We start from the raw sequence: 43,874 nt of genomic DNA on the forward strand, positions 1-43,874 counted from the left end.
TTATTGCAAAAAAAGAGCTTTCTATGATTCCTATATTAGGAAATTTCATCAAAAGACTTGGCTCTATCTTCATAGATAGGAATAATTCAAAAAGTGGCGCTATAGCTCTTAAAAAATTTGCAAAAATATCTCAATCAGGGGAAATTATAACTATTTTTCCTGAAGGAACAAGGAGTTTAGATGGTCAAGTAGGTGAATTTAAAAAGGGAGCTCTTTTAATCCCTTTTAGATATAATATAAAACTATTACCTGTCACAATAGATGGAACTATCAAAATGAGCAAAAAAGGAAGCGTCTTTATCAAACCTTCGAATGTTAATCTATTCATACATGAACCAGTCGAGCCAAAACTTTTCGCTAGCGAAGGAGAATTAAGAGAATGTCTCAAAAGCATAATCAGCGAAAATATTACAAGCGAACCTCAACTAGCTTTAAAAGAAACAAGAGCGTAATTTCAGTTTTTTAAAGGAGGTTTTCAAACATGAAAAAAGTAAGCAATGTTACTATGGGAATAGATAAAGTTTCAAATTCACCGATAGTTTTTTTAAAGGTAGAAGATACAAACGTTGTTGTACCAATATGGATTGGGCCATGTGAAGCTGGTGTTTTGGCTTTAATATTGAGAAACGAAGATTTTGAAAGACCTTTAACGCACGATCTCATTGGTAATATTATCGAACAACTTAAAGCTCAACCTATTAAGATAGAAATTGACCAATTCAAGCAGGATATTTATTACGCTAAATTAGTCCTGAAAGATAGTGGTTCAAAAGAGATCTATATCGATGCCAGGCCTTCTGATTGCATAATTTTATCATTAAAAAATAACTTACCTATTTACATAGACGAAGAAATAGTATCCGAACACGGTATTGAAGCTTCTTTTATAAACGCAGAAGAACAAAGCGAGTTCAGACAAGATATTGAAAACTTCGATATAGACGAACTGAGAAGGAAGTTCGAAAATAAAAATAAAACTGAAGATGAAGATGACGAATAATTTTTTCTAAAAGCACGAGGTGAATCAATGGAATTTCTAAAATTATTAGAGTTTAAAGATTTCTTTGACAAGAAGATAAAGAATTTTTTCGAAAATTTGGACCTGGAAGATTATTTAAAAGAGCCACTGTTTTATTACATAGAAAATGGAGGCAAAAGACTTAGACCCTGGATAATATATAACTTCGGACAAATAATCTCTATAAATAAAAAGAATTTAATTGACATTGCGATAGCTGTCGAAATTTTACACTCATCATCCTTGATACATGATGATCTACCTGCCTTAGACAATGCAAAGTTAAGAAGAGGAGCTCTAACAACTCATTTAAAGTTTGGAGAATATAAAGCCATACTAGCTGGAGATTATGGGTTCACTCTCCCACTACAGATTGTTGCCGGTTTAGATAATATTAAAGAAGGGAACAAACTTCTCTTAATGGATTATTTTATAAAAACCATTTTAAAATTATTTCAAGGAGAAATGGAAGATTTAATCTTCGAAAAAGAAGATAAAAATGTAGGTGAGAAAGAAATTCTTGAGATGTATTCAAAGAAAACAGGGGCGCTTTTTGGTTTTTGCTTTGCATCTCCTTTTTTAATGGCTGGGGAAGCAGAGCTTGCTAAAGAGATGAATAAAATAGGAACTGATTTTGGTGTTTCTTTTCAAATTTTCGATGATTTAAAAGATATCTTCACTAAAGAAGAAGATATTGGAAAAGAAACTAATAAAGATGTAAACAAAAAAACTCTTTTAAATTTTTATAAGTTTCAAGAAACACAAATAATAGCCGATAATATGTATATAAATGTTTTACAAAAATTGGAAGACCTAAATCTAACAGAACTATCTCAACTTTTGAAAGAAGTTCGAAAAATCATAGAAACTAGATAGCTATTTCTAAAGGAGCTGACAGAGTTATTAAATTTAAACCTTTCAACTTTTTAAATAAAATTAAATATATGGAAAAAAAATACAAAATTCTCTTATCGATTGTTGTAATAGGTATTTTAATTCTTGTTTTTTCTATTATTTTTAAAAACATATTTTTGCCTCCAAATCAGATAACTCCTTCTTTTACAAATATTCAAATAATGGTTCCTGATTTTGCTTTTCCTTCAAAGAAACACATTGATATTAGCGTGGTGGATAAAAGTTCTGCAGAATATCAAGAATTGATCAACTACAAAAATTTTTACGGTGAAATATATAAAATTACTTTCTCAGATGAAAGTAATGAATCCTCTATTTTACCAATTACCGTAAGATACAAGATTCCAAAGGATAATTACTTTGGAGATAACTTCGTCAATTTCTCCTTGGCATACATCACACAGGAAGAACCTCCTGTTATCTCTGAATTCAGTGGGGAAAAATTAGTAAAAATAGATGACGAGTATTACATAGAAGCACAAACATTCCAAATAACTAAAGTAAATTATATAGGTCTAGTCATTGAATCTCCACAAGAATCATCCAGTGGACTCAAGGTTATAAAAGAAGCACCACCAACTCTTGAACCTGATATTATTTTAATTTCTGGAACTGATATTAATTTCTTAGGAAAGATAATGAATGTACCTGAAAATGGTTATCCACAATCTTTTTGGTCCTCCCTTTTTCCAAATAGAACCATTTGGAGTTACAATTACCCACTGACATCTACTAGAAGTAAAAATTACAACGATTCTTTTATCAGTTTTGTTGAAAGAACAGGGATTGATAGTTACATTGAATTTGAAGGAAGGCGTCTCGCTCAAGAACTTTCTAGATTTCCTAATAAAAAGTTTGACATCATTGCACATGGCATTGGCGGATTAATTGCTAGATATGCTTTAGAGTCTACTCAAACAATTCAAAATGTTGAAAATTTAGTACTCATTTCTACTCCAAATAAAGGAAGTAACCTAGCAAACCCCCTTTTTTTCACTTTACTCTTTGGAAAAAACACAGACATTTTATCTCAATTGTTTAATGTTGAGGATAGCACGATATTAAAAATCACTTTGCAAATTGGTTCTTACCTTGATCAAATAAATTCGTACTATGAAGATCTTATTCCTGACTCTGAATTTCTGAATAAATTAAACTCTTTTGGCATAAGAAATGACATCAGATATTTAACGATTATTGGGAGTAGTCCCGCAATTGATGAAGATTTATCAAATAAATACATTGCAAGGCTGTATCCAGAATTTGTTCGAGGAAAGGGAGATGGAATAGTAAGTGTTGACAGCGCTAACTTAGAAGGAATTGATAAAACTTACTATTCTCAAAAGAGCTTTTATGAAATTTACAATGATTCAGATGTTTTGAATATAATAGTTAATTTTTTAGAAGAATCCGTCCCTTCATATTCAGTGGAGCCCTTTACAGATGATAATTTCGTCGAATACACATACGAAACAGTAGAAGGTACCCCAACTCCAGATCAAAGTGAAAATCCCCGCCCAACTATTATTTCTACTTTTAAACTCCCTTCAGCGTATAAAGAAAGTACAATTTTACTAAATCCAATGAAGCAAGGAGAAATAGACGAAGATACAATGAGCATTATCGAAGTAGGAGAAAATATTTACTTTAAAAGTCCTAATGCTATTTACAACAGCAAACTAGAAAAAATATTTTCAAATAAAATTATGGGAGGATTACTATTTAACAACCAATACTATTTATCTACTGTTGATGGAGTATACATTTTGAATGAAAACGGCAAAATTGATAAAATTAATTCACAAACACCTTCTAAAGGTACCGAAATTTATTATTTACCAAATGTAGGGTTTTTAAGTGTGGAATATGAACCAAACAATTGTAATGTCTATCTCAACGATTCTCTGATAAATGAAGGCAGCAATTTTATATCATTAAAAGTAATAAATGGGGAAGTATATGTCATCTTTGAGGATAAAATATCAAAACTACAAAACATGGATATTGTGGAAATGATAAATACTTCTACAATTCAAGAAGTTTTGGGAACTCAGTTAGGAGAGATTACTGATTTTGCTTTATATAACAATAACTATTTTATTTTATTTTCAAACTATAAATTAGTTCTGTGGGATAGTTCAAAAAATGGGTTACAACTCATAGAAGACGGAAACATAGGAAAATTAAAATTACAAATATTTAATGATAAATTATTTGTATTTGGGAAAGATCATGTGAGTTACTTACTTTTAAAAGAAGCTACTTTCCCCGGTTTTTTTCAAAAATATGATACTAACGCAATAGATGTCTTTATTGATAAAAACGGCAAAGGATGGATAGTCACTAAAAATAACCGAATTGAAATACTTACCTTTTCTATTTTGTTGTGAGGTGAGTCAATATGAAAAAAGCTATCACATTGTTGATAATTTTGTTCCAAATAATGCTAATATTTGCTGATAATTACGAAGTTGCCTACGAATACTATATGAACGGCTTAAACTACTATAGAAATGCCCAATATGATTTAGCTCAAGATTTTTTTGAGCAAGCTTTGCAACTATCACCTAGATTAGAAAGTGAAATACCCGAAATAAAAATGTATCTAGGATTATCTGCATTTCACAACAAAGATTATGCCTCAGCTAAAATATACTTGCAACCCCTAAAAGGTATCCCCATTGTGGATGAAGCTCTAAGTGTTATTGAATCTACATCTCAACAATCAGAGGTTTTAGACACATCAAACCTAAAAATTAATAATACTCAACCGTTGGAAGAAGAGCAGCAAAACTTTAATCTTTTAACCTTTTTTACCATAATGCTAATAATATTTGCTATTTCCTTAGCTGCCTCATTTTTTACTGTTTTTTTAATTCGTCGGCATGTTACTTTTGAGAAAAAAGAGAACGAGTTAAATAATATGGAAACTCTGACCAATATAAACAAAGTCGAAACTCAAGGAATCAAATACAAAACAATAGACCAATTTGATGAACCATACATAAAAAACGTTTGGCAAGTATCATCCCCTTTAAAAAAACTTATTGGGATAACTTCAAATGAAGACCCTTCACTAGAAGAAGCTAATGTATCGAAAGACCACAAAGAAGGCAAATTAAGTGAGATAGAAGACCTTGAGAATAAACTTGATAAGGATATAAACGATATCTTGAAAGAATCAAGTCTGGAAGAGATTGAAGAAATTCTAAATGAGTTAGAAGGTAATGGTGACAAAAGTAGAGTTCAAGAACCAACTACTCTTGAAGAGGAAAGTAACGGAAAGAACCAAGAAGCGTATTCTCATTTGGAAAATGTCATAAAACCTGATTCTGAGATAAAAAATAACTTTTCTTCGATAATGAAAAAAGAAGAAAAAGAATTATTATTTGAAGATGATTTAGATCTTGGGCTTTTTGATATAACTAAGGAATTAGAGACAAAAAAGATTTCTCAAAATAATATACAAAAGTTCTTTCATAAATTATTTTATGACGTTAACAAGGATAAAATATAATTAAAATATTAAATATTGATTTTGTTTTAAATTATTGGTATAATATATTTGATTTAAAATAAAAATTTCAAATGCGGATGTGGCTCAGTTGGTAGAGCTCCAGCTTCCCAAGCTGGGAGTCGCGGGTTCGAGTCCCGTCATCCGCTCCAAAAACGAAAGGGGCTTAATGAAGCCCTTCTTTGTTTGTATGAGGTGTAAAAATGGCTTTGAAGATTGAAAGCGGCAAATTTAAGAATACCAATATAGAAACAGTTGATGATCGTAGGACGAGATATACTCCCGCTACTTTAAGAAGAGCTCTGATAAGCATTTTTGATTTTACAGGAGCTAATTTTTTAGAATTTTTTGCAGGTAGCGGCATAATGAGTTTTGAAGTTTTAAGTAATGGGGCAAAAAGTTCTACAATGGTTGATATTTCGACTAAGGCCGTGAGCTCGATTTTAAAAAACGCTGAATCTTTAGGGGTACTAAATAAAATAAAAGTTATAAAATCAGATTTTAGAAAATCTATTACAAAACTTTCAAATGAACAGTTTGATTACATATTTGCTGATCCACCTTTTAATAACAGTTATGTCCAAGAATTTTTGAAATTCATAGATTCAAATGTATTTTTAATTAGAAACGGCGGCTACATCATTATTGAAAAATATAAGAATGAAAAATCTGATTATATACCTAAAAATTTAATTAGAGAAGAAGTAAGAGATTACGGTGATATTGAAATTCTAATCTTTTTTAAACCTTAAAAAAAGGGCCTTAATAAGGCCCTAATTTGGAAATGAATTCTTCCGGGGACAGAACACTCCAGGAGGGAGGGTAACCTACAAAAGTGCTCTGTAGAGATATTATACATCATGAAATTTTTTTCTCAAAATCTAATTATAGGCAATTACTTTCAATTAGCAGCGATTAAAGTCGTTTAACCCCATTTAAGTCAATAAATCTCAAAAATAGAAAAAATTTCATTATTTGATATTATATTTTTATCAAATGGAACGTTGGAAAAAAGAGGTACGTAATCTAATGTATGCCCAAAAGTACTCCAATTTATACCCACAGGATCGTTTAACGCTTCATAAAAACTTTTGATTATTGGCGATTGATAAGTTACATTTTCTTCTGAATTCTTGGTATCGTAAAACTCTTTTTCTAAATCAAGCGTCAAACCCAATTTTTCTTGAAACTCTTCATAGTTCTTAGATTGGTTAAATGTACTTATCAGCTTTTCATAAGAAAACTCAGTGGGTTGAAGCTTATTCAGCGCCAAAAAACCATCGCCTAAACTCAAACCTCCTGTTGAATGATCCGCAGTTACTATGATTAAGGTTTCTTGAGGATATTGCTTATAAAAATCGATAGCAACTTTTACTGCACTATCAAAGTCTAATATTTCGTTTATCAATGAATAAGTATCATGTGCGTGTGCAGCGTGATCGATTCTTCCCCCCTCTATCAGAATGAAAAAAGGAGAACCTTTAAATTTACTCAACGCATAATTTAAAGTTTCTTCTAACGTAACTCTTTTCGGATCGTCTGTTAAAAAAGTAAAATTTCCATAATACAACATAACAATTTCATTACCAGGAAACGGAATTTTACTTAGTTCTTCTGTGTATAAATATCCATACTCTTTTGTGTTTCTATCCTTAAAATAAGCTTTTCCTCCCCCTATGAAAAGATCAAAATTGCTTTCTAAAAGATCTTGCATTATCTCTTGGTAATCTCTTCTATTTTCAACGAAACTATAAGCTCCCGCCGGGGTAGCATCGATGATGGTGTTAGTTGTTATGACACCAATTTTGTACCCTCGTTTTTTTAATTCATAAGTAATGGGCAGTATCTTTTCATCATCAGGATTAATGTTTATCCTGTCGTTGTAGGTTTTTTCTTTAGATAAAATTGCCGTTATGGCTGCTGCTGAATCCGTTACTCCGTTAATCGAAGAAGTTTCAACCATTCCATAGTAAGGTAGTTCAAGCATGTGCAGTTGATCTGTGTATAAATATTGTTTGTACATATTAGATAACTGCATATGTGGAATTCCCATTCCATCGGCTATAAACAAAAAAACATAGTCAAATGAAAAAGAAAAATACCCTAAAAGGGCAAGGAGAAAAACCAACAGAATTTTTTTCACTTCTAACACCTTCGTTGTTTAATTAATGTTTTCGACTAAATTTTCAAACCTTTTGTCATCTAATCTATCAAAATTATTTAAAATGTATCTTTCTATATCAAATATTTTTTCTTTGTCAAAATCCAACCATTCCATGAAGGATATTACACTTTCCCCATAAGGTTCATCATAAAAACCTGATTTTTTGAGTTCTAACTCTTTCAAATACTCCTCTGGATAAACTTCTCTAAGAAACAATAATGAATTAGTTTCTGCTAATATTTCATGCCAAGTATCCGTTGGGGAAGCCTTCACCTTGTAACCGAAAAAATAATGAGATAACTCATGAACTAAATCCTTGCTAGAATTAACAACGTAGACACTTGGCAAAACTTGAAAAGACCTACTTTGATCCATATAAATAATATACATAGGTTCATCGATTTCTGAAATATTTTCTAAAAAGTCTTTAGATTCAACAACTAACTCCTCTAACCATTTTTCATTATAGAAAAAATTATCAAGGTTATAAAGGTTATAAAGAGTATTTTTATTTTTGAAATAAACCATTGCCGATGAATCGTTACTTTGCCTTTGAACTAAAGAATCTCCGCTTTGACGTAGCAAAAATCCGTTTTGTACATTTAGCAAGATAAACTCCTCAAAAGGTATTTCTTCGTAAAAAAAGATGTTTTCCTCTTTGAAGGTATATTGAATGTCATCATAGAAAATCACCTGTGTTAATCCCGTCGAAAATACTCTAATATTATTATCTCCTTCATCAACTAAAGTAACAGGATAAAAGAAAAAAAATAGAAATAAAATAAAAACAAAAATAGCGAGTAAAGTACTTTTTCTATTATCGATGGCCATCTTAATTCCTTTCTTCACACTTGAAAAAATTATCCAATTCTTATACTAATTATTATGTAAATTACATACAAAGTAAGCAGTATGAAGCCCAAACCTCTTCCAACTTTTCTATCTTTTTTCATCATCGTACCAAACAACAAGACTAAAGCCAGTAAAAGACCATATGACACATCAAAAGCAACTGATCTATCCGCGCTGGCACCATTTATTAATGCTGATATGCCCAGTATGGCAGCGATATTGAAAGTATTGGAACCAACTATATTTCCCATCACAATATCATCTGAATGTTTGATCGCTGCAACAATAGCGGTTACTAATTCCGGAAGGGAAGTCCCTACTGCAACAATAGTCACCCCTATCAAAGATTCTGAGATTCCAATATTTTTAGCAAATATAACTGAATTGCTTACCGTCAGTTCTCCTCCTATTATCAACATAGCTAATCCTAAGGCAGAGAAAGTGATTATCTTAGCCCAAGACTCTTCCTTTTCGACTTTTTTCATTTCATCGCTTTCGACAAGTTGCTTCCTGAGTTGTTGATCATTTTTTGCCATATAATAAAGATAAGCCGTAAAAATAAGAAAAAAGGTTATCAGTATCATACCATCGTATCGAGTTAATACGCTATTCCCTTCCATCATCATTGCAAATATAACCACTGAAATAATAACCAAAAAAGGCATTTCTATGTTTACTGTAGATTTTTGAACTTTTGTTGGAGATATTAAAAAAGAGATCCCTAAAATTAATCCAATATTTGCAACGTTCGAGCCAAGAACGTTTCCTAATCCAACACTGGCTCCTTTTATTGATGAAGAAACGGTAACAACTAATTCAGGTGCACTGGTACCAAAAGCCACCACAGTCAAACCTGCAAACAGTTCAGAAACACCTAGTTTTCTTGTCAATCCAAGGGCTCCTTCTATTAACCTATCTGCCCCTCTTATTAATAGAAAAATACCTAAAGCTATCAATAGAATATTTATCAATCAATATTCACTCCTTTTTTTCGACGATTACTCTCTTATTTCTGAGGTATACAAAAAGCAAAGAACCCAACACTATCAATATAAAGCTTATAACTACAGCAACTCGTAGATCCCCAATATAGAGACTGTCCGTTCTTAACCTTTCAATAGGAATTCGCCCAATAGAATAAAGAATTAAATACAGAGCAGTCACTTCTCCATATGTTTTTCTCTTATTTCTAATAAAATAAAACAATATTAGAAATACCAACAAATTCCATGCAGATTCATACAAGAATGTTGGATGAAAATACTCATAGGCTTCATACCCTGGCATTCTATCCGGTAATGAAATGTACATCTTCCAGGGAAGATTTGTTGGTGAACCGTATGCCTCATGGTTGAAAAAATTACCCCATCTTCCAATAGCCTGAGCTAACGGTAAAACAAAGGTGAATAAATCTAACCCTTGAAGAAATGTAAAGGTACACTTTTTTTTCAAACGTGTATACAAAAAAACTACCAAAAAAGCAGCCAATATTGCTCCATGTATAGCCAATCCTCCATGCCAAATCTTAAAAATTTCTGAAGGATTTTGAGAGAAATATTCAAGATTAAAAAGAACATAATATAGCCTTGCACCTATAATCCCAAATATAATTCCCAAAGAAACAGCTGTGAAAAGATCGTCTTCATTTATTTTTTCTCTTTCAGCTTCTTTTTGAGCAATAAAAGTTGCCAACAGTATGGATGAAGCAATTAACAGTCCATACCATCTTATTTCTAATGGACCAACTGTGACTAAAACAGGGCTGAAATACCATTCCCCAGAAAAACTTTTTGGTAAAATAATTATACTAATGACTAAAAAAGAGGCTATCGAAACCAACAAAGTGCTTAAAAAGACTTTATCTCTTTTCATGTTTTTCCTCCTAAAGACTTAAAAATCTCTATAGAACGTTGACCAAATGTATTGAATCTCCATATCTTGTTTGCAATTCGTGTTTTAAATTAGGATATCTATCGAAACTTTGGATAGTTGCTAAAAATCGCTCTACCTTTTTTCTTGAATTCTCTATTATATTTATATCTTCGACTAAATCCAAAAATTTAAATTCTGGTATCCCGTGCTGTTCCACTCCAAAGAATTTTCCTGGTCCCCTCCATTTTAAGTCAATTTCTGCCACTTCAAAACCATCTAACGTCTTAGAAAAGGAGTTCATTTTACTTTTTATCTCATTGTTGGCATCATCATCTATTACTAAAAAACAATAAGACTGTTTATCACTTCTGCCCACTCTTCCTCTGAGCTGATGCAATTGAGATAATCCAAAACGATCGGGATGTTCGATGACCATTACCGTAGCATCAGGGATATCTATCCCCACTTCTACTACCGATGTCGAAACTAATATATCATACTCTTTTTGAACAAATTTGTCCATCACGTCATTTTTTTCTGAAGGTGAAAGCCTCCCATGCAAAAGCCCCACTTTATATTCTTCAAATACTTTACTTAGCTCTTCATACATACTGATAGCGTTTTTTAATTCTAAGGCTTCAGATTCTTCTATCAATGGATACACGAAAAAAACTTGATTCCCTTGATCCAATTCTTCTTTAACAAATTCATACAAACTTTTTCTGTTGGATTCAGCAATAAGTATTGTTTTAATAGGTCTTCTACCTTTAGGCATCTCATCAATTAAGCTAACGTCTAAGTCGCCGTAAAAAGTCATTGCCAAAGTCCTAGGAATGGGAGTAGCAGTCATTACCAAAATATCTGGATGATTCCCCTTTTTAATAAGTTCAAGTCTTTGATTCACTCCAAATCTATGTTGTTCATCAATCACCACCAACCCTAGTTTTTTAAATTCAACATCCTGTTGAATAATTGCGTGAGTACCAACTACAACATCAATTTCTCCTAATTTTAGCTTTTCTTTTATTAATATTTTGTCGCTTTCCTTAGTATCTCCTGTTAACAAAACTACTTTCAAACCTAACGGCTCTAAATCTTTTGAAAGCTTCTTAAACTGTTGCTTAGCTAAAACAGAGGTAGGGTTCATAACTGCTGCTTGATATCCAGCTTCACAAACATCTATAATCGCTAGTTCTGAAACAACGGTTTTACCAGAACCAACATCTCCCTGTAAAAGTCTATTCATAGGATATGGAGAAATTAAATCTTTTCTTATTTCTTCATAACTTCTTTTTTGGGCTTGTGTGAGTTCAAAATTTAAAGTATTGAGAAATTTTTTTGATAATTCTCCCTTTATCTCTTTCGTCTCACCTTTTTTCATTTCTTTCATCTTTAACTTTAGATAGATCATTGCTAATTCAAATAAAATTGCCTCTTCGTATTTTAAAGAGTACCAAGCCCTTTCTTTATGATAAATGCTTAAAGGGAAATGAATTCCCTTTATTCGCTTTTTCAAATCTAACAAATTGAACCCTTGAACAAATTCTTCAGGTAAAAATTCTTCTAAAAAATATGTCTGTTGGATGGCTTCTTTTGCTATTCTTCGCATAGTTGTTTGGAAGATACCAAAGGTTAATGGATAAACCGGCAGAATTTCACTTTTGAAATCCTCATCACTTTCAATCACTTGAAAATCTGGAGACTTCATCTGTTTCATACCGTATGAATATTCTATCTTTCCATAAAAAGCGGATTTCACACTTCTTTTTAAATAAGATTTAACGTAATCCTGGTTGAAAAAAGTAACGATTATGACTCCACTGTCATCTTCCACAGAAAAGTTGTAAATAGTTAAACCTTTATTTATTTTGATTTCTTCACTTTTTACTACATTTCCTATTATTACGACTTTTTCGTCCTCTTTGGCGTTGAATATTTTTACCACCTTTCTTCTGTCTTCGTAATCCCTAGGTGGATAGTAAAAGAAATCTTTTAACGAAAAAATACCTAATTTATTTAGAATTAAAGCCCTTTTTGTTCCTACTTTTTTTATATATTTTATATCGGTGAGTGGTGCCAATTTTTTTTCTGGTTTTTCCAAAACTTCATCAACTAAATACCGCTCTTTTAAAATCTTTAAGGAATCCTTTAAGCCTTCTAGACGCCTTTCTTTACGTTCTTCTGACAATGTTTTAAGAGGTTTTGTATAAGCCAAAATCTTCTTAACATCTTCTAAAAGGCCATTTTCTTTAATTACTTTGAAATTATTTTTTGCAATGCTATAAAAACTTGGGAAGATCTCTTCCCAAGTTATCATACCCTTTTCTTTCAGTTGAACTATATAATCAAAAGAATTTATAACTTCTTCAATCATTGCTCATGAAAACTCCTACTTTTTGAGAGAATATTTTTCAACATTACTCAATAACTTTCCTTATAATAATTTTATCATCTTTCTTATAAATTTTATATCCATTCAATTCAACTTCTTCAATGTGACCATCTTCTATAAAAGGCATAACTTTCATCAAAGAAGCATTTTCAACGTAGAAATCTTTCAAGCTACCTTCAAGTGTGTATCCATAAGAGTTTATTTTCAAATAAACAGAAAATACGATCAAAAACCAACTCAAAGATATCAGCAACAAAAATGTCATTACCTTGTTCACTACTTTACCAACCTTCTTGTAAAAAATTCGTAATCACTGAAGAAACTTTCGATTCTATCTTGATATCTAGTATAATTAGGAGATCCTTCTTCTTTTTGACCCTTGTAATAGTTGTAAACAGCCTCATAATTGCTAACAACATTTTCTGCTAGTTGATTTTTTAAATTTTCATCCCTCAAGGTTGAGTATAACTCAGATAACAATTTTAAGGAACTATCTGGTATCCCTCTAAATTTTTGTGCCATGTAATAGTCCGCTTCTCCCTCTTTCTGGGTTATAAAAATTATTTTGTTTATTAATTCATCTTGTGGATATATGTTTATCAGCCTTGCAGTTAACAGCAAATATTCATAATAAACGTCTTCCCATTCAGGGAACCTATTCCAACCACCAGGAAGGATGTAAATAGCTTGCTGCTCCCAATGATGAAAATTACTGTAAGCTTCATTTTGAAGTTCTTCTACTACTTCTAACTTATCCAGTGGTATATAATTTTTTAACTGTTCGTATAGAACTACGATGTTATAATATATTCTGCCTATCAATCTATAGGCATTTTTTTCATTGAATGATAAGTATGAATACTCCAATTGATTTATGCCATCGTATAGGGTTTGAATTTTTAATGTAATCTGTTTAGCATTGTTGCTTAGGTCGATAGAATAAATCGGTTCTACGGTGTCTCTCAAAATGTTATCAGGAAATGGCATTAAATCAAGTGAGCCATTAAACTCTTCGATAATAAAATCGTAACCATCGATTTCTTTTTCAAATATTTTAGGTAAATCTTCATAAGTAAGAGAATTTTGCCGAATACTGGACGTTAAAAGCTGGGACAGGTAAAATGCCGATTTACCAAAATTAGGGTCCCATTTTAATGATTTCTGAAAATATTCAAAAGCATTATTATAGCTTTGTTCAGCTCTACTTTCATATGATAACTGCATATTTTTATAATCTTCTATCTGCGTCTCTATCTGGTTTATACTCTGTGTTATCCTTTGAAAATTTGCACTTCCTGGAGTGTAATTTGCTAATTGTTTTTGAAGAGTGGATTTTTGAGATTCAAGTTGGCTTATAATATTTGGTATTTGACTTTCAGTAGCGTTAATAAGAGATACCATTGAATTGTATTCACGATTTCCTTTAACGAAGAGGGCCTCGGATGTAACCTCGTTTATTTTGTAATAAGACGCTACTACTCCAACCACAACTAAAGGAATAATCACAAACTGACTTTTTTTGATATTTAAGCTTTTCACATGTGGATGGAACTGTTCTGATACAGCACTTGAGAGGATAAATACACTTAATATAAGGTTGGGATGCATGTGAAATGCAAACTCTGTAAATGCGTGGATTACCATGATCGTGGCACTCCATCCAAATAAGGGAAATAAAAGGATTTTGTTGTCATCATCTTTTTCGAGCTTTAAAACTTTAAAGTATACCACCATTAAACTTACGAGCATTAACACTATTGAAGAAAAACCTAAAATACCTGTCTCTCCCAATACCTGTAGATAGTCGTTGTGAGCCCTTTTAAAATTATTCCATGCATATAAAAACCTTTCGGGGTTTTCTGCCTGTACCTCAGCTAAGTAATGAACCGCATACACTGGATATGTATTTATTCCACTTCCAATTATAAAATGGTTTTTATGGTTCTCATCTGCAAATTGTTTTACAGCGGAAAGCCATGACAAACTTCTTTCATCCCAAGAAGAAACAGAAGCCATTGCTGCGAAACGATCTGCCGCGATTACTTCTCCACCTCTGTTGAATGGCGTCTCAAAATTAAACATAAGGAATAAAAAGGCTAAAACAGATAAAACCAAAATCACCCATATTTTAAACTCATTACTTTTTACATAATTTTTCAAGGTGTCTTTTTTATTTGAAATGAGGTAAGATACTATAGCAAATCCTAAACCAACAAAAGTCGCAAGGTAAATTGAACGAGTTTGTGCCAACAAAACAACCCAATACATTATGAAAACATTCGCTAAAGCATATATTCTAATGTAGGTATTAGTATTTTTCCTCAAAGTAAAATATATAGAAATTGGTAACAGCTGTGCCAAATAGTCTGAAACAAAATTAGGGTTTCCGATAGTCGTTCTTAATACTATTCTTTGTGAAGGATCCCCATATTTACCAAAGAACAAATCAAAGCCTAAAAACTTGTTCAAAAGTCCATCTATGGCTATAACAGTCCCTGTAACCATAAAAATAAAAAGCCCATATTCGACGAATTTAAAATCCTTCCCAAAACGTGTAGTAATTACGTAAGAAAAAAACACAATAAGCACTATGTAGAAGGCTATTCCGACAGACGTGGGTAGGTAATATTTATTCTCCATATAAACTGATATCAAAGATAAAAAGGCAGAAATACTGAAAAAAGATAAAAAAATGTGTGGATAAGTGAACTTTATTGAAACAGGTTTAGAAAAATATTTGAACAAATAATAAATTAGAATAACGACCATGAACAAAGAAAAAACTAAATGTTTCTGAGTAGAATACTCATACACCAAATTGGGTACCATTAAAAAAGGTATTAAAGCAAATAAAACCAGAAAAATCAATATATCAGTGGGAATTTTTGCTTTCTCTTGCAAATAATTTACCTCCTCTGTTGTTCGCTGGTTTGTGCAAACCAATTAATCAAAATAGATTTAAAATTTATCTGAGGGCTTGGTTCTTAAAGACATAAGTCTTTGTTTGCCGCTTCTTGCAAACGATTAATTAAAATAGATTTAAAGTTCTTGGGGGGTCTTGGGGGGTATCCCCGTTTGGTGAACTCCCAAACCTAGATTTTAACTCTTGTTGTTTTTTGTTTTTGGTCTTTGGGGGTTTGGGGGACCACCCCCAACGCCCTCTATTTTAGACCAAAAAAGTCAATAACTGCATTTTTAATAATTTCTGCAAAAACTTCCACATAGTCTCCATTCGTAAATTCATCTACCACTTGAGGATTGCTGATAAACTCCATTTCAAATAAAACGGCAGGACTCCTAGTATAAGCTAAAACAGCGAACTCTGCTGTATGAACTCCCCTAAATTTAACCCCATTTACATTCAGATAACTTCCCAATATATTGGCGAATTTCTCACTTTCATCTAGACTGTTTTCTTTATCCGTCACCCATGTTTCTATAAGGTTCTTATCGGTGTTCAAATCCAAATTTTCTCGGTAAGCTATTCTTCTGGCATATGCACTTTCTGAAAAATCAAAATAGTAAACCTCTGATCCATAAACCGTAGAATCTTGAGGATAATCATTCAAGTGTAAACTAATGAATAAATCTGCACCTTTTTCATTAGAAAAAACTGCTCTATCGTGTAAATCAACGTATACATCATTTGTCCTAGTCAAATAAACGTTAACACTGTACGGTTTCAAAAGTTCCTGAGCTCTTTTTGCTACCTTTAAAGTTATATCTTTTTCAAAAGTTTTGTTTGGACCAACCGCTCCTGGATCTATCCCTCCATGACCTGGATCCAAAACTAAAACAGGCAAGGTAATTGTATCTTTAAAAGAAAGGTCTAATATGATTCTATTTTCTTCAATTAATTCTTCTAAATCAGCGGAGTTGTTCAGTTTTACTTGTATCCAAACTTCTGTTGGTGAATAGTGATATGCCTTTATGTAATTGATCTTATTGTTGTATTCTTCATAGTAATAAGAATCAGGGATTTCGGCTCCTTTTATCTTTATTAAATATCCGGATTTATTAACTAAAGGGTATATTCCAACATCTTCAGGACTTGAAGAAAGTTCTATTATTATTCTGGCATCAGTTTTCTGTATGATTGTTTTTATTGAACTTACTTGAGTTAGCGGCAAGTTCAAGTAAACAGCAGAATCATTAGAAATTAGTTCTAAGTTGATCAACTTCGCTATCAATTCTGTAGTTATATAAATTTCTCCATCAACCACTTTTAGATCATTTGGATCGAAACGAATAGATTCGGTGCTGTTAATAATTGCTAAACTATTCTGAGGAAAAATGAAAACGTTCCATTTACTATCTTTTACATAAATCAAGGTATCGTTATATACATCTAAAGTTCTTCCACTCTTTTCAGAAATGACTTTTAAATTAACATATAGATTTTCTCCATCTTCAAAATAGTAAGCCGGATCTACCTCTCTCCATTGAAAATAAAGCGTTTTTGCAAAGGTAGTAAAAGAGAGAAATAAAAAGCCAAAAATTATTAACCGCTGAATTACCCTTTTACTCATCTTTTTATCTCCCTTGATTGATCAATTAAGATTTCTAATATTTTTTCTGCAATATCGTAATTGGGAAGAACAAAATCCGCATAACCTTCTTGTGCGACGATTTTCGGCATTCCATAAACTACGGAAGTTTCTTTAGACTCCGCTATAACCTTCCCACCGTAATGTTTAACTTTAAATGCCCCTTTTGCACCGTCTCTTCCCATTCCTGTCAAAATAACTGCGACTGAATTTTCTTTAAAAATCTCAGCAGCTAAATCAAAAGTAAAATCAGCGGAAGGCCTTACGTTATTAATTTTATCGCTTTGATCTAAAAACAACTTAATTTTATGATCCTCCTGCTTTAAACCTAAATGAAAATCCCCTGGAGCAATGTATGCAACATTCTTTTGTAAAAATTCACCATCTTCGGCTTCTTTCACCTTTAAATTTGAAATTTTATCTAATCTATAAGCTAAAGAAGCTGTGAAACCTGCGGGCATATGTTGAACAATAATTATAGGAACATTTAAATTTTCAGGTAGTTGCGGAATTATAACATCTAAAGAACGAGGACCTCCTGTTGAACTTGCTATCAATAAAACTTTTTCTCCCAAAATATTTACTCTATTACTTTTCTTTACTTTTTTGGTTTCGACAAAATGAATACTTTTCAATTTTTCTATTGAGACATTCATACTTTCTCTTATCTTTCTCAATAATTCATCCTGAACGTCTCTTATAGTCCAAGAAGTACTCCCAGCCGGTTTTTGAATGAAATCAAAAGCTCCCTTTTCTAAACATTCTATCGTAATAGAGGCCTCTTTTGAAGTTAAACTGCTCACCATAATAACCCTTGTTGGAGATTTTAACATTATCTCACTTAAAGCATCGAGTCCATTCTTTTTAGGCATTTCAACATCTAAAGTAATCACGTCTGGTGTTAAGGATAAAGCTTTTTCTACAGCTTCAACTCCATCTTTAGCCAATCCAACTACCTTCATGTCAGGTTCTTTATCTATAATGTCTTTTAGAACCATTCGCATGAAAGCAGAGCCATCAACTATTAAGACCCTTATCTGATCCAAGTATCTTCCTCCTCATTATTTTTCTCTTTTTTTATATATAAAGCCACATAAATTCAAAAAAAACAAAAAAACTATTGCTAAAATTATACCATATTTAGGGTTCAGATTGAAAAAAGCATGACCGAAGATAATTATTCCAATTGCAACTGCGAAGATAGAAGTTATAAAAACCGATGCAGCAGAAACATCCTTGATTATCTTTACCGAAGAGCTATAAAAAGGATGAAGAAAATCCAACAGTTGTTCTGTTACTGTATTCACTGTTTCCATGATCAACACCAGCATAACTGTGAATATTAAAAGTATAAACTCTACTTGAGTTAAGTTGGCAAAGGTAGCAACGATTAACACTATCAGTCCTATTAAACTTTGTATTCTAAAGTTTCTTTGAGATTTATAAATTTCGATGAGCCCTTGCAATGCGTAAGAAAAACTTTTTTTTAGACTCCTATTTTCATTATTTTTATTCATAACCTTTCCCTAATTTTTTATACATTTTAGTTGATTCTAACGGATACCTTTTTTTGCATAAATCATAGCCAATTTTGATGGCTTTTTCATCAATCTCTATATAATTTTTCGATACGTTCAATTTGACTTCTTCTATAAGACTTTCCAAACTTATTATCTGAGTTACTGAGCAAAGAACCCCTAATCCTATCATATTTGCGACATTTTTCTTTGAGAATTCTTCTATTGCTATTTGTGAAGCTGGAACCTTGATTATTTTCTTGGTTATTCTTTCTACATACTGAGGTATACTTTCAACGAATTTCTCATCGTAGAATAAAATACCATTTCTTTTGAGATTACCAATATGATTTAAACCAACATTATGCATCAAATACAATATATCAAAATTTTTAGCTTCAGGATAATCTATAGGTTCTTGATCAAAAAGCACGTCACAATAAGAAAGTCCACCTCTAACCTGTGCACCATAATGCTGGGATTGAACAACCCAAAATCCTTCTTTCACCAGTGCTTTTGCAAATATTATTCCCATTAAGATGTTACCTTGACCGGCTTCTCCACTGAATCTCACCGAATTAGGTGTACTAATTAAACTACTCACTTCGGCGATACCTCCTGTGAAACCAATTTTTTCCTTAATTTTTCATACCTATCAACGTACCCTTCTTTTTCAACATTTAGAAATTCACCTATTATAATCTTATCTTTCAAGTCATTTTCATCCATATTTTTGGCTTTGCTTAGCATTACGGAGTTATCTTTAAAATATTGCAACATTTGGGTAGGTTCCGTCATTTTGTTGTATCTCCCATAATAAGTATGGCAATTTGTAACTATCTCAACAACCGACATACCTTTATGCTTTAAGGCGTTTTCTATGTATTTAACGGATAACATGTAATGGAAAACGGTTGATCTAGCGACGTAAGTGGCACCAGAAGTTATAGCAAGATTAACTGCATCAAACTCGTTTTCTAAATTCCCATAAGGAGAAGTTGAAGCGTAGGTTCCGGCAGGTGTTTCAGGTGAATATTGCCCTCCTGTCATCCCATAAATAGAATTGTTAAATATAATAACTGTTAGATCCATGTTTCTACGACAAGCGTGAATAAAATGATTTCCACCTATTGCCAGGATATCTCCATCTCCTCCCATTACTACAACATTAAACTCTGGCTTTGCTAATTTAACCCCAGTGGCAAAGGCAATAGCCCTTCCATGAAGCGTGTGCATAGTGTTAAAATCTAAGTACCCGGTGACTCTTGAAGAACATCCTATACCCGATACAACTGCCACCTTATTTTTATCTAAACCTAAATTATCGACCGCTTCCACAAAATTTTTCATTATTATTCCATTACCACATCCTGGGCACCAGACGTGTGTCATTCTGTCTTTTCTTAAATATTTAAAGTATCTCTCTACAGGCATTTTATCCCACCTTTCCATTTTGATATTTATTTTGATCATTCCACAACTTTTGTTTGTATGTTGCAAGTATCAAAAAACAATTTTGTTAAACTATCCGGATAGCCTTCCCTATAATAAACCTTTTTTATTCCAGCGTTTATTATCAACCTGGCACACACAGAACAAGGTTGATGTGTGATATAAATTGATGCGTTATCAGTACTAATCCCAAATTTAGCGGCTTGCATCAAGGCATTTTGTTCTGCATGAAGACCATAACAAATTTCTTGGTTTTCTCCGCTTTTTATACCCAAATCGTCTCTTATACAGCCTATTTCATCGCAGTGGGGAAACCCAGATGGTGGTTGATTGTAACCAGTTGCTAAGATCCTTTTTTCTTTTACTATCACGGCTCCAACCTTTCTATGCAAACAGGTAGACCTTTTACTTACCAAATCCGCTACTTCCATAAAGTATTTATCCCAATCTTTCCTTTCTTTAAATAAGTTGGGATCATTAAAATTTTTATTCTTCAAATAATTTTCAACTTCGTCCTTTTTGCCCAAGAAAAAACCTCCCTTAAGTTGGAGATATCTCTAATAACTTCTCAAAAACAAACCTTGAAAAATTTAAGCCTTTTGTAGTTAATTTAATAGAATCATCAATAGATATATACTCTTCCAAATTCTTTTTTAACTGATTTAAGACATTGTCAACCAAATTTTTGGGGAACCTTTGTACCAAAGAATCATAGGTTATTCCCCTTGTTAGTCTCAAAGACATAAAAAGGGTCTCTAACAATTCAGTAAACTCATCATTCACATTTTTTGTGTCGTATGGAAGTTCATCATTATTTAATTTTGTAATATATGCTTTAACATCTGAAGTATTGACATATCTTTCGTTGTTGATATGCCCTCCTGCGGAAACCCCAAATCCTACATAATCTAGGTTATACCAATAAAATTTATTGTGCATACATTCTTTGTTGGGTAGAGACCAACTTGAAATTTCATATCTGTTATATTCTAATTTTTCCAATTGATCATAGATATAATCAAGAAGTTCATATACAAAGTCTTCATCCGGAAGTTTCATTTCCTTGGTTTCAAGAAAATGTTTTAAAGGAGTATCGTGTGAAGAATCCAATAAATAATAAGAAATATGAGAGGGTTTCATCTTTTCTATAAACTCTAAATTACTATTAACCGTTTCAAAATTTTCATAAGGTAATCCAAGAATAAAATCCACATTTATATTATCATAAAAAGATGCCAAAAGTTTATAAGATTCTAAGCCTATATTAAAATCATGGGCTCTTCCCACGGTTTTTAATATCTTATCAGAAGTACTTTGGAACCCCATAGATATTCTGTTAATCCCTATCTCTTTGTAAAGTTGTACTTTTTTCTCATCAACACTTTCTGGATTTACCTCTATCGTGAATTCCTTTAAATCAGATAAATCCATATTTTCTTGTAATGAACGAAAGGTTTGCAAAATAAATTCTTCCTCAGTAAAAGATGGGGTCCCACCTCCAAAATAAATCGTTCTAACTTTTCTATCTTTTAATTTTTTACCTTTCAAAGTGATTTCTTTGTATAATGCATTAAAATATTCTTCTTTTAAGGATAAATCGGTTGTAGATACATAGTCACAATACAGGCATCTCCTCACACAAAAAGGTATGTGTAAATATAATGCAATATAATTAGAATTCAAAAAACAAACCTCCTCCTTTTTCGTTGAACGAAAAAAGTAGAGGCAACTTAAGATTTTCATTATAAATATAAAATTCGTAAAAAAAGTCTTGACCAAAAGCTATTCTTGTACCAAGATGCAACTGCTGATCGAATATATTCATTGGAACTGAAAATCCAATATTTGGGTACCATTTTTGTTGTATTAACGCTGCTCCTACGTCGATTGTATCTACATAGTAGCTGTCTAGGTTAACGAGAGGAACATTTAAATAGAAACCATTTGAATAACCTAAACTAATTGGTATTTCTATAGGCCTATATATTCGAGCTTTTACTTCAAATAGATTTATATTTTTATTGTTAAAAAGAAATAAATTTCCTATAGCATATGAAGGGGCATTGAACTTAGCTTGAGTGAAGTTATATATATCGTGGTCGACATTTTTAACCTCAACTCTTTGAAAATTTTTTACTGTCAAAACTCCTAAAAAATTATTTTCAAGTTTGTACTCATATCCTACACCAAATTCACTGTTGTATACTGGTACATTCACAAACACATTAAAAAAAGACTCTCCAGTTTTCAGTTTTATCGTCCTGTTGAAGAGCTTATTTTCTATATATAAAGAGTGGTAATCGGAATAACCGATCTCTAATCCAAAATCTTCAAAAGACGATGTAGACAGTGTAAAGGTCGCACCTTTATTTTCTATCTCTGGACCGAAGGGAGTGTACCCTACATAAGATAAAAGTATTGTTGAAATAAACATAAAAAATCCGATAAAATACAATTTTCTCAAGGATCATCACCTCGTGATGATTTTCAATTATCTTCAAGTAATTCATTGAGTATTTCGTTCGTTTTTTGAGGGTTAGCTTTGCCCTTTGTTTGCTTCATAACTTCGCCAACAAAAAATCCTAAAAGTTTCTTTTTACCATTCTTATACTTTTCAACACTATCGGGATTTTCTTTTAAAACATTTTCAATTATTTTTCTTAACTCATCTTCATTTTCTATTTGTTTTAAGCCTTTCTTTTCAACGATCAGTTTGGGGCTATCACCTGTTCTATACATCTGGGGAAAAATATCTTTAGCGATCTTTGTTGAAATTGTATTTGTATCTAAAAGCATTTTTAATTCCGCAAAATGCTCGGGTTTAATTTTTACATTTTCGATACTATCCTCATTTTCTTTCATCTCTCTTAATAACTCAGTTAAGATAAAATTACTAACAAATTTGGCATCCTTAGTCAATTCTACGCATCTTTCATAATAATCAGCTAACTCTTTGTCTGAAGAGAGAATTTGTGCGTCATATTCAGGTATGTTGTACTGTGCAACAAACCTTTTAGTCTTCTCTTCTGGCATTTCCGGAATGAGTTTTTTTACGGTTTCAATAAGTTCATCGTTCAAAATTAGGATGGGGAGATCTGGTTCAGGAAAATATCTGTAGTCCATCTCTTCTTCTTTTGTTCTCATCGAAAATGTCTCTTTTTTGTTGGCATCCCACCCTCTCGTTTCTTGTATTAACTCTCGACCTTCTTCTAAATTATTAATAATCCTATCTCTTTCATATTCTAACGCTTTTTCTACAAATTTGAATGAGTTTATATTCTTAATTTCTACCCTTTTACTTATTTCTTCGTTTTTTTGGTTGAGAATAGAGATATTTGCATCACATCTCAAAGCTCCTTTTTCCATATCACCCGTTGAAATATCAGCGTATCTAAGCAAATTCCTTAATTTCTCCATAAATATCCTTGCCTGTTTAGGAGTCTCTATATCCGGCTCGGTTACAATTTCTAAAAGAGGTATGCCTGCCCTATTAAAATCAATTAAACTTTCTTGAGCATAGGAAATCTGATCCCCTTCATGAAGCATCTTAGCCGTATCTTCTTCCATATGCATCCTTCTTATTCCTATCTTTTTGCCTTCAACGTCTATGTATCCTCCACTTACTATGGGATGAAAATACTGCGTAATTTGATAACCCTTTGGCAAATCGGGGTAAAAATAATTCTTTCTATCGAACCTAGAAAACTTATTTATACGTCCATTTAATATTAATCCAGCTTTTATCGCAAGTTTAAGTGCTTCCTCGTTTAATACCGGCAACGTTCCAGGTTGGCCTGTACATACTGGACAAATATTAATATTCGGCTCAGCTTCATAATGCTCTGTACTACATGAACAAAAGGCTTTGGATTTTGTTAGTAATTGGACGTGTATTTCTAATCCTATAATGGTTTTATACATAATTTTTCAACTCCCTGGAGGTCTCTTTAAAGAAATTGTCTGCTATAGTTAATAATTCCTCATCCTTCATATATCGACCAATGAATTGTATACCAAAAGGTAACCCTTGGACATCACCAAAGGGAATACTTATGGCAGGTGATCCATTTAAATTCGCAGGGATTGTAAAAATATCCATTAAATAATAATCTAAAGGTTTTAACTTTTCCCCTATCTTTGGTGGGAGAACAGGAGATGTGGGGGTCATTATCAAATTATAATCGTTTAAAACTTCCTTTATTTTGTCACTTAACAATTTTCTTACTTTTGAGGCTTTTGAGTAATATTGATCGTAATAAAGAGAAGATAGATTAAAAGTTCCCATCATTATTCTTCTTTTTACTTCCATGCCAAAACCAACTTCTCTAGTAGATTTATACATTCTATTCAAACCTAAGGCATCGTTCCTCAACCCATATTTGACACCATCGTATCTTGAAAGGTTGGATGAGGCTTCAGCAGGGGCTATTATATAATAAATTGCTACTGAATATTCAAGTTCCGGTATGTCTTTTACGTCAACTATTGCTCCTTTGCTTCTCAAAAAGTTAATAGCCCTTTCAAATTGTTTTATTACATTATTATCTGCATTTTCATGGTAAACAACCTTTGGAATGCAAATTTTGGTTTTGGATAAATCTATATCTACATCTTTTACGAGATCTTTATCGTGCTCCAACGTGGTTGAATCCTTGGGATCTTTTCCTTTCATAATTTCTGTAACAGTTCTAACGTCCTTAACATTATTTGCAAAAACACCTATTTGATCCAATGAAGATGAAAAAGCGGTTAAACCGTATCGTGATATCATACCGTATGACGGCTTAAATCCAACAACACCACAAAAAGCGGCAGGTTGTCTTACTGAGCCTCCGGTATCGGATCCCAGAGAAAATGGAACGTACCCTGCTGCTACAGCTGCAGCTGAACCTCCACTACTACCCCCCGGGACTCGTGCCAAATCCTTAGGATTTCTTACAGCTCCAAAGGCTGAATGTTCGTTGGTATTACCCATGGCAAACTCGTCCATATTAGTTTTCCCTACCACTGTAAAACCTGCCTTTAAAAGTTTTTCAACGGCAGTTGCGGTATAAGGAGAATTATAATTTTCAAGGATTTTAGAACCGTTTGTTGTTTTAGTTCCTTCAACTAAAATGTTATCCTTGACCAAAAAAGGTATGCCAAAATAGTCGCCATCTTTATTCCCTTCTACCTTTTCTATTCTCAAAACTGAATTTATTTCTTTATCATTTTCATAAATCTTTTTGATACTTTCTTCTATGACATTTTTACCAACCAAATCATCTATGGTCAAATACATCACCTCAAAAAAGAGTTTTAATTAAAATATGTAGTATCTAAAATCGAATATCAAAAGTAAAACAAAACTTGCAATAATTAATCCGTAAGACAAGTAAGAAAGCGTTCTCCACCCTTGGTAACTCCTCTTCGTGTACCTTATAGGTGTTAACCAACCAAAGGTAAAACCTATTCCTAATCCTCCTAAATGGGCAAAATTGTTTATATTAGCACCTGGTAAGAATCCCCAGATCACGTTTATTAAGATAATTGGGAGTAAAGCGGTCCCTGTTACAGGTCTCAATATAGTTGGGGTATCGTGCCTAAATCCCGCCCCAAAAAGTAGTCCTATCAATCCGAATATCGCACCTGATGCTCCTACAGAGATTGCACTAGGTAAAAATAAGTGGGTTAAAAGATTACCAAAAATACCTGATAACATGTATATTGAGATAAATCTTTCTTTTCCATAAGCCCTTTCAACTATGTTACCCACGTAAAATAAAGCGATCATATTGAAAAATATGTGAAATAACCCACCATGAACAAACATTGATGTAATCAATCTGAACCATTCTCCGGCTGTGATTAAATTACCCAATTGTGCACCAAAAAGTATGTATATACGTGGGTTAGAAAAAGCGCTAAAACCACCAAATAAAAACATCATTATAAATATCAAAACATTCAACATTATTAAGTAACTCGTGACATTTCTTTGCATCTCTTTCTCCTTTCTTTGTCTATGTGTATGGTATGCCTAGGATTCTCGAAGTTTGATCCCTTTATTGTTCAAACTTTCTAAAATAGATCTTTCGACTTGATTGACTTCTTCTTCTGTCAAAGTTTTATTTTCTGATCTATAAACTATCGAAACGGTAATACTTGTTTTATCTTCTTCTATATTTTTTCCTCTGTAAACATCAAAAATTTTAAAATCTTCTACGATATCTGCCACACTTATTATTATTTCTTGAATCTCTTTAAATTCGATGTTTATAGGAACAATCATAGAATACTCTCTTTTAATAGCAGGAAAATCTACTTTTCTGAATTCCCTTTTTATTTCTTTCTTACCTTCAAATATTTTATCCAAATTTATCTCACAGATATATATAGGGTCTTTTATTTCGTAATAATTATCGGCTATCACCGGATCAAGTAGACCTAAAAAACCAATTTCTTCGTTGTTGATAAATAGACGAGCACTTTGAGCTTTCAAAAAACCAGGTTGATCACTTCTTACGTATTCTACTTTCACATGAAATTCATTTAATAAGTTTTCTAAAGCACCTTTTACAGAATAAAATGTAACCTCTCTCTTATCCGTGAAATCATCATTATTTTCTCTCCCTGTTGACACAAAGGCGAGATTAGTAAACTCCTTTGCACCTGTTTCACTGTCTTTATCTGCTTGGAAAACTTTATCAATTTCGAACATTTTTATATCTTTTGTTTGGTTTCTATAATTAAAAGAAACTGAATCTAACAAACCATATATCAATTTGGATGACATGTATTCTAATTCTGAGGAGATAGGATTAATCAATCTTAACTCCAATTCGTTTTCCATCCACATTCTGTTGCCATTGTTCAACGGAAAGGTCTTTGCCTCATGATAACCGTTAGCCAACATAATATTCGCTACTTTCTCTTTAAAAGAAACAAAATCTCTCTTACTTCCTATCAATCCATTTAGATTTGGGAAAGCAGGCTGAATTTTTGAGTAACCGTAAACTCTACCAACCTCTTCAACGAGATCAATATCTTGGGTAATATCTGGCCTTTTTGTGGGAATAGAAACGTTCCATTCTTCATCTATTATATCCCAAGGTAAATCAATCATCTTGACTACATCTTCCATTGCCTTCTGCTGCGAACTTTTTTCCACTATTGTGAAAGAGAAATCTAATTTTTTTAATATTTGTTCAATTTCTTTTTCTGCTAAGTCTTTCCCCAACCTATCGTTTATAAAACTTTTTTTAATCAATATTTCTTTATTTTCTATAGGCTTAGGATATATATCCGTTGTAGCTCCTTCTACCTTTCCTCCTGCCAATTCGTTAATCAATTTAATCAATCTCCCCATAACCATCTCACTATCGTTTGGATCAACTCCTCTTTCAAAACGATACGAAGAATCAGAGGTTATCTTATGGTAAGTAGAGGACTTTCTTATATTGACAGGATCGAAATGGGCAACTTCTAATAAGATATCTTTCGTATTTTCATTGATGCCGCTTAATTCTCCCCCCATTATGCCACCAAGTGCAATTATGTTGTCACCATCGGTTATAAGTGTTTCTTCCCCTTCCATGGTGTACTCTTTACCATCCAAAAGCAGGATTTTTTCGCCTTTTTTAGCTTTTCTAACTACTATTTGGTCACCTATAAGATCTAAATCGAATGCATGGATGGGGTGACCTGTCTCTAACATTACATAGTTTGTTATGTCTACAATATTATTTATACTTCTTATTCCTGACCTTCCTAACCTTTTAACCAGCCACATTGGGGATGGACCAACTTTTATATCTTTTACAATTGTTGCCATATATCGATTACATTTTTCATATTCTATTCTTACCGGAAACCCCTCACCCTTACTAATTTTTATATAGTCAGGTAAATTAAATCCCACACCACAATCTATTGTTTCTAACTCTTTGGCAACACCTAAGTAAGACAGTAAATCAGGCCTATTGGGAAGTATATCTAATTCCAAAATTTGGTCATAAAGATCAAAAAATTTTACAAAATCCGTTCCATTCGGAACGTCATCCACTATTCTGTAAATTTTATCCGCATCCCCAGATATACCTAATTCCTTCAAAGAACACATCATTCCCTCAGAGATAACTCCCTTGAATTCTCGTTCTTCTATTTTTATATTGTTTGCTAAAGTTGCCCCAGGAAGTGCAACTGGAACTTTTTCTCTAATCTTAACTGTAAGATCCCCGGTGACTATATTTTTGATATCTTTCCCTACGTCTATCTTACAAACTACTAAATTATCAGCATTTTCAAGTGGGGTTATTTCCATAATCTCTCCAACTGTTATATTATTAAGATTATTCCCCGTTTTTTCAAAACCTTCTACATCTACCGAATGGAGTTTTATTTCTTTTACTAATTCTTCGATATTTTTTGTGACTTTTATATAATCTTCAAGCCAATTTAAAGATACTTTCATCGTTACCTCCCTCTAAAATTTTGCTTGCCAATGACGGATAATTGATTATGAATTTTCTATAAACCTAATGTCGTTTTTGTATAATTCTCTCATATCTGGAATGTTATATTTCAACATCGCTACTCTTTCAATCCCCATTCCAAAAGCAAAGCCTTGCCATACTTTTGGATCGTAATTAACGCTTTGAAAAACGTTTGGATGAACTAAACCGGCTCCCAATATTTCTATCCATCCGGTATTTTTACAAACATTACACCCTTTCCCTCCACAAAAGATACAACTGATATCTACCTCAAAACTTGGTTCGGTAAAAGGGAAATAGCTCGGGCGCAACAATACAGAAACTTTATTTCCAAAAAATTTTTGAGCAAAAACTTCAAGATACATTTTTAAATGGGAAACTGAAACATTTCTATCAATATAGAGCCCTTCTACCTGATGAAAAACCGGGGAATGAGTGGCGTCTAATTCATCTTTTCTGTATACCCTTCCCGGGGATATTATAGCCAAGGGGGGCTTACTTTTCAACATAGTTCTCACTTGAACGGGAGAAGTATGCGTCCTTAAAAGCTTTTCTTTGTCCAAAGACAAATAAAAAGTATCCTGCATTTCTCTGGCAGGATGCCATTCAGGAGTATTAAGTGCGTCAAAATTGTACCAAGAATTTTCAATTTCTGGACCTTCAGCTACCGAAAAACCCATTCCAATGAATATTTCTTCTATTTCTTTCCTTGTTTTTGTGATCAAATTCTCTTTTCCTATCTTTCTACGAGCCCCAGGAATCGTAATATCAACCCAGTTTTTTTTCTCCTTTTCTTCTCTTTCTTTTTCTTTCAACTCACTTAACTTCTCATCAAAAAGGGTTTCTAATTCTTCTTTTAGTTCATTTACACTTTTACCATACTCTTTTTTTAATTCTACATCATCGATATCTTTAAGACTGTTCATTAGAGACTTGATTAAACCTTTCTTACCTAAATATTTAGATTTTAGATTTTGAAATTCCTGCATATCTGTTATTTCTTGTATTTCTCTTTTTAAAGTACCTATGATTTCATCTCTGTCTATTGTTAAAGCCATCAAAATCCTCCTAAATTTTAAAAATTTTAGCTTTGAAAAGTGGTTTTTTCTGAATTATCATTTGAAATAATCTTTTGATCCAGATATGATAGGTTCTCCCAACATATTAACTACTCTGTCTGTGGTAGCTTGCAATAGTTCAAAAGAATCACTTATCACTAATATACTGCAATCCTTTCTATAATAAGAAATGATCGTTGAAATGTCAGAAAGCTCGTCGTAATTAATATCACACTTTTTTGCTCCTATAAATATCAAATGACGCCTTTTAGGTTTGTTTTTAAGTATGTTGTATATGCTATCTTTCCAAATTTGAGGAACCACTATATGAGTAAAAGATCTTCCCACCCAATTCATACCATTTGCAAGAAATCCATTTATTTTAACTTCCTTTGCGTACTTTTCAGGTTCAGAAATTAATTTAAAGAAATACGATGTCATTAATTCAGTCTCACTGGTATATAAACCTAACGAATTACCTTTTTCCAACTTAATCTCTGGAAAGGTGATAGAAGGTTGTACAATATCCAGCATGATGCTATTTGAAATTTCCTCTTCAATCACCTTGCACACCTCTTTTTATCATTTTTTGAATCTCTCAAAGCACTTATCTATTAAAGCTATTTTAAGACACTATTATCTAATTTATAAAGAACTACTTTTAATTGTAATCAGGTACAAAGGCATAACAATTTTTTCAGTGAATTGATTAATACCAATAGTTATCCCTCCAAAAGAAAATTATACCATAACAATAGAAAAAACTGACATCTTTATTGACAATTTGAAAAAAAGAGTTATAATTACAATATCGATTTCCGATATCGACATTAGATATAAGGAGGGAATAATTTTGATCGAATTTAAAAATGTTTCAAAAAAATTCCAAGATAAGTACGTTCTAAGAAATTTTAATCTCAAGGTTCAAGAAGGGAGTAAAACTCTTATCTTTGGAAAATCCGGAATTGGAAAAACCACTATTTTTAGATTACTTTTAGGATTCATTAAACCAGATGAAGGACAATTACTATACAAAAATGAAGAGTTGAATGGTAAAAATGTATGGGATTTAAGAAGAGATGCTGTGTACATCGGGCAGGAATTAGATATTTCTGATGGAACCGTAAGAGAAATAATTCGTACTATATTGAATTATAAAATAAATCTCAAAGTACCTTTTGAAGAATCAAAATTAATAAAATTATTTGATTTTTTTGAACTACCAGCAAATATTTTAGATAAAGACTTCCAATCTCTTTCAGGTGGTGAAAAACAAAGAGTTTTGATATCTATTTTTACACTTTTAAACAAAAAATTATACTTACTAGATGAGATTACCTCTTCTTTAGATAGAGAAATGAAAAATAAAGTCATAGAATATTTACTATCAAAAAAAGAGTGGACTTTGATTGCAATATCTCATGATCAGGAATGGTTAAATAAAGAAGGTTTGAACATAATAGAAATGGGAGGGAATAATAATGGAACCTACAACTGATATTTCTTTATTTTCACTTGCAATGGCGTATTTGTTAATATTTTTCCCCATTATCTTGAGTTATATTTTTAATTTAAAAATTACCCGAGATACTTTAATTTCAACATTCAGAATGAGCATTCAGCTTTTCATCATGTCTTTAATTTTAGTATATCTTTTCCAATTTGATTATACATGGTTGAATATAGGCTGGTTATTTTTTATGATTTCTTTTGCTGTATTTCGAGTTATTGGTAGCAGCGGTTTAAATTTCAAAAGGTTCGTTTGGCCAGTATTTTTTGCCCTTGGTATTTCTAATTTTATTGTACTCTTTTACTTCGATTTTATAATTTTAAGATTGGATGATATTTTCACCGCAAGATATTTCGTTGTCCTAGGTGGAATGCTCTTAGGTAACGCTTTAACAGGAGATATTATTGGAATTAGTAATTTTTATAAAGATATAGAAAGAAATAAACAACGATATTTTTTTGCTTTGGGAAATGGGGCTACCGTTTATGAAGCCACACTTCCATATTTAAGGAACGCATTAATATCTGCCCTTAGACCAACCATAGCAAGTATGGCTACAGTTGGAATCGTGTATCTGCCTGGAATGATGACAGGTCAGATTTTGGGAGGTGCATCTCCACAAACAGCTATAAAATACCAAATTGCCATATATGTAGCTATTTTAACATCGGTTTCTCTTTCTGTAACCTTAACGATATTATTCACAATGAAAAGTAGCTTCGATGAGTATGGGATACTTCGCCAAGATATCTTTAAAAAATAAGCAAAGGAAGGTGTTCTAAAACGAAAAAAACAGCTATTGGTTTTATAGTTGCTATGGGAATTGTGAGTTTATTCGCAGACATCACACATGAAGGAGCAAGAAGTTTAATCGGTCCTTATTTAGGTTTATTAGGAGCAAGTGCTACAGCGGTGGGAATCATTTCAGGTTTAGGTGAGTTCATAGGTTATGGTTTAAGGTTGTTAACGGGTTATTTAAGCGATAAAACTCATAGATATTGGCTTTTCACATTTTTAGGTTATGGAATGGATCTATTTGCTGTTCCTTTATTGGCTCTTGCCGGAAGATGGGAAATAGCAGCCATGCTAATAATTATGGAAAGAACAGGAAAAGCTATAAGAAAGCCTTCGAAAGATACCCTTATGTCTTATGCAGCACGAAATGTGGGAAGTGGTAAAGGATTTGCCATAGCAGAGGTCCTTGATCAAATTGGAGCTGTCTCAGGGCCTGTTATTTTAAGTTTGATTCTATTATTCAAGTCTGGAGATGAGTTAACGAATTACCGATTCGCATTTGCAATATTATTGATACCTGCATTGATTACTTTAATTTTGTTGTTGATTAGTAGATTGAACTTTCCACAACCCGAGAAGTTTGAAGTGAAAGAGGAGAAGATCAACTTTGAGGGAATATCAAAATCGTACTGGTTGTATTTAGTAGCCATTTCCCTGATTGCTGCAGGTTTTGCGGATTTCCCTTTGTTGGCGTTCCATTTTCAAAGAATTGATATTTTCAATTCAACTATGATACCTTTTATGTATGCGATAGCTATGGGCGTGGATGCTATTTCTGCATTGATCTTCGGCTTCCTTTACGATAAAGTCGGAGTTACAAGTCTTATAATTGCCTCCAGCCTCTCAATATTCTTTTCACCCTTTTCATTTTTATCTGAATCTTCACTGTTAGTGATTTTAGGTGTTATTTTGTGGGGAATCGGAATGGGTGCCCAGGAATCCATTTTAAAATCTGTAGTAGCCGATATCGTCACCCCTGAGAAAAGAGGAACAGCATATGGTTTTTTTAACGCTATCTTTGGCCTTTTTTGGTTCATAGGTAGTGCAGTTATGGGAATCTTGTACGATCGCGCAATCGTGAGTTTGGTTGTCTTTTCCATGATAGTAGAAAGTGCAGCCGTTTTCACTCTTTTTCTGCTTAAATCTAAGCTTGGCAACCCTCTAAATTAAAAAGAAAGGGGGAAATAATCATAAAAGAATCAAAAGATTATATTGAAAAGAATAAATATTTGAATAAAATCTTGAATGGTTTGATTCAAATACATATATTGCACCATTCACAAAAAGCTCCAATCTATGGAAGCTGGATGATTTATGAATTAAAAAGGCATGGATACAATATTAGCCCAGGTACTTTGTATCCTTTATTACACAAGATGGAGAAAGAAAATCTTCTGAGTAAAAGAATTGAAATAGTAGAAGGTAAAAAAAGAATATACTACTCTATTACGAGCCAAGGAGAAAACTTATTAAAGGAATTAAAGGCAAAAGTAAAAGAACTATTTCATGAAATAATATAATTATATAAAAAAGGTGAGATTTGCCTTTACTTTCACATTCAAAAAGTTATGATATAATTAAAAAACATAGAAAAAAGAACGGGGAAAAGATCGACAGAGGGAGGGTATAATAGTGAATTTACAGGAATATGTCTTAAATAAGGCAAAAAAGGCTAAAGATACTTCAAGAAAATTTAGCTCCTCTTCCGAAACAGATAAGATCAGAATTCTTAACTATATTTCGGAAGAGCTAATGGCCAATAAAAACTATATAATATCAGAAAACCAAAAGGATGTCGAATCGGCTAAAAACACTGGGATGTCAAGCAGTCTTTTAGATAGATTGTTACTGAACCAGGAAAGAATCACCAAAATGGCTGAAGGTGTCCAAAAAGTCGCACAACTTCAAAGTAGTGTGGGCAACATCTCTCAGATGTGGAAAAGACCAAACGGCTTGATGATTGGAAAGATGGTAGTTCCTTTAGGGGTAATCGCCATTATATATGAAAGCAGACCAAATGTAACAGTAGATGCAGCTGCTTTATGTATAAAATCTGGTAATTGTGTGGTATTAAGAGGTGGTTCTGAAGCGATTCATTCTAACAATGCCTTAGTAAAAATTATCCACCAAGCTATTGAAAGAGCTGGTTTCTCAAAGGATATAGTGCAGTTCATTGAGATTACAGATAGGAAAGCCGTTGATGAATTGATGAAACTGTACGAATACATCGATGTTTTGATACCTCGAGGCGGACCATCTTTAATTAAAAATACCGTTGAAAATTCTATGATCCCTGTTATACAAACGGGGGCTGGAAACTGTCACGTTTATGTTGATAGACAAGCAGATCTCGAAAAGGCACTAAAAATCGTTGAAAACGCTAAAATAAGCAGACCATCAGTATGTAACGCCGCAGAAAAATTGTTGGTTCACAAAGATATAGCGGAAGAGTTTCTACCAAAAATATATACACTCTTTGAAAAGAAAGTAGAATTAAGAGGTTGTGAAAAAACCTTGAAAATAATACCTCAAATGAAAGCGGCACAAGAAGAAGACTGGTCAACTGAATATTTAGATTACATAATGGCAGTAAAAATTGTTGATAGCACTGAAGAAGCGATAAACCATATAAACAAGTACAGCACAAAACATTCTGAAGCCATTATAACCGAAAATTATACGATCGCTCAAAAATTTCTAAACGAAATAGACTCTGCTGCGGTTTATGTCAATGCTTCTACGAGATTTACCGATGGTGAAGAGTTCGGTTTTGGTGCAGAAATGGGAATAAGTACACAAAAATTACATGTTCGAGGACCGATTGGAATCAACGAGTTAACGACCACCAAATATATTATCTTGGGAAACGGGCAGGTTAGATAGTATGAATGAAAAACTGTGTGTAATAGGATTGGGAAAAATGGGGAGCACTTTAGTAAAAGGTCTAATCCAAACAAAAACACTTAAAAGAGAACAAATAATCGGAACAGATCTCTTTGAATACGATTCTGAAAAAAATTCTAATTACTCCGACATAAAAACTATCTCGGATAACGCAAAAGCGGTGAAAGAATCCGACATCGTTCTTTTAGCTGTGAAACCACAAGTAATAGATAAAGTTCTGGAAGAAATAAGCCCTTTTTGTGAAGATAAGATAGTTATATCAATAGCTGCAGGAGTAAGTCTGCGTCATTTGGATAAAGCTTTACCAACTTCATCAAAGATAATAAGAGCTATGCCTAACACCCCTATTTTAGTTGGTGAAGGCGTTATTGCTATAAGTAAAAAGAAGAATGTTCACGAAAATGATTTGAGAACGGTTAAGGAGATTTTGGAAAGCGTTGGAAAGGTATATTTGGTTGAAGAGGATATAATGGATGCGATAACGGCTTTAAGTGGGAGCGGACCAGCATATGTCTATATGATGATAGAGGCTTTATCCGACGGCGGTGTCCTGATGGGTTTACCTAGAGAGCTTTCCACTGAATTTGCCGCAAGAACATTACTTGGCGCTGCAAGGATGGTTTTAGAGACAGGAAAACATCCTGGAGAGTTAAAAGATATGGTTACTTCCCCAGGAGGCACAGCAATTAAAGGAATAGAAGTTTTAGAATCTCATGGTTTACGAGGCATCCTTATGGACGCAGTAAAAGAAGCAACTATAAGGTCAAAAGAACTTAATTCACAAAGGGGTGTGGATGTTGATTGAAAGGTACTCTCTTTCTCCAATTAAAGACATTTGGACTTTAGATGCCCAGTATAAAAGATGGCTTGAAGTAGAAATAGCTGTAATAGAAGCCTTTGAAGAACTTAACCTTGCTCCCAAAGGCACATCCCAAAACATTCGACAAAAAGCAAAATTAGACGTTCAAAAAATATTAGACACAGAAAAAATAGTGGATCATGACGTGATAGCCTTTATAAAAGTGGTAACTGAAGACATGGGAGATGAGGCAAGATACTTTCACAAGGGTTTAACATCATCAGATGTTGTCGATACAGCTTTATCCTTAGCTATAAAAAGAGCAGAAGAGATTATTCTTGATGAGCTAACTCAATACATAGCTAACCTCAAAAAATTAGCTGTGGATCATAAGTATACTATTATAGTTGGAAGAACCCATGGGGTACACGCTGAGCCAACATCTTTTGGATTAAAAATTTTAGGATTTGTTGCGGAAGAAGAAAGAAACAAAGAAAGATTAGAAAAGGCTATAGATAACATTTCCCAAGGAAAACTCAGCGGGGCGGTTGGAAATTATGCTAACATAGAACCAAAAGTAGAGGAAATCGCTTTGAAAAAACTCAATCTCAGACCTTGTAAAGTATCTACTCAAGTTTTACCAAGGGATCTTCACGCTGAATTTTTCAGTGTTTTAGCTATGATAGGAAGCAGTATAGAAAGACTTGCCATAGAAATCAGGCACCTTCAAAAAACAGAGGTCCTGGAAGTAGAAGAACCTTTTAAAAAAGAGCAACGGGGCTCTTCAGCGATGCCACATAAGAAAAACCCCATATTGTGCGAAAGGTTGACCGGGATGTCAAGAATGCTAAGATCTTATCTATCTTCTGCTTATGAGAATATCTCCTTATGGCACGAAAGAGATATTTCTCATTCGTCTGTAGAAAGGGTGTTTATACCGGATGCAACCATGCTTACTTACTATATGTTGAATAAAGCAAATTACTTAGTTGAAAACTTAGTGGTTCACAAAGATAGAATGAAAGAAAACATAGAAAAATCGTATAATTTAATTTATTCTCAACGGGTATTGCTGAAGTTAGTTGAATTAGGGGTAAGTAGAGAGGAAGCTTATAAAATAGTTCAAGAAAACGCTATGAAAGCTTGGAATGAAAGGCGTGATTTTAAAGCAATTTTATTGGAAGATAATAGAGTAAAGGCAAAATTATCAGATAAAGAAGCATTTGAAGATATATTCTCACCTGATTATTATCTAAAAAATATAAATGAAATTTATGAAAGGTTTGAACTTTAGTAGAGGGCTGCAGGCCCATTCCTTAGAAGGGTGGGGAGCGGGGCGAAGGGGCCGCTATTAAACAAGTTTTTAGAATTTTTAACAACGGTAAAAGTGCAAATAATGGAGGCGTAGATAATGAAACTAACTTTAAGTGATTTTGAAATTAAAATCCCAGATATCAAAATCGATAACACTTCAGAAATAAAAATTGGTTCTTATCAAGATTACACCATACAAACGGATGCTTGTGAAATTTTACAATTTGCCTTGGAAAGCAGCAACGATTCAAACAATGTTTTCTTAGTTGGTCCAAATCGTAGTGGTAGAAGAGGTATGACTCGAAAGATAATCGAAAGAATATCGTTAACTCAAAAAGCTCCTCAAGATCTTATGTATGTTTTTAATTTTAAGGAAGAAAAGAAACCCAAGTTGTTGAAACTGCCCGCCGGAGAAGCCAAAAATTTCAAATCTGAATTGCAATCTATTATTAATTCCTCTGTACAAGTTTTAAATAAAACGATGCAGACAGAAGAATTTCAACAAAGGTTAAGTTCGTTAGAAAAAGAATACAACGAGCAGAGGGAAAAATTGTGGTCAGATCTGAGAAAACAGGCTCAAGCTCTTGGTTTTATACTTGAGGCTTCTGAAAAAGGTATAGTGAGCGTTCCAGTGTACGATGGCAAAAAAATAAGCACCTCTGAGTTTGAAAATCTTCCGGAAGAGATAAAAGAGTATTTTCGAAAAAATTCCGAGAAGTTGCGAGAATTAATTGAAAAAACAATGGTAAAGATCACGGAGATGGATAAAGAATACTGGGAGGAAGTTAAAAACTTACGACGTTACTGGGCAGCTTTTAGCTTAGCTAAGCTTTTCGAACCCCTTGAAAAGAAATATCTCAAATATTCTGATGTTTTTGAATACCTTCAAAACTTGAAAGAGGACATAGCTTCTCACCTATCCCAATTAACTTCCGAAAATCAAAATCTAATAACTTATCTTAAAGAAAAAAGATACAATGTCAACATTATAGTGGATAATTCTTATCTACAAGGTGCACCTGTGATAGAAGAAGACAATCCCACTTTTTCAAATTTAGTTGGTAGAATAGAGTATTATTCCCAAATGGGACTCCTTCAAACGGATTTTACAATGATAAAATCTGGAGCTTTTCACAGGGCAAACGGTGGTTATCTAATAATGGAAGCAGAAAAAGTTTTAAGAAAACCTTACGCGTGGGAGGTAATTAAAAGGTTTTTATCGGAGAAAGAAGTAAAAATTGAAAATATTCAAACCGCTGAAGGCTATTCGAGTGTTGAAAGTTTGGAACCAGAACCTTTATCTTTAACCGTTAAAGTGATTCTCATAGGAGAAGAATGGGTGTACAATTTATTAAGAGTTTACGATAGCGAATTCGAAAAACTTTTTCCCATAAAATCACAATTTGACTATGAGGCAGAGTTAAGCAACGAGAATTTAAATAAATTTTTAGCTTTCTTAAGCAACACAGTGGAAGAAAACGATATCTCACACTTTACAAAAGATGCGATTGAAGAGATTATCAAGTACAGTTGTAGGATGAATGGAAACAACAAAAGGTTCTCCTTAAGATTGGGGGAAATTAAGAATCTACTAATAGACTCTTTCAACATTTCACGGAAAAATGGATCAAGCCCATACATAACCGCCAAAGATATAAAAGATACTACAAAGTTTAGAGAAAAAATGTTTTCCTTTCATAAGAAAAAATTATTTAATGCGATAAAAGAACAAAAGATTGACATAAGAACTGAAGGCTCTGAAGTCGGACAAATAAATGGATTGACTGTTTTGGATACAGGAGATTTCACCTTTGGGCATCCCGTCAAAATAACAGCAAAAAGTTACAGATCCTCTTCTGAAAAAATCATAAACATACACAGGGATATCGATTTAAGCGGGAAAATATACAAAAAATCCTCATTGATCATAGAAAACTATTTCAAACATAAATTTTCTTCTTTCATAGAAACAGGTTTCGGTGTATCTTTAAATTTTGAACAAGTTTATTCTATCATCGAAGGAGACAGCGCTACAATAGCAGAAACGCTGGCTTTAATGTCTTCCATAGCTAACATTCCATTGAAACAAAATATTGCCATCACCGGATCTATGAATCAAAACGGAGAAGTTTTGCCAGTTGGAGGAATAATCGAAAAAATTGAAGGATTTTACGACGCCTGTAAAAATCTCAATTTTACTGGAGATCAAGGGGTGATTATTCCAAGTAAAAATATCGATAATATCGTATTGAAAGACGAAATAAATGAAGATATACAAAATGGAAAGTTCCATATTTGGGCTATTGATAATATAGATGAAGGGATCGAACTAATGACAGATTACAAAGCAGGGACACCAAATGAAAACGGTGAATACGAAGAAGGCACATTTTATTACTATGTAAGTGAAAACCTCAAGAAATTATCAAAAGAGGAGAAAAAAGAAAAAGACGAAAAAGATAACAAATAGCTGTGATTAATTTTAAAATCCCCCATCGTATATAGATGGGGGATTTTAATTATAAACCATAAATTGCAGAAAACTTTTCTTTTATATACTCTACAAAATATTTGGGATTAAGAGTTTCACCTGTAACCTTTTTCAAAAGTTCTTCTGGTTCGTACATTTTACCGTACTTATGGACATTCTCAACCATCCAGTTCAAAACTTCTTTTGAATCTCCTTTTTCTATTTGAGATGGATAATCTTTTAGATCTTTTTTCAATTTTGAGAACAATTGAGCACTGTAAAGATTACCCAACATATATGAAGGAAAATAACCAAATTGTCCATTTGACCAATGAACATCTTGCAAAACACCTACTGCGTCGTTTGCCGGCACAATACCTAAATATTCTTTCATTTTATCGTTCCATACCGTTGGAAGTTCATTTACTTTTATTCTATCGTTTATCAGTGCTTCTTCGATTTCAAATCTCAGCATAATATGAAAGTTGTAAGTTACTTCATCTGCCTCAGTTCTGATGAAATCTTTTTTAACTATATTAACACCTTTATACAGCTCATCACTACTTATTCCTTCAAAAGATGGGAAAATATCTTTTAACTTTTTAGAAAAGAAAACCCAAAAATGAGGCCCTCTTCCTATAATATTTTCCCAAAATCTTGATTGGGATTCATGCACAGCCATAGAAGCACCTTCATCCAAAGGAGTCTCTGAAAATTCCTCAGGGATATGAAGTTCGTATAAAGCATGTCCACCTTCGTGCATAGTTGAAAATAAAGAATATCTCAAATCTTTGTTGTTGTATCTTGTTGTAATTCTTACGTCTTTTGGACCAATTTTTGTTGTGAAAGGGTGAGCAGACATGTCCATACGTCCAGAATCGAAATCGAAATTCATAAATTTTAACGCTTCCAGGGATAACTCTTTTTGCTTATTTACGTCGAAATCTCCTTCAAAGAAATCGTATCTTGGTTCTTTTCCCTTTTCTAAAAGCTCTTTCAGAAAAGGTAGTAGATACTCTTTTAAATAATTTATTGTACCTTTCACCGTTTCTGTTTTCATTCCAGGTTCGAATAAGTCTAAAAGAGCATCGTATCTATTTTTTTCATATCCCAAAGCCTCTGCTTGCTCTTTTTCTAAAGATACGACTTCTTGCAAATAAGGCTCAAATAAAGAAAAGTTATTTTCCTCCCTGGCTTTTTTCCAAAAATGACCTGCTTTTGAAGTCGTTTCGGCTAATTTTCTGACAAGCTGTGGAGGTAACTTTTTAAACTTATCGAAATCTTTCTTGGTTACTCTTACCATTGCTTGATCAATTTCACTCAATTCATCATAATTTTCCTTCTTTGAAAAATAATCCAAAAATTCACCCATCTGATCAGAAACAGACATTCTAAAAAGTGCCTCCATAAGTTCTCCCAAAGCTTTAGAACGATACTCAAAAGCATTGTTGGGAGCGTTAGTTTCTAAATCCCAGTGCATGAGTGCGATAGCCTGACTGTATCTTGAAATCTTGGCTTGAAACTCTTTAAATTCTTCCAATTTAGACATCTTTTTACCCCCTCTTACATAAATTTTTTCACTCTTTAGATATTCTAAAACTTGTTATAGCGCCCCTTTGCCCCGCTCCCCACCCTTAAGGATAAAGGAGTAACACAAATTTTGTTAGTTATCCTTATTATATCAGATTTCTTGAACTATCACAAAGTTTGCTGTATAATATTGTAACGACAACATAATTATACAAGAAACAAGATTTTCAAAATATAATCCATGGGGGTATATATGAAATATCTACTTACTTTAATTTCAGGTGTTTTAACCGGTTTGGCTATGCCGGGTAATTTATTTTCTTTTTTCATCTGGTTTTCATTGGTTTTCTTTCTTAGAAACATAGCCAGATCAAAAACTCATTATGAAAGATTACTTCATACGATAATATATTCCTCTTCCATGCTTGTAACTACTCTTTGGTGGCTGCTTCCTACTTTGTCTAAAAATATACCCCAAATTTTAAAAAATTATTCTTCAATAGTAGGTTTTTTTGGATACGTTGGAATGATAATACTTTTAATGATACCTTACCTCATCATTTGGCTGTTATCAGAACTTTACCATCGAAAAGATAGGCAATACAATTATCTTTCTTTGGTTTTTTTCTATTCTTTTGCCTACACTGTTGCGGAAATTTTGAGGGGTTTTGGAGATTTGGCTTTTATGGGAGGAAATTTATCCTACGCCCTTTACGATCATACAGGGATAATACAAATTGCCTCAATTATAGGGTCTTTTGGTCTAACTTTTATCATAGTTTTTGTCAATGCCCTGATTGCTTTCGATAATTCACGTGATAAGGTATTTAAAATTCTTGCTATATTTACTACTATATACATTTCTAACTTTGCTATAGTGAGGTATCTACCTCCCATTAATGGCACAAACGATTCCATAAAAGTTGGAGTCGTTCAAACGAATGTTCCTCAAGAGATAAAATACTCCTCAAATCCAATACAAGATTATTCAACTTTTTCTAAGAATATCGAAGAATTTAAAAATAGGGATGTGGATGTAGTAGTTTTTCCAGAATCAACTTTTCTTGAAGACATCTCAAAATCAGAAATAGAAAGTCAAATGGTAAGAGACATTCAAAACTTATACAAACCTGTAATATTAGGACACCCAAGGATAGGAAACGATAACCATTTTAACTCTGCCTGGGTGTATAACCCACATGGGAGTATTGAGGGTATCTACGATAAGGTTAAATTAACACCATTTGCCGAATTTTTACCGTATGAAACTATATTTGGAAACTTTGATGTTTTTAGATTATTAAACTATTATACCCCTGGGGAAGATTACCTAACCTTTTCATTGAACGAAACTGATATTGGAGTACAAATATGTTTTGAAACCTATTTCCCGGAAGTCGCAATTAATCAAGCTAAGAATGGAGCAAATTTATTGATTGCAATATCTAACGACGGTTGGTTTAATTCGAAAACAGGCCTGTTTCAACACTTCAGTCAGGGCGTTTTTAGAGCAGTAGAAACGAGAAGAGATTTCATCCAGGTTTCAAATACAGGCTTAACCGGCTCAATCGACAAATATGGAAGAATTACCAACATATTTGAATCCAAAGAAGAAAAAACGGGAATCTTTTTTGTCAATCCAAACGATAACATCTCTTTTTATTCTAAGGCTTCAGATATATTAAAAATCTTATTTTTTATCGGAGCTCTTCTGCTTGCAATTCTTTAAATTCAGTATCCAAATTCTAAATCAATTAAGTCTTTTGCCGTACCATCTTTTAGAAAACTTTTTATATTTTCTACAGTTTCATCGATACTGTACTTTGTAGCTTCAGTGTTATAGCCTCCAACATGTGGAGACAAAACAACGTTATCAAAGGTATGAACTGGGTAATTAGCTGGCAAGATCGATGGCTTTTCTTTGGAAGGATAATTGTACCAAACATCTATAGCGGCTCCAGCTAATTTTTTAGATTTCAAAGCCTCGTATAGTGCCTTTTGATCTATAACATCACCTCTTCCAACATTTATTATGTATTTGCCAGTCATCTTATTAAACACCTTTTCGTCGATAAGACCTTTTGTATATTTCGTCAAGGGCAAAGTTACGAATACAATTTCACTTTTTTCTATTACATAATCTAAATTGGAACTAATCTCATCCACATTTTCAATATCTATATTTGCGTTTCTTTTATAACCAACAATTTTACAGTCAAAGGTTTTAAGCATTTGTGCAAGATTTTTTCCTATATTGCCTAACCCCAATATTGCACAACTTTTGTTCTGAATAGATACCCATGAATCTTTAACGCTTTCTCCGGCACTAAATCCATGCCAAATTCCTTCTTTTAAATCGTTATGATAAGGTACAATTTTTCCAAGAAGAGCTAAAGCAAGAGTAAAAGCCCTTTCTGCAACTATTCTCGCATTACCATGACTATTTGCAACGCTAATGCCTTTTTCTTTAAGTATTTCTAAAGGTAATTGGTTCACTCCAGCATAGGGAACAAAAATTATTTTCAAATTCTTTGATTTTCCCAAGACGTTCTCGTCCAAGTCTCCACCAAACACTATTGCATCTGCAACTTCCATTGCATCTTCAATATTGCTGATTTCATCACTATCTAAAAATTCATCGTTGGGAAATAATTTCTTCAATTCACTAATTTTTTCTCTCCAATACGAGTTTAACTTGTTCATAAACAATACTTTCAATTTTTTTAATACCCCCTCAAAGTGATTAATTTTACTATCTTTAGCGCCCCTTCGCCCCG

General features: G+C 32.9%; 38 protein-coding genes and 1 tRNA gene (1 of these 39 cut by a window edge). 16 read left to right on the top strand and 23 right to left on the bottom strand.

The window, feature by feature from the left end; genetic code table 11:
• The 7 genes from X926_RS05770 to X926_RS05800 all read left to right on the top strand — a co-directional run.
• A protein-coding gene (locus tag X926_RS05770; RefSeq protein ID WP_012208039.1) for a 1-acyl-sn-glycerol-3-phosphate acyltransferase crosses the window boundary here: on the top strand, window positions 1–452 show its 3' portion. Its footprint begins 325 nt before the window's first position; the window shows 452 of its 777 coding nt (coding positions 326–777); its start codon lies beyond the left edge, outside the window; its stop codon occupies window positions 450–452.
• 29 nt (window positions 453–481) lie between these two features.
• A complete protein-coding gene (locus X926_RS05775; protein WP_012208040.1) occupies window positions 482–1,000 on the top strand; it encodes a bifunctional nuclease family protein in 519 nt (172 codons plus the stop codon).
• A 27-nt stretch (window positions 1,001–1,027) separates the two neighbouring features.
• A complete protein-coding gene (locus X926_RS05780) occupies window positions 1,028–1,894 on the top strand; it encodes a polyprenyl synthetase family protein (protein ID WP_103065364.1) in 867 nt (288 codons plus the stop codon).
• 68 nt (window positions 1,895–1,962) lie between these two features.
• Window positions 1,963–4,323: a hypothetical protein gene (locus tag X926_RS05785; protein WP_123821391.1), complete on the top strand. Its 2,361-nt coding sequence runs from the start codon at window positions 1,963–1,965 to the stop codon at window positions 4,321–4,323.
• An 11-nt stretch (window positions 4,324–4,334) separates the two neighbouring features.
• The gene (locus tag X926_RS05790; protein WP_103065366.1) at window positions 4,335–5,450 is read left to right on the top strand and encodes a tetratricopeptide repeat protein; all 1,116 of its coding nucleotides are present in this window, start codon (window positions 4,335–4,337) and stop codon (window positions 5,448–5,450) included.
• 73 nt (window positions 5,451–5,523) lie between these two features.
• Window positions 5,524–5,599: transfer RNA gene (locus tag X926_RS05795), tRNA-Gly, on the top strand.
• Between the two features lie 51 nt (window positions 5,600–5,650).
• The gene (locus X926_RS05800) at window positions 5,651–6,199 is read left to right on the top strand and encodes an RsmD family RNA methyltransferase (RefSeq protein WP_012208044.1); all 549 of its coding nucleotides are present in this window, start codon (window positions 5,651–5,653) and stop codon (window positions 6,197–6,199) included.
• A 188-nt stretch (window positions 6,200–6,387) separates the two neighbouring features.
• Here the strand turns inward: X926_RS05800 and X926_RS05805 are convergent, their stop codons facing one another.
• The 21 genes from X926_RS05805 to X926_RS05905 form a co-directional block, all read right to left on the bottom strand.
• Window positions 6,388–7,590: an alkaline phosphatase gene (locus X926_RS05805; RefSeq protein ID WP_012208045.1), complete on the bottom strand. Its 1,203-nt coding sequence runs from the start codon at window positions 7,588–7,590 to the stop codon at window positions 6,388–6,390.
• Between the two features lie 18 nt (window positions 7,591–7,608).
• Window positions 7,609–8,442 (bottom strand): hypothetical protein, encoded by an 834-nt coding sequence (locus tag X926_RS05810; protein ID WP_103065367.1) that lies wholly within the window; start codon window positions 8,440–8,442, stop codon window positions 7,609–7,611.
• A gap of 29 nt (window positions 8,443–8,471) precedes the next feature.
• Window positions 8,472–9,434: a calcium/sodium antiporter gene (locus X926_RS05815; protein WP_103065368.1), complete on the bottom strand. Its 963-nt coding sequence runs from the start codon at window positions 9,432–9,434 to the stop codon at window positions 8,472–8,474.
• A gap of 7 nt (window positions 9,435–9,441) precedes the next feature.
• A complete protein-coding gene (lgt, locus tag X926_RS05820) occupies window positions 9,442–10,335 on the bottom strand; it encodes a prolipoprotein diacylglyceryl transferase (protein WP_012208048.1) in 894 nt (297 codons plus the stop codon).
• Between the two features lie 28 nt (window positions 10,336–10,363).
• On the bottom strand, window positions 10,364–12,709 hold the full coding sequence (recG, locus tag X926_RS05825) for an ATP-dependent DNA helicase RecG (protein ID WP_103065369.1): 2,346 nt from the start codon (window positions 12,707–12,709) through the stop codon (window positions 10,364–10,366).
• Window positions 12,710–12,752: 43 nt separating this feature from the next.
• Window positions 12,753–13,004 (bottom strand): hypothetical protein, encoded by a 252-nt coding sequence (locus X926_RS05830; RefSeq protein WP_103065370.1) that lies wholly within the window; start codon window positions 13,002–13,004, stop codon window positions 12,753–12,755.
• Window positions 13,004–15,628 carry an O-antigen ligase family protein gene (locus X926_RS05835; protein ID WP_103065371.1) on the bottom strand — a complete coding sequence of 875 codons (2,625 nt, stop codon included), beginning with the start codon at window positions 15,626–15,628 and terminating at the stop codon, window positions 13,004–13,006. Before X926_RS05835 ends, X926_RS05830 begins: the two co-directional genes overlap by 1 nt.
• A gap of 260 nt (window positions 15,629–15,888) precedes the next feature.
• Complete coding sequence (locus X926_RS05840; protein WP_103065372.1) at window positions 15,889–17,256, bottom strand: N-acetylmuramoyl-L-alanine amidase; 1,368 nt, start codon at window positions 17,254–17,256, stop codon at window positions 15,889–15,891.
• A complete protein-coding gene (locus X926_RS05845) occupies window positions 17,253–18,278 on the bottom strand; it encodes a chemotaxis response regulator protein-glutamate methylesterase (RefSeq protein ID WP_369973681.1) in 1,026 nt (341 codons plus the stop codon). Before X926_RS05845 ends, X926_RS05840 begins: the two co-directional genes overlap by 4 nt.
• A gap of 57 nt (window positions 18,279–18,335) precedes the next feature.
• Complete coding sequence (locus X926_RS05850; RefSeq protein WP_103065374.1) at window positions 18,336–18,791, bottom strand: diacylglycerol kinase family protein; 456 nt, start codon at window positions 18,789–18,791, stop codon at window positions 18,336–18,338.
• The gene (locus tag X926_RS05855; RefSeq protein ID WP_103065375.1) at window positions 18,784–19,395 is read right to left on the bottom strand and encodes a 2-oxoacid:acceptor oxidoreductase family protein; all 612 of its coding nucleotides are present in this window, start codon (window positions 19,393–19,395) and stop codon (window positions 18,784–18,786) included. Before X926_RS05855 ends, X926_RS05850 begins: the two co-directional genes overlap by 8 nt.
• Entirely contained in the window at window positions 19,392–20,225 is an 834-nt protein-coding gene (locus tag X926_RS05860; protein WP_103065376.1) for a 2-oxoacid:ferredoxin oxidoreductase subunit beta, read from the bottom strand. Before X926_RS05860 ends, X926_RS05855 begins: the two co-directional genes overlap by 4 nt.
• Window positions 20,226–20,260: 35 nt before the next feature.
• Window positions 20,261–20,770: a dCMP deaminase family protein gene (locus X926_RS05865; protein WP_199171185.1), complete on the bottom strand. Its 510-nt coding sequence runs from the start codon at window positions 20,768–20,770 to the stop codon at window positions 20,261–20,263.
• A 13-nt stretch (window positions 20,771–20,783) separates the two neighbouring features.
• The gene (gene hemW, locus X926_RS05870; RefSeq protein ID WP_158245204.1) at window positions 20,784–21,926 is read right to left on the bottom strand and encodes a radical SAM family heme chaperone HemW; all 1,143 of its coding nucleotides are present in this window, start codon (window positions 21,924–21,926) and stop codon (window positions 20,784–20,786) included.
• Window positions 21,916–22,707, bottom strand: coding sequence for a hypothetical protein (locus tag X926_RS05875; RefSeq protein ID WP_103065378.1), 792 nt, complete (start codon window positions 22,705–22,707; stop codon window positions 21,916–21,918). The genes hemW and X926_RS05875 overlap by 11 nt, the downstream gene beginning before the upstream one ends.
• A 23-nt stretch (window positions 22,708–22,730) precedes the next feature.
• Window positions 22,731–24,167, bottom strand: a complete 1,437-nt coding sequence (gatB, locus tag X926_RS05880) for an Asp-tRNA(Asn)/Glu-tRNA(Gln) amidotransferase subunit GatB (RefSeq protein WP_369973682.1) — start codon at window positions 24,165–24,167, stop codon at window positions 22,731–22,733.
• Window positions 24,157–25,518 carry an Asp-tRNA(Asn)/Glu-tRNA(Gln) amidotransferase subunit GatA gene (gatA, locus tag X926_RS05885; RefSeq protein WP_199171186.1) on the bottom strand — a complete coding sequence of 454 codons (1,362 nt, stop codon included), beginning with the start codon at window positions 25,516–25,518 and terminating at the stop codon, window positions 24,157–24,159. Before gatA ends, gatB begins: the two co-directional genes overlap by 11 nt.
• A 27-nt stretch (window positions 25,519–25,545) precedes the next feature.
• Window positions 25,546–26,226 carry a rhomboid family intramembrane serine protease gene (locus X926_RS05890; RefSeq protein WP_103065381.1) on the bottom strand — a complete coding sequence of 227 codons (681 nt, stop codon included), beginning with the start codon at window positions 26,224–26,226 and terminating at the stop codon, window positions 25,546–25,548.
• Window positions 26,227–26,262: 36 nt separating this feature from the next.
• The gene (gene pheT / locus X926_RS05895; RefSeq protein ID WP_103065382.1) at window positions 26,263–28,695 is read right to left on the bottom strand and encodes a phenylalanine--tRNA ligase subunit beta; all 2,433 of its coding nucleotides are present in this window, start codon (window positions 28,693–28,695) and stop codon (window positions 26,263–26,265) included.
• 45 nt (window positions 28,696–28,740) lie between these two features.
• Window positions 28,741–29,775: a phenylalanine--tRNA ligase subunit alpha gene (locus X926_RS05900; RefSeq protein WP_103065383.1), complete on the bottom strand. Its 1,035-nt coding sequence runs from the start codon at window positions 29,773–29,775 to the stop codon at window positions 28,741–28,743.
• A gap of 57 nt (window positions 29,776–29,832) precedes the next feature.
• Window positions 29,833–30,339, bottom strand: coding sequence for a hypothetical protein (locus X926_RS05905; protein ID WP_012208065.1), 507 nt, complete (start codon window positions 30,337–30,339; stop codon window positions 29,833–29,835).
• A gap of 289 nt (window positions 30,340–30,628) precedes the next feature.
• Here X926_RS05905 and X926_RS05910 point away from each other — a divergent pair, with 289 nt between their 5' ends.
• From X926_RS05910 to X926_RS05945, 8 genes are all read left to right on the top strand, one after another.
• The gene (locus tag X926_RS05910; RefSeq protein WP_012208066.1) at window positions 30,629–31,273 is read left to right on the top strand and encodes an ATP-binding cassette domain-containing protein; all 645 of its coding nucleotides are present in this window, start codon (window positions 30,629–30,631) and stop codon (window positions 31,271–31,273) included.
• Window positions 31,257–32,048, top strand: coding sequence for an ABC transporter permease (locus tag X926_RS05915; RefSeq protein ID WP_012208067.1), 792 nt, complete (start codon window positions 31,257–31,259; stop codon window positions 32,046–32,048). Before X926_RS05910 ends, X926_RS05915 begins: the two co-directional genes overlap by 17 nt.
• 53 nt (window positions 32,049–32,101) lie before the next feature.
• Entirely contained in the window at window positions 32,102–33,250 is a 1,149-nt protein-coding gene (locus X926_RS05920) for an MFS transporter (RefSeq protein ID WP_103065384.1), read from the top strand.
• A 59-nt stretch (window positions 33,251–33,309) separates the two neighbouring features.
• Window positions 33,310–33,600, top strand: a complete 291-nt coding sequence (locus tag X926_RS05925) for a PadR family transcriptional regulator (RefSeq protein ID WP_233186693.1) — start codon at window positions 33,310–33,312, stop codon at window positions 33,598–33,600.
• A 112-nt stretch (window positions 33,601–33,712) separates the two neighbouring features.
• Window positions 33,713–34,963: a glutamate-5-semialdehyde dehydrogenase gene (locus X926_RS05930; protein WP_012208070.1), complete on the top strand. Its 1,251-nt coding sequence runs from the start codon at window positions 33,713–33,715 to the stop codon at window positions 34,961–34,963.
• A gap of 1 nt (window position 34,964) precedes the next feature.
• Window positions 34,965–35,789: a pyrroline-5-carboxylate reductase gene (proC, locus tag X926_RS05935; RefSeq protein WP_103065385.1), complete on the top strand. Its 825-nt coding sequence runs from the start codon at window positions 34,965–34,967 to the stop codon at window positions 35,787–35,789.
• Window positions 35,782–37,077, top strand: coding sequence for an adenylosuccinate lyase (gene purB, locus X926_RS05940; RefSeq protein ID WP_041534192.1), 1,296 nt, complete (start codon window positions 35,782–35,784; stop codon window positions 37,075–37,077). Before proC ends, purB begins: the two co-directional genes overlap by 8 nt.
• Before the next feature lie 117 nt (window positions 37,078–37,194).
• A complete protein-coding gene (locus X926_RS05945; protein ID WP_012208073.1) occupies window positions 37,195–39,567 on the top strand; it encodes a Lon protease family protein in 2,373 nt (790 codons plus the stop codon).
• Window positions 39,568–39,616: 49 nt separating this feature from the next.
• Here the strand turns inward: X926_RS05945 and X926_RS05950 are convergent, their stop codons facing one another.
• Window positions 39,617–41,116 carry a carboxypeptidase M32 gene (locus X926_RS05950; RefSeq protein ID WP_103065386.1) on the bottom strand — a complete coding sequence of 500 codons (1,500 nt, stop codon included), beginning with the start codon at window positions 41,114–41,116 and terminating at the stop codon, window positions 39,617–39,619.
• A 234-nt stretch (window positions 41,117–41,350) separates the two neighbouring features.
• On the opposite strand from X926_RS05950, the gene lnt reads away from it, so the two are divergent.
• The gene (lnt, locus tag X926_RS05955) at window positions 41,351–42,826 is read left to right on the top strand and encodes an apolipoprotein N-acyltransferase (protein WP_158245205.1); all 1,476 of its coding nucleotides are present in this window, start codon (window positions 41,351–41,353) and stop codon (window positions 42,824–42,826) included.
• A gap of 2 nt (window positions 42,827–42,828) precedes the next feature.
• Here the strand turns inward: lnt and X926_RS05960 are convergent.
• On the bottom strand, window positions 42,829–43,874 hold a 1,046-nt coding region (locus X926_RS05960), incomplete at its 5' end, for a 2-hydroxyacid dehydrogenase (RefSeq protein WP_233186694.1).

Origin of the sequence: Petrotoga sp. HWHPT.55.6.3 (assembly GCF_002895495.1) — a bacterium.
Lineage (GTDB): Bacteria > Thermotogota > Thermotogae > Petrotogales > Petrotogaceae > Petrotoga > Petrotoga mobilis.

What these genes read in the sequence shown, in the direction of transcription:
- lnt (WP_158245205.1), top strand. Translation starts at nt 41,351, where the DNA reads ATGAAATATCTACTTACTTTAATTTCAGGTGTTTTAACCGGTTTGGCT.
- X926_RS05840 (WP_103065372.1), bottom strand. Translation starts at nt 17,256, where the DNA reads ATGAGTAAAAGGGTAATTCAGCGGTTAATAATTTTTGGCTTTTTATTT.
- X926_RS05860 (WP_103065376.1), bottom strand. Translation starts at nt 20,225, where the DNA reads ATGCCTGTAGAGAGATACTTTAAATATTTAAGAAAAGACAGAATGACA.
- X926_RS05945 (WP_012208073.1), top strand. Translation starts at nt 37,195, where the DNA reads ATGAAACTAACTTTAAGTGATTTTGAAATTAAAATCCCAGATATCAAA.
- X926_RS05890 (WP_103065381.1), bottom strand. Translation starts at nt 26,226, where the DNA reads ATGCAAAGAAATGTCACGAGTTACTTAATAATGTTGAATGTTTTGATA.
- X926_RS05850 (WP_103065374.1), bottom strand. Translation starts at nt 18,791, where the DNA reads ATGAATAAAAATAATGAAAATAGGAGTCTAAAAAAAAGTTTTTCTTAC.
- X926_RS05900 (WP_103065383.1), bottom strand. Translation starts at nt 29,775, where the DNA reads ATGGCTTTAACAATAGACAGAGATGAAATCATAGGTACTTTAAAAAGA.
- recG (WP_103065369.1), bottom strand. Translation starts at nt 12,709, where the DNA reads ATGATTGAAGAAGTTATAAATTCTTTTGATTATATAGTTCAACTGAAA.
- X926_RS05810 (WP_103065367.1), bottom strand. Translation starts at nt 8,442, where the DNA reads ATGGCCATCGATAATAGAAAAAGTACTTTACTCGCTATTTTTGTTTTT.
- X926_RS05920 (WP_103065384.1), top strand. Translation starts at nt 32,102, where the DNA reads ATGGGAATTGTGAGTTTATTCGCAGACATCACACATGAAGGAGCAAGA.
- lgt (WP_012208048.1), bottom strand. Translation starts at nt 10,335, where the DNA reads ATGAAAAGAGATAAAGTCTTTTTAAGCACTTTGTTGGTTTCGATAGCC.
- X926_RS05915 (WP_012208067.1), top strand. Translation starts at nt 31,257, where the DNA reads ATGGAACCTACAACTGATATTTCTTTATTTTCACTTGCAATGGCGTAT.
- X926_RS05800 (WP_012208044.1), top strand. Translation starts at nt 5,651, where the DNA reads ATGGCTTTGAAGATTGAAAGCGGCAAATTTAAGAATACCAATATAGAA.
- X926_RS05845 (WP_369973681.1), bottom strand. Translation starts at nt 18,278, where the DNA reads ATGCGAATGGTTCTAAAAGACATTATAGATAAAGAACCTGACATGAAG.
- X926_RS05775 (WP_012208040.1), top strand. Translation starts at nt 482, where the DNA reads ATGAAAAAAGTAAGCAATGTTACTATGGGAATAGATAAAGTTTCAAAT.
- X926_RS05780 (WP_103065364.1), top strand. Translation starts at nt 1,028, where the DNA reads ATGGAATTTCTAAAATTATTAGAGTTTAAAGATTTCTTTGACAAGAAG.
- X926_RS05950 (WP_103065386.1), bottom strand. Translation starts at nt 41,116, where the DNA reads ATGTCTAAATTGGAAGAATTTAAAGAGTTTCAAGCCAAGATTTCAAGA.
- pheT (WP_103065382.1), bottom strand. Translation starts at nt 28,695, where the DNA reads ATGAAAGTATCTTTAAATTGGCTTGAAGATTATATAAAAGTCACAAAA.
- proC (WP_103065385.1), top strand. Translation starts at nt 34,965, where the DNA reads ATGAATGAAAAACTGTGTGTAATAGGATTGGGAAAAATGGGGAGCACT.
- X926_RS05790 (WP_103065366.1), top strand. Translation starts at nt 4,335, where the DNA reads ATGAAAAAAGCTATCACATTGTTGATAATTTTGTTCCAAATAATGCTA.
- X926_RS05785 (WP_123821391.1), top strand. Translation starts at nt 1,963, where the DNA reads ATGGAAAAAAAATACAAAATTCTCTTATCGATTGTTGTAATAGGTATT.